The organism is Vibrio salilacus, assembly GCF_002811245.1.
GTDB classification, from domain to species: Bacteria; Pseudomonadota; Gammaproteobacteria; order Enterobacterales; family Vibrionaceae; genus Vibrio; species Vibrio salilacus.
The window spans coordinates 1-57,671 of sequence record NZ_NIVQ01000005.1 but is presented as its reverse complement, the minus strand read 5'-3'; the positions used below and the strand labels follow the sequence as shown (position 1 = coordinate 57,671).

The window sequence follows — 57,671 nt, the reverse complement described above, 5'->3', positions numbered from 1 at the left end:
CGGACTACCAAGGTCAAGGACTCGGCAAGCAATTACTTAATGGTTTGCTTGAACAGTGTGAGGCGAGTAAAGCCGAAAGTGTTTGGCTTGAGGTGAGGGCAAGCAATGCCAGCGCTTTTCATCTATACCAAACACTCGGTTTCAATGAGGTGGATCGTCGTCGAAACTATTACCCTACCGCAACTGGCAAAGAGGACGCAATTATCATGAGCTACTTGTTTTTTTACTAGCTAGGCTATTTTTGCATCGTTTTAATCACACTTGGATCTTCCACATCGTAGAAATTTCTCTCAAAGCGTGAATTAAGCTCACTAGCAGGTAATGGTTTATCAAACAGATAGCCTTGGAACTGCTCACAACCTAGTTTCTTGAGTGCTCGAAGTTCAAACACATCTTCTACTCCTTCGGCGATGACCTCTAAGTTTAAGCGTTGTGCGGTCATTATAATGGTATCGACGATCGCTTGGTCACTTTGATCCAAATGCAGTTGGGTGACAAAAGAACGGTCAATTTTAAGCACATCAACCGAAAGGTGCTTCAAATATCGTAAGGATGAATAACCAGTACCAAAATCGTCAATCGATGTTTTTAAATGGTGTTGTTTTAACTCTTTCATTTTTTCAATAGCGGCCTCGACATTTTCCAGCAGTAAGTTTTCAGTAATTTCTAATTCGATATGATGACCATCGATGCCAGCCTGGGCTAATGAGTCGACAATATGTTCAACGAAAGAGCTTTTCGAAAACTGCAGAGGGCTGATATTGATCGCTAATCTGCGGAACGTGTCTGGTAATATCCCTTGTTTGAGCCAGTGAGCGTACTGATAGCAAGCTTGCTCAATAATCCAGTTACCAATTTGTAGTATTTGACCGGTTTCTTCGGCTATCGGCATGAATAGCCCTGGCGGTAGTAGTCCTTTTTCTGGATGGTTCCAGCGGATTAATGCTTCGACGCCAATAATTCGATGCTGTGCATCCACCTGAGGCTGGTAGTAGAGCTCTAATTGACCTTTATTGAGTGCTTCGTGCAACCCTTTTTCTATTTCAAGGAATGACTCCACCTGTGCTTGCATCTCGGGTTCGTAAAAGGTGTATTTATTACGACCAGCCACTTTGGCCCGGTAGAGCGCAGTATCGGCTTGTCGAAGGAGATCGATATTGGTGCAATTCGTGGTTGGGAACAGGGATATGCCAACGCTGACAGTACAGTACAATTGGTGATCGTCAATAGAGTAAGGGTTGGAAATTAACGCCAAGAGTTGCTTGGCTAACTCTTCAGCTTTTTCACTGTCAACGTTGGGCAGCAATAGGGCAAACTCATCGCCACCGATGCGGGCCGCGGTGTGGTCGCTTTTTATCCAAGCTTCAATTCGCATCGAAATCGCTTTAATTAGGTTATCGCCAATGGTATGACCAAGAGAATCATTGATGGTTTTAAAACGGTCTAGGTCGAGGTAGAACAATGCACCGCTGAGTTGACTGCTACGGCTATCGTCAATCGCCTTCCCTAGCATTTGTAGCAGCAAACTACGATTCGCTAGCCCCGTTAACGAGTCGTAGTAGGCTAGTTGATTTAACTTAACTTCAGCAGCCTCACGCTCTTGCCATAGGGTATGAAAGGTCTTAGCTAATTGCCCTAGCTCGTCATCACGATATTGAGTTGGCGGTGGAATATCCTTGTTTGCCCCTTGCAGTGAGCGAACCCAGTCAATCAAGGTCACTAGCGGTTTAGAAAGCTTCTGATAAAAAAACAGCAGTAGAACGGTGGTAAGAATAATATTGCGCAGTAAATCAAACAGTAAAATACGGGTGGTTTTATTGATAAAATCTTGCGCGATATGCGCGCCATTAACGGAAAATGTCAGGCTACCAACGACAACATGTGAATTAGGTTGATGTAACTCGGAGGTGAACGTCGGCATGGTTGGGATAAGGTATGAAGAGAGTGCTTCAATAAAACTGTTTTTAGCCGAGATATCACGCTCTTGGGCAGTTAATATATCGCCAAAGTCATCAACAATCTTAACGCTATATACCGCATTATCGATCATCAGGCTCGAAGCAACTTGCTCCGCGAGTAACTGATTAAGATGGTAGGCCGCTTGACTGGCATTCGAGTAGTTTTGCAACAGTTTAAATTGGTAGTGTTCTTGAATGCGCTTTTGCTCGTGATGAATATCCACCAAAATGTGATACAAGCTGAAACAGAGTCCTAGAATAACAGATACTAGAAACACCGTTTTTGCTTGGCGAAAAGCTAATGAGTTGACTTTTTTGCTCTGCTTCATAGTTTCAAGCGACTCCTTCTACTTCTTTAGTTATAGCTCATTTTTATTGATAAATTAAGATCGAGGAAAAAACGCGTGTTTTTAAGTCATTTTGAACAGTGAAGTTGCCCATTAAGACAATATAAGCGAGAATACCGCGCAAATTCGAATCGAACCGCTAGAGCTAGAATCAAGCGCTCGTCTCCTCTAGCCCAAAGACAGAAGAAGACCTTTTGATGTCCAATACTCCTTTTCTTGATCAAGTCTCTAAACGTAGGACTTTCGCTATCATCTCGCACCCTGATGCGGGTAAAACCACTATTACTGAAAAAGTACTATTGTTTGGACGCGCGATCCAAACGGCCGGCACCGTAAAAGGTCGTGGATCAGCGCAGCACGCTAAATCTGACTGGATGGAGATGGAAAAAGAGCGTGGTATTTCGGTAACAACCTCGGTAATGCAGTTCCCTTATAACGAGTGTTTGGTCAACTTACTTGATACTCCAGGGCACGAGGATTTCTCGGAAGATACTTATCGTACTCTTACCGCTGTAGACTCATGTCTGATGGTGATTGATGCGGCAAAAGGTGTCGAAGATCGTACTCGTAAATTAATGGAAGTTACTCGACTTCGTGATACGCCTATCGTCACTTTTATGAACAAGTTGGATCGAGATGTACGCGATCCGATGGAAGTACTGGATGAAGTTGAAAGCGAACTCGGTATGGCTTGTGCGCCTATTTCATGGCCGATTGGTTGTGGTAAAGAGTTTAAAGGGGTTTACCATATCCACCGCGATGAGACTATCTTGTATGAGTCTGGTCATGGTCACGAAATCCAAGACGTTCGTATTATTAAAGGGTTAGACAACCCTGAACTTGATATCGCTGTTGGTGCTGATTTGGCCGAAAGTGTCCGTGAAGAATTAGAACTGGTGATGGGGGCATGCCCTGAGTTTGATCTAGAGCTGTTCTTAGCCGGTGAATTAACGCCAGTTTATTTTGGTACGGCATTAGGTAACTTTGGTGTTGACCATATGCTTGATGGCCTGACCAAGTGGGCACCAGCGCCTCAAACTCGTCAAGCGAATGAGCGTCCGGTCGATGCAACAGAAGAGAAGTTCTCTGGCTTTGTCTTTAAGATTCAAGCCAACATGGATCCAAAACACCGTGACCGTATTGCCTTTATGCGAATCGTATCAGGTACATACACTCAAGGCATGAAGATGAACCATGTTCGTCTCGGCAAAACCGTCAGTATCTCTGATGCGGTGACCTTTATGGCAGGTGATCGTTCTCGCGCTGAAAAAGCTTACGCGGGTGATATTATTGGTCTGCACAACCATGGAACCATTCAAATCGGCGATACCTTTACTCAAGGTGAAGAGCTTAAGTTTGCTGGTATCCCCAATTTTGCACCGGAGCTATTCCGTCGTATTCGTTTAAAGGATCCATTGAAGCAGAAACAGCTACTCAAAGGGTTGGTGCAGTTGTCAGAAGAAGGTGCCGTGCAGGTATTTCGTCCTCTGCAAAACAACGACCTGATTGTGGGCGCGGTAGGCGTACTTCAGTTTGATGTGGTTGTGGCTCGTTTGAAAGCGGAATACAACGTAGAAGCGATCTATGAAGGAGTTAACGTTGCTACAGCACGTTGGGTTGATTGTGACGATGGTAAGAAGTTTGATGAGTTTCAACGCAAGAACCAAGCTAACCTTGCCCTTGATGGTGGTGATAATCTCACCTACATTGCGCCAACCATGGTCAACTTGAACTTAGCTAAAGAGCGCTTTCCAGAAGTGGCGTTCCGCGCGACTCGCGAACACTAATCTTCTTCGACGATGAAGATATTCAATGTCAATACCGTCTTTATTAAGGCGGTATTTTTTTATGGGGGAGAGAACGGGCTTCGCTCAAACAGAGGTCTTGGTAATAAATGAGTCAAAAGTTGTGGGCTGTTATGGCTCTCGTTGTGCTCTAATGATGATTAAAAGAAAAGGGCTGGAACAATGTGCCAACCCTAGAAACTTGCTCGCTATTTTTTCTTTTTCGCGCTTTTCTTTTTACTTTTAGCTGGCGTCTTTTTGCTGTCCTCTTTTTTCTTATTCTTTTTCTTAAACACGGGCTTCTTGTGTTTAGGACGCATCTCTTTGATAAAGCGCTCTTTGATCTCTTCTTTAGTGTAACGTATCACGCGGTCAATCATTGGTTGATCGTGCGCTTCAACAAGTGAGACTGCACTGCCTTTTTTACCTGCGCGAGCGGTACGACCGATACGGTGCAAGTAGACATCGGCACTGCGCGGCATATCATAGTTAATCACATGGCTCACGTCAGGAAGGTCGATACCACGCGCCGCTACATCAGTGGCGAGTAACACATTGACACTGCCGTCACGGAAGCGACTGATGGCGTTATTACGTCGATCTTGTGGCATTTCGCCTTGGATCCACGCACAAGCTATATTCGCTTTTTCCAATTCGATGCGCAGTTCAGCCAAACGATCTCGAGTTTTCAAAAACACAATTGAGCGCTCTGCTTGCTCTGTCAGAATCTTTTTTAACAGCTCAAGTTTGTGCGTCATATCATCGGCACGGTGGTACCACTGTGCAATTTTTTTGCGTTCACGACGTGATGGCTCTGCATCAAGTTCAGCAGGGTTTTTGAGTAGGTCGGCAGTAAAGCCCTCGACACCTTTGCCCTCTAAGGTGGCAGAAAATAGCAGAGTTTGTTTACGCCAGCGACATTCGTGCGATAGTTTATCGACGGTTGGACCAAAGCCCATATCAAGCATGCGGTCGGCTTCATCAAGGATCAACCACTCAATTGCGCGACAATCAAAGCGCTCTGAATTGATATACTCCATCAAGCGTCCTGGCGTTGCAACGACAATATCCTGCGTAGTCGCAAGAATGTTGGCATGTTCTTGATATTGAACGCCGCCGGTGATGGTAAAGATGTTGAGGGTCGTATGTTTTGCCAGCTCACGTGCTTGATCGGCAACTTGCATCGCCAATTCACGAGTGGGGGTCAGTACCAGTACACGAGCAGGCCCAGGTTTACGGCGCGGGAAGTCTTGTAAAAACTGCAGGGCAGGTAGAATAAATGCCGCTGTTTTACCGGTTCCTGTTGGCGCTGAAGCTAAGATATCTCGACCATCTAGAGCTTGTGGAATCGCTTCCGCCTGAATTTGTGTTGGGCGGTCATACCCCATTTCTTCTATCGCGAGAAGTAGGTTAGGGTCTAACTCTAATTCGGCAAAATTTTTGATCACTATGATGTCTCCACAAGCCTGTTGGGATGAGCAATAAAACAAGAGGCGTATTATAGAGTGATCGGTGACAAGGATCACACCTTATTTTCTACATATTAAGATAAAACGCTTTGGTTAAATGAATAAAGTCTGCGCTGTACCCGTGACTGTGGGAAATGATCAATGATTGATATTCTGTTGTACTTGCTTGTTTACTTACTTCTATTAGTAAGCGATGAACAGGTTTATGTTGATTTGGTTGCACGTCGCAGCGACGTTTTAGCTGCCAACCACTCGTTAATGCCGCTTGAATAAATTGCTCCCCTTCCGTGATCGGCAAAATAAAATGCGCACTGCCATCGGCGGCGAGTAACTGCCAGCATTTATCCAATAGCGCTCGATGATTAAGCTTAACAGTATGTCTCGCGGTTGCACGCGAGTGGTCTTGCGCCTTTGCGCCATTGTTAAAATAAGGTGGGTTACAAATAATCGCACTAAAAAGTTTATCGCATGGAAAATTAAGGACATCACCTTGATGTAGCTTTAAGCGTTTAGCCCATGCTGATTGAGAAAAGTTGATCTGAGCGGCGTCAAGGGCATGCGGATCGATATCAATCGCTTCAATTGAGCATTGTGGATAGCGCTGAGCACACATTAAGCTCAGTAAGCCAGTACCCGTGCCGATATCCAGTAGATTGCCGTCCTGACTGAGATTGACCCAAGAACCAAGCAAGACGCCATCAGTGCTCACCGGCATGCCAGAATATCCGCCATCGATTCTAAATTGTTTGAACTCAAAGCTTTTGGTTTTTTTCATTTCTATCTACGTTGCGTCGATTAATAATGGGACGTTGAGTTATTTAACCTGTTGTTAATTTTTCGTTTAGCAATTCGCACTGCGTGTTGGTCATTTGTAGCTAAAGGTGGTTAGTTTATTAGTCTGATTATTTTTGAAAACCCAGATAAATGCACTGCATTTTTGACTTATTTATAAATTTATATGGCGTTTTTCGCCTTTGGGTTGCGACTTGGTGAGGATTTCGTCATCATGCGCGCCTATTTTAAAGAGTGTGCGCTATGTCTCAACACTCATGTAACACAACATCAATTAAATTATAAATAAAAGGGTCGACAGTGAATCAGACTTTAAAACTAACAGATATTATTGCGGTAGGCTTTATGCTTTTCGCGTTCTTTTTAGGTGCAGGAAATATTATATTTCCACCGTTAGCAGGACAACTCGCAGGGGATAATTTATTCGCTGCGATGAGCGGGTTCTTAGTCACAGCGGTAGGTCTACCACTTATCACTATTATTGCGATTGCCGTCGCGGGTGGTTCATGGGAGCATTTGACCAAAGATCTCCCCAAACGTGGCGCAACCATTATGGCCGTGTTGATCTTCATTATTATTGGTCCAGCGTTTGCTGCGCCACGTACTGGCTTGGTCGCTTATGAAATGGCGGTAAAACCTTTCTTCATTGATGCTGCGCAGTCTCACTTAACGATTTTTTCGATGCTCTTTTTTGTTGTCGCGATGTTTTTTGCTTGGTCACAAGGCAAATTAATTGATGTGATTGGTAAAGTGTTAACGCCAGTGCTGTTTTTGGGCTTGATCGTTTTAGCGGTTGCGGTTTTTATTGATCCGCAAGGTGAAATGATAGCTGCGCAAGGTGAATATCTAACGCATCCATTGCAAAAAGGCTTCCTTGAAGGTTACAACACCATGGATACCTTTGGTTCACTAATGTTTGGTGTATTGATTGTTGATGCACTTCGTCAAAAAGGCATTACTGATCAAAAAGCGACCTCAAAATACTTGATTAGCGCGGCGTGTATCGCCGCGACTGGCCTTGCGTTTGTGTATATTTCACTATTCTACTTAGGTGCGACGAGCGCTACTGTTGCTGCGGGGGCGGATAATGGTGGTGTGGTGCTGAGCCTTTACGTGCAATCATTGTTTGGTCCATACGGTCAAATCGTATTATCAATCATTGTACTATTGGCCTGTTTAACCACGGCAATTGGCCTGATCTCAGCATGTTCTGATTACTTCAGTTCACTGACGCCAATCTCGTATAAGAGTTGGGTGATCATTAACGGTGTTGCGTGCGCAGTGGTTGCGAACGTTGGTCTTTCGCAATTGATCTCGCTCTCTGTGCCCGTATTGTTTGCGCTTTATCCTGTGGCGATTGCCTTGGTTGCTTTGACGTTCTTACGTCCAAAAATGCCTAATCCACAAGCGGCTTATCGCGTGGTTATTTTGGTCTCTTTATTGTTCGCACTGATTGATGCTGCCAAGGTTGCGGGTGTTGATGTGTCGGCACTTTCGATGTTGCCACTATTTGATATCGGTATGGGGTGGTTACTGCCAACGACGGTGGCCATCGTTGCGATGTTCTTTGTCGGTAAAGTGGAGCAACCAGAACTAGCTCAGGACAACGCATAATTCGTCTTGTAGCAATGCTGGAAAATCCCCTCTCACGTCAGGCGTGACAGGGGGTTTTTTGTTGCTCTGGATTTTGATTAACGTTTAAAAAATTCCTGTATCTTCGTCACACTTTTCAGTACAATTCTCCGGTTAAATTCTACTCATAAATGTTGAGCAAACATGTTTGAAATCAATCCTATTAAAAACCGCCTGAAGGACGTGTCTGAGCGCACTAATGTCCTGAGGGGGTATCTTTGACTATGACGCCAAGAAAGAGCGTTTAGAAGAAGTCAACGCAGAACTAGAGCAACCCGATGTATGGAACGAACCTGAGCGCGCGCAAGCGTTAGGTAAAGAACGTTCTTCCCTTGAAGCGGTTGTTGAAACCATTGATCAGCTTGAGCAAGGTGTCGAAGACGTAGAAGGTTTACTTGAACTTGCTGTTGAAGAAGAAGATCAAGAGACGTTTGATGAAGTTGAGCCTGAGCTTGCTGAGCTTGAAGCTAAGCTCGAAAAACTAGAATTTCGCCGTATGTTTTCTGGTGATCATGACTCATCGGATTGTTATATCGATCTACAATCAGGTTCTGGGGGTACAGAGGCGCAAGACTGGACTTCAATGCTATTGCGGATGTATTTACGCTGGGCTGAAGCGAAAGGCTTCAAAACTGAAGTGATTGAAGTTTCTGAAGGCGAAGTAGCGGGTTTGAAAGGTGCCACTGTGAAGGTCTCTGGTGAGTATGCTTACGGCTGGCTACGTACTGAAACTGGCGTACATCGTTTGGTTCGTAAGTCTCCGTTTGATTCAAGTGGTCGTCGCCATACTTCGTTTGCTTCTGCGTTTATTTATCCAGAGATTGATGACAACATCAATATCGACATTAATCCGTCTGATTTACGTATTGACGTATACCGTGCTTCGGGCGCTGGTGGTCAGCACGTCAACACGACTGAGTCCGCGGTACGTATTACTCACGTACCGACCAATACCGTCGTGCAATGTCAGAACGATCGCTCGCAGCATAAAAATAAAGATCAGGCAATGAAACAGCTTCGTGCCAAACTGTTTGAACTTGAGCTTCAAAAACAGAATGCCGAGAAGCAAGCCAATGAAGATGCGAAGTCAGATATAGGCTGGGGAAGCCAGATCCGTTCTTACGTTCTCGATGACTCACGCATCAAAGACTTACGTACCGGCGTTGAAAATCGTAATACTCAAGCGGTTCTTGACGGCGATTTAGACAAATTTATCGAAGCTAGCCTGAAATCAGGTCTTTAAGCTTTTCACCGACACTCAAGCGAAACAGGATACATCGAAAATGACTGATGCTGTTCAAAACGACACCGAACAAGAAGCCCAATCACCTGAAGAGAATAAGCTGATTGCTGAACGCCGCGCGAAATTGGACGAGATTCGCAAGGGCTGTAAAGCCAACGGCCACCCAAACGACTTTCGTCGTGACGCATTGGCGGGCGACCTACAAAAAGAGTTCGGTGACAAGAGTAAGGAAGAGCTAGAAGCGCTAAACCACGTGGTGGCGATTGCGGGTCGTATTATGGCAAAACGTGGGCCATTCCTCGTTATTCAAGAGACATCTGGCCGTATTCAAGCTTACGCAGCAAAAGACGTTCAGAAAGCGCTCAAGGAGCAGTATCAAGGCCTTGATATCGGTGACATCATCGGCGTTAAAGGTGCACTACATAAATCAGGTAAAGGCGATCTTTACGTTAACATGGAAGAGTATGAGCTGCTGACCAAAGCGCTACGACCTCTGCCAGAGAAGTTTCATGGCCTAACTGATCAAGAGATGCGTTATCGCCAGCGTTACGTTGATCTGATTGTCAACGAAGACTCACGTCACGCGTTTATCATACGTTCTAAGTTGGTTTCAGCGATTCGTAATTTTATGAGCTCAAAAGGCTATCTAGAAGTTGAAACGCCAATGATGCATGTGATTCCTGGTGGTGCAACCGCGCGCCCATTTATTACTCATCACAACGCGCTCGATATCGATATGTTCTTGCGTGTTGCACCTGAACTTTACCTTAAGCGTTTGGTGGTTGGTGGTTTTGATCGTGTATTCGAAATCAACCGTAACTTCCGTAACGAAGGACTTTCTCCACGTCACAATCCTGAATTCACTATGATGGAATTCTACCAAGCTTACGCTGACTACAAAGATCTGATGGATCTGACTGAAGAGATGCTAAGTACCGTGGCAATGGAAGTGCTTGGTTCAACGTCGATGCCTTACGGCGAAGAGACGGTTGAGTTCGGCGGTACTTACGCGCGTATGAGCATGTTTGAAGCGATCAAGCACTACAACCCTGAACACGCAGAAATTCAAGCGTTAACGGAAGCGGATCTACAAGACCGTGAGAAGATGGTTGCGATTGCGAAATCAGTACATGTTGACGTTGAATCGTTCTGGACATGCGGCCAATTGCTCGAAGAGATTTTTGGTGAAACCGCTGAACCTCAGCTTATGCAACCAACCTTTATTACTGGCTACCCAGCAGACATTTCGCCGTTGGCACGTCGTAGCGATGATAATCCATTCTTTACCGATCGTTTTGAGTTTTTTATCGGTGGCCGTGAAGTTGCGAATGGTTTCTCTGAGCTTAACGATGCCGAAGATCAAGACGCGCGCTTTAAAGCGCAAGTCGACGCAAAAGATGCCGGTGACGACGAAGCGATGTACTACGACGCTGACTACATCACCGCACTTGAGCATGGTTTGCCACCAACAGCTGGTCAGGGCATTGGTATTGACCGCCTCGCGATGTTGTTTACTAATACGCATACCATTCGTGACGTGATTCTATTTCCAGCGATGCGTCCACAAGCTTAAGTCTTAAGTCTTAAGGGAAAGCAACTATAATAAAAGCCATCTTCGGATGGCTTTTTCCATTTTTGCGATTAAGCAATAGAGTCGCATCCTGCTAGGTTGGTTAAACTCCGTTCAACAATCTTTATCACACTGTATTTGGTATGTATTTTAAAGTGCGATATTAGCCACAAAAAAAATTTACGCGTCTTTCTCTATGTAGAGAAAAAGGTAATTTGACCACTAGTCTTATAATTGAGACAGATTCTTGAGTCCAGTCTCTATAATGTAACAACATCACAGATACTATGCCTAAGTAGGCAATGATATTGACATTGTAAATAATAAGGAACAAGCGTCATGCGTAGTCAATTCCGAATGGACTCCGTTCCCGGTTCTTTGGTCGTGGTCGGGGGGACCTACGAACCATGGCTTTCTGTACTAGAACAGGTTGGGTGGCGATGTACTCAATGCGGTGATTTACGTCAAGCGGATACTCTCTTCACTGAAACGGGGCCCTGTATCGGTATTGTCGATCTCAGCCATGATGAATTCAGTTTAAATGGCATTGCTAACTTGGTGAGTAAGCACAAGCAAGTGCGCTGGTTAGCTTTTATTCGTGAGTCTCAACTGAGCTCTGACACCATCTGTCAGTTTATCGTTAACTTCTGTATCGATTTCTTCACGGCGCCCATTCCTGATGCACAACTGCTCAGTACCATTGGTCACCAGCTTGGTATGCTCAAACTAGAAAAAAAAGTGTGGCCACATTATGGCAATCAGAGTGATATGGGGCTTATCGGTGACTCTATGCCAGTCAAACGTCTACGCGATCAAGTGAAACGCATTGGACCAACGGATGTCAGCATTCTTATTTATGGTGAGAGCGGCACAGGTAAAGAGACGGTGGCACGGGCGGTGCATCGTACATCGGCAAGAGCAAATAAAGCGTTTATTTCGGTTAATTGCCGTGCAATGTCTGAGCGCCGGATTGAAAGTGATCTATTTGGTATTAATCGTGAAGATCATAACGAGCCATCGATTCTCGAGAAAGCCGATGGCGGAACGATTTTGCTTAATAACATTTTGACACTACCGAGATCGCAGCAATACAACCTATTGCGCTTCTTGCAAGAGGGGATGGTTGATACAGTCTCGGGGCGAAAAGAAGTGGATGTACGTGTATTGGCGGCAAACTCAGCCGATATTGAAAAAGCATTGATAGATGGTGACTTTAATGAAGAGTTATACCACTACATTAATGTGTTACGCATCAGTGTACCGAGTCTAAAAGAACGGTCAGGTGATGTAACGATACTCGCACGCCATTTCTTGCAAGAATACTCCAAAGAGTATAATGCTCAGGCTCGCAGTTTTACCGAAGAAGCCAGTCGTGCGCTGGCTCGTTATCATTGGCCAGGCAATGTCCGTGAACTGATGAATCAGATAAAACGAGTAGTGTTGATGTCGGAAACGGTAATGCTCGACGAGTGTGATTTAGACTTGCCAAAACGCAGTGAAAATCGACGTAGTCTTAAAAGCATTCGTGAACGTAGTGAGCGGGATGCATTGTTGTTGGTTTTGGAGTCCCACTCTGGGCAGGTTTCGATGGCAGCCAAAGAGTTAGGTGTCTCGCGTGCCACCATGTACCGATTATTAAACAAGCACAATCTGATCACAGATATTGCTGTGTAATTGATTGTTTTGTCGTTTAAAAAGCCACAAGTTGCTCTTTGTGGCTTTTTTATATATAAAAATAATTCACCAATACCTACACATAACTAAGATAAATATCTTCTTTTGTTTCAGTTACCTGCCGAGATTTCAGTTGATCTCGTCGTTTTGGTTATATTGATGATAAAGCAGTTGAATAAATCATCGCTGAGGTTAGAATTTAACCATGAGCTAAAGGCTCATACCCATTCAACTTCGGATTAATTACATTTTAGCTTAGGAGGCGCACCATGAACCACTTCACCGTTCAAACTACAGTTTGCGCTTCTCACGATCTATTCATCATTACGCTGGCTGCGAATACATTCGCGTCTGCCATGTCTGATCGTAAGTTAAATAAATCATGTAATTAGCCCGTATCCTTTTATTTTTAATTGGCTGCGGAAAAGCAGCGAATTAAAAGTGTTTGATAAGCTCGTAGTCGTTGTCTTTTCCCAGTCTCAATGCAACTGGAGAAAAACCATGAGTCATTCTGTATATCTAAAACTTGCCACACTATTGATTAAGGCTGATTTACGTCGTGAAGATCGTCAATGGAAACGTAAAATAAGACGTGATGCTTACCAGATCCCTTGGAACAATGCTTATCTACTAAAAGATATTGGCCTTGAACAAGATGGTCGTCCAATCGGCACGTCTGAGCCTGACATCGTTAAAGCCAAGCGTCGTGTTCGTCATCTTCGTCGAGTCCTGAGTGCGCGAATACCGACGTAATCTCAAGGGGTAGGTTGCTTCACCTGCTCCGTATCATCTAAGGACAAGGGTTGGAATACGTCGTACCAATCTCTTGAATACCTTGAAGCAACTCATCTGACAATACGACATCTAAACTATCAATATTGGCTTTAAGCTGATCCAGATTTGTCGCCCCAATGATGTTGGCGGCGACAAATGGTCTCTGGTTGACAAAGGCAAGAGCCATTTGTGTCGGCTCAAGACCATGAGCTTTCGCTAAATCCACGTACGCTTTGGTAGCTTGCTCCCCTTGCGGAGTAAAGTAGCGTACAAAACGTTCAAACAACGAGCAGCGTGCATCTTTTGGCCTTGCTCCGTTTAAATATTTGCCACTTAAGCAACCGAAAGCGAGCGGAGAGTAGGCGAGCAGTTGTACTCCCTCATAGTGACTAATTTCTGATAGCCCAACTTCAAAGCTGCGGTTAAGCAGATTGTATGGGTTTTGGATAGAAACGATACGTGGAAGATCATGCTTTTCGGCTAAACGCAGTAAAGACATCACGCCCCATGGTGTCTCATTTGATACACCGATATAACGAATTTTACCGGCCTTGATAAGCTCTGCCAACGCCTCTAATGTTTCAATCAGGGTTACTTCTTGCTGTTCATCAGGGTATGGGTAGTTGAGTTGACCGAAGCAGTTGGTTTGACGTTGTGGCCAATGCAATTGATAGAGGTCAACGTAGTCGGTTTGCAGACGTTTGAGACTGTCGTCAATGGCGAGATGAACATTGCGCCGATCTAAACTCATGTTGTCACGAATATAAGGTACATTACGTGGGCCTGCGATTTTTGTCGCCAGTACCACTTTTTCGCGCTTACCGGATTTGGCTAACCAATTGCCGATATATTGTTCGGTTAACCCTTGGCTTTTGCCACTTGGTGGAACGGGGTACATTTCTGCGGTGTCGATAAAATTGACCCCGCGTTCCAACGCATAATCAAGCTGGTTAAAGGCTTCTTGTTGCGTGTTTTGCTCACCAAAAGTCATGGTGCCAAGACAGATCTTACTCACTTCCAATGTTGAGTGAGGTAACTTGTTGTATTGCATAGATCTTCCTTGTCGTAACAGTTCAAGTGATCCCACTATAGGGGATTTAAGTAGAAGATGAAAAGAGGCTTGTGCAACAAATTCGCAAAATGCTTAGGGTTGGCTAATACTCAATAGTGGAGGTGAACTATGCAAAAAAGTCAGTTAGACAAATGGATCCATGGTCAACATAAGGAAAGTTATCAACCACCAAAGGTGTTTGTTATCAGCTGTTCTGACCTGTCACACTACTTGCTTGCGGTGGAGTACAAGCACAAACTCGAACCGATTCGAGTCGATGATAAACCCGTTCACTTTGAATCTCTAGAACGGGTCAAAGAAGAACTACAGCGTCTCGGTGTCGAGCGGGCATACCTAAGGCTGCATAATGCTTACGATGAGTGTGGGGCTAGCGATGGTCCGATGTTCCATGATCTAGAATTGCCAATAACCACTCATTAAACAAAGTGTTGCTCTAATAGCTGCGCGGTGAACTGGGTTCTTAAATAGAACCCTCTTGGCAGCGTCTTTATTGGTTTACCGCTCGCGCCATAAGCTTCAGTTAACACTCGGCCATTGGCCGCTTTTGGCCTCAATTGCATGACCTCACCGTGACGGGCGTTGATCTGCTCAACACGCCCAAGCACGATCATTTCCATTAACTCTTCCCAATCTGCTTTTAACTGCTGCTGTTGTTCTTGAGTGGGAGACCAAATAAGTGGAGAGCCGACACATCGCTCTCCAAGAGGGATTTCTCGCTCTCCTTCGACTGGTACCCATAACACTCGAGACAGTTTATTGCGCACATGACTGGTTTCCCATGTTAATCCGTGAACACCAATTAATGGCGCGACACAGACAAAGGTCGTTTCAAGGGGTTTACCACTGTAGCTGATAGGAATGGTCTTGAGTTCTATTCCGAGCTGTTCGAAATCTTGCTGTGGTTTGCTTCCTGCGCTCGCCCCTAAATGCCATTCAAGCAGCTGGCCCACCCAGCCTTTATCGCGGCGTAAATCGGGCGGGACATCAATTTTAGCTTCATCGGCGAGCTCTTGAAAGCTGATGCCAGCGATACTGTTCGCTCGTGTTAGTAGTTCTTGCTCTGATTGGGGTTCAGTCTTCATGATCATTGATAACTCATAGTGCAGGCGCCTATTGTAACCTAACTTGAGTAAATATCGACTGAAGAGATATTGATCATAGTGGAGAAAAGATCATCAATCAGCAACTTATCCACAAGATAATGACGTTATAAAGGAAAAAAACCGAACATGTATGAATTAACAGTGGTTTTTGTAGCGAAAAGTGGTTGAAATTTCCATTTTAAGCTCAAGGTTGATGTGGTGGTGTGGATAAATACAAGCGTGGTGGATCTTTGACCGATCTGTGGGTGGGGATTATTTCTGGTGATTTTTTGCCTGATGTTCATGAGGTTTTTACGATAACATCATGAAAATAAAAGAAAAATAATAACCTTCTTGGTGCAGTGTTAGAATTAAAAAAGAGCGATGATGTTTAAATGATCAGTTGCGCGCGTATTTTTCACATGGTTATACACAGAAAAGGTGAATAAATGTGGACTAGGTCTCATCCTGATGTGAGTAACCAAGGTTTTGATTAAAAGTTATCCATAATGGCTGTGTATAGTCATATTTTCTGTGTGAGTCACACTAGTAAGTTTGCTCATATTGGGGATATGTGGAAAAATCAGTGTAATTAAAGATATTATTAGAGGTTGGCCAGTGATAGATGGCGACGGTTACCGCTTAAATGTCGGTATTGTAATCTGTAACAGCCATGGTCAGGTCTTCTGGGCAAAACGATACGGACAACACTCTTGGCAATTTCCCCAAGGTGGGATTGATGAGGGGGAAACCCCAGAACAGGCTATGTATAGGGAACTATATGAAGAAGTTGGCCTGACCAAAAAAGACGTGAAAATCGTCGCGACAAGTCGTCACTGGTTAAGATATAAGTTACCAAAGCGCCTTGTTCGTTGGGATTCAAAACCGGTTTGTATTGGCCAAAAACAGAAATGGTTTCTATTGCGCTTGGATTGCGATGAATCTCGTATCAACATGCAGCGTGGTAATTCCCCTGAATTTGATGGTTGGCGTTGGGTAAGTTATTGGTATCCTGTCAGGCAAGTGGTTTCCTTCAAGCGTGATGTGTACCGTCGAGCGATGAAAGAGTTTGTCTCAATGGCAATGCCATTCAAGGAACGCAGAACAAAAGGCAAACGTAAACACCGAAGAGGGTAGGCATGCTGTCTCAACTAAGGGAAATAGTTGAACAAGTTTCTAAGGTCGATGAAGTTCATCAGGCATTAGACATCTTGGTAAAACAAACATGCAGTGCGATGGACACTGAATGTTGTACTGTCTACTTAGCAAATGAAGAGATGCAGCGCCTAGAGTTAATGGCAACTCAGGGGCTGCGTTTTAAAGGCGACAAAATTCATATCGGATTTAACGAAGGCTTAGTTGGCTTAGTTAAACGCAGCGCAGAGCCTCTTAATCTGGCTGAGGCCTCAAAACACCCAAACTTTAAGTATTTTTCTGTGCTAGGCGAAGAGCTTTATCAGAGTTTTTTAGGCACCCCCATCATTTACCGCAAGCAAGTGTTAGGTGTGTTGGTCGTCCAGCAAAAAACGCCACGCCAGTTTAACGAGATGGAAGAGTCGTTTCTCGTCACCCTTGCTGCGCAATTGGCGGTTATTATTGCCCATGCGCAAACTCAAGGTCATTGGCGACTAGAAAAAAAACAGCAAGCAATTAAAGGTGTCCCTGCCTCATCTGGGATCGCGATTGGCAAGTTATGGTGGGACGATACTCAACCCGATCTCGCCTATGTTTATCCTGCTTCTACGTTAGATGTTGAGCGTGAGCAAGAGTGGTTACTGCTGGCGATTGAAGAGGCGTTGGGTGATTTTCGTCGTATGCGGAAAAAACTCGATAGTGAAATCAATAAAGATGCGTTAGCGATATTTGATCTCTTTACTCACTTACTTAATGATCCCATGTTACGTAAGGATCTCAAAGCACAAATCCAAAAAGGCGATCGGGCAGATTGGGCACTCAGACAAGTCGTTGAGTCTTATTCGAACCGATTTGCGCGGATGTCTGATGTCTATTTGCGTGAACGAGCGCAAGATATCCGTGAACTTGGTCAGCGGTTACTTTTTTTCCTCCACAACACCGAACAAGATCGTCAGGTGCTCGATAAGCCAGTGATCTTAGTCGTGCGTGAGCTTACAGCCTCACTGCTTGCGTCGGTCTCCAAAGAGATGTTGTTAGCGGTGATCTCTCTTGAAGGGGCCGCTAACTCACACGCCGCGATTTTATCTCGTGCGTTAGGCATTCCTGCTGTTATGGGAGCCAATTTCAATCTTAAGGCAGTCAATGGTAAGCAAGGGATCGTTGATGGTTACAGCGGTAAAATCTTTGTTTCTCCAAGCCGTCAACTGTTACGTGAGTACCGCGCCTTAGCCGATGAAGAGCGAGAGCTGGCTAACATGGTCAACTCTCGCATTGAGCAGCCAGCCTTTACTAAAGATGGTCAACGTATCGAGGTAATGCTCAACGCCGGGCTCAGCGCGGATACCAACATTGCCATTAACCTAGGGGTTGATGGGGTTGGGTTGTACCGCACGGAAATCTCTTTTTTACTTCAACATCGTTTTCCCTCCGAAGAAGAACAAACTCAACAATATCAAGCCGTACTGAGTAGCTATCCGGACAAACGAGTGGTGATGCGCACCTTGGATGTCGGCGGTGATAAAGCGCTACCTTATCTGCCGATTGAAGAAGACAACCCGTTTTTAGGTTGGCGAGGCATTCGTTTCACCCTTGATCATCCTGACATCTTCCTGATGCAAATTCGCGCCATGATACGTGCCAGTGCTCAGCATCAAAATTTAAGTATATTGTTGCCGATGGTTTCGGGAGCGCAAGAATTGGATGACGCCATCGAACTGATTGAAAGGGCTTATCATGAGGTCTCTGAGCAAGACTCACGAGTCAAAATGCCAGAGCTTGGCGTGATGATTGAAGTCCCTTCGATGATCTACTTGTTGCCGTTAATTGCCGATAAGGTCGATTTTGTCTCGATTGGGACCAATGATTTAACCCAGTACCTTCTCGCGGTTGACCGTAATAATGCCCGAGTGGCTGATGTCTATGAATCGTTGCATCCGTCTGTAATCATGGCACTGCGCCACATTCATCAGAGCTGCCAACAGCTCAATCTACCCGTTTGTATTTGCGGAGAGCTGGCCGGTGATCCTATCGGGGCACTGCTTATGGTCGGGCTTGGCTATCGTAGTTTAAGTATGAACACGTCGAACGTAGCAAAGGTGAAATATTTACTGCACCATACCGAAATCAACGAGCTACGCCAACTTGCCGACAAAGCATTGATACAAGCTTACGGCAAGGACATATATACTATGATGCAGTCATTTTTCGAAGATAAAGGCTTTGCGGGCTTTATTCGTGCGGGTAACAAATAAGGGTTAATGTGTCGTTAGAATTGCTGTTGTCATTTATGCTGCTCGGTGCGTTCGTTGGGGTTATGGCAGGTTTGCTTGGTATTGGTGGTGGGTTGATTGTTGTGCCTGCGTTATTGTGGCTGCTGCCTATGGCCGGTATTGATGCTAGTGTTAGTATGCAGATAGCACTGGCGACGTCACTGGCGAGTATTATTGCCACGTCAGGTTCGTCGGCATTGAATCACTTTAAGCTCGGCAACGTCGATATATTTGTGGTTAAGTGGCTAATGCCTGGTGTGATCATTGGCGGCTTCCTTGGTGCCAATCTAGCCGAGTGGATACCCTCACAGTACTTACCGAGAGTGTTTGGCGTGATTGTTTTACTGCTTGCCATTCAGATGCTGTTTTCCATTCGAGGCAAAACGACCCAAGTGATGCCAGGCACCGCCGTGACTATGGTCTATGGTACCGGGATCGGTGTAGTATCGAGTCTCGCAGGTATCGGCGGTGGCTCCCTATCGGTGCCCTTCTTAAATCGCCATGGGATCGAGATGCGTAAAGCCGTCGGGTCATCCTCTGTTTGTGGCTGCATGATTGCCATTTCAGGTATGTTAGGTTTTATTCTCCATGGTTATCAGGTTGAGGATTTACCGCTTTACAGTATTGGTTATGTTTACTTACCTGCGTTGGCTGCAATTGCGTCTACTTCGATGCTGACGACACGTATTGGCGCAAAATTAGCGACGTCACTTCCCACGCAGACGCTTAAAAAAATATTTGCGGTGTTTTTAATGTTTGTTGCAGGAACTATGTTGCTGTAAAACACTCTGATCTATACGCATCGTAACAATTCAAAAATTTCATAAGATAAGAGTAGTCTTCCTATGTCTCAAGGTTATTTAACTTTCCCCAACATTGATCCCATCTTGGTATCAATCGGTCCTCTTTCTATCCGTTGGTACGGTTTGATGTATCTGGTTGGTTTTGTCTTCGCGTTGTGGCTTGCCAACCGACGTGCGGATAAATCGGGTAGTGGTTGGACACGCGAGCAGGTTTCCGATCTGCTATTTGCTGGCTTTCTAGGAGTCGTTATTGGTGGGCGAGTTGGTTACGTTATGTTTTATAACTTTGACCTATTCTTACAAGACCCGCTGTACCTGTTTAAAGTGTGGACTGGTGGAATGTCATTTCATGGTGGTTTACTTGGTGTGATCACGGCAATGGTTTGGTATGCCAAGAAGAATGGCCGTACTTTCTTTGGGGTCGCTGATTTTATTGCGCCACTTGTGCCGTTTGGTTTAGGCATGGGACGTTTAGGTAACTTTATGAATAGTGAGTTGTGGGGGCGTGTGACCGATGTGCCATGGGCATTTGTTTTCCCAAATGGCGGTCCGCTTCCACGCCACCCATCGCAGCTGTATGAGATGATGCTTGAAGGTGTGGTGTTATTCTTCATTATTAACTGGTTTATTAAAAAACCGCGTCCACTTGGTTCGGTTTCAGGGATGTTCTTAGCGGGTTACGGAACCTTCCGTTTCCTAGTAGAATACGTCCGCGAACCTGACGCGCATTTGGGCTTGTTTGGCGGCTTTATCTCAATGGGACAAATCTTGTCACTGCCAATGGTTATTATCGGGGTACTGATGATGATTTGGGCCCACAAACGCGGTCATTATAAAGATGAACTCTCACAACAAACGAAGTAAGGAATTGGTGTGAAACAGTATTTAGATCTCTGTCAGCGTATCGTTGACCACGGTGAGTGGATTGAAAACGAGCGTACTGGTAAGCGCTGCCTAACGGTTATTAATGCCGATCTAACGTACGATGTGGCCAACAATCAGTTTCCTTTAGTGACGACCCGTAAGAGTTTCTGGAAAGCGGCGGTTGCCGAACTGATCGGTTATATGCGTGGTTATGACAATGCCGATGATTTTCGTCAATTAGGCACCAAAACGTGGGACGCTAACGCAAACCTCAACCAAGCATGGTTAAATAATCCTTATCGTAAAGGTGATGACGATATGGGCCGAGTTTATGGCGTACAAGGTCGTGCTTGGGCTAAGCCTGATGGTGGCCATGTCGATCAGCTACGTAAAATTGTTGATGACTTAACCCGTGGTGTCGATGATCGCGGTGAGATCTTAAACTTCTACAATCCAGGTGAGTTTCACATGGGGTGTTTACGCCCGTGCATGTATAGCCACCACTTTTCCCTATTAGGGGATAGGTTATACCTGAATAGTACTCAGCGCTCCTGTGATGTGCCGCTAGGTTTAAACTTTAATATGGTTCAGGTTTACGTTTTTCTTGCGATTATGGCTCAGATTACAGGTAAGAAGCCTGGGCAGGCCTATCATAAGATTGTTAATGCACACATCTATCAAGACCAGCTTGAGTTGATGCGTGATGTCCAGTTGCAACGCGAACCTCTTAAAGCGGCAACCTTCCATATCAACCCAGAGATAAAGTCTCTTGAAGACTTAGAAACTTGGGTTACTTTGGATGACTTTTGGGTCGAAGGTTACCAATATCATGATCCTATTCGCTACCCGTTCTCAGTGTAATTGTTACGTTATATTGTCTAAACCGCCTATCGTTAGGCGGTTTTTTTATGCCCAGCAGGTAGATGAATACTCGCTAATCTCAAATAAAAAAGCCCGCAACCAAGAGGTGCGGGCTTAGCAAAACGATGGTGCTGTGATTAAGTTGTCAGCGCTAGGATTGCACCAGGTAGTACAACAAAGACTGACAATAGGTAACCTGCAACTACGGCTTTATTCTTCACCGCCATATCTGAGATTAAGTCCGCACCTTTAATCGGGAGCTCTCGTAAGAAAGGGATCCCAAAAATAAATGCCGTCGCCATAATATTAAACACTAAATGGACGAGAGCAATCTGCAGTGCAAACACCGCAAACTCACCAGATACCGCTGTTGCAGCCAGTAGAGCGGTGATACAAGTACCGATGTTTGCACCTAGCGTAAAAGGGTAAACGTCACGTACTTTAAGTACTCCAGATCCAACGAGTGGAACCATTAAGCTTGTTGTGGTGGAGGATGATTGAACCATAATAGTGACAATAGAGCCAGAAGCAATGCCGTGAAGGGGGCCACGACCGATCGCGTTCTTAAGAATCTCACGTGCACGACCGACCATTAGGCTTTTCATCAACTTACCCATGACCGTGATAGCAACGAAGATAGTTGCGATACCTAATACGATAAGCGTGATACCACCAATGGTGTCTCCAAATGTCGCCAAAGGTTCTTTTATTGCACCGACGACTGGTTTAGTCATTGGATTAATAAAATTAAGACCTTTCATACTCATATCACCGGTTGCAAGCATAGGTGATACTAGCCAATGAGATACTTTTTCAAGAATACCGAACATCATCTCCAGTGGTAAGAAGATAAGGACAGCGAGTAGGTTGAAAAAGTCGTGAATAGTTGCACTGGCAAACGCGCGTTTAAACTCTTCTTTACAGCGAACGTGTCCAAGAGAGACTAAGGTGTTGGTCACAGTGGTACCAATATTGGCACCCATAACCATTGGGATCGCGGTTTCGACTGGCAGACCTCCAGCGACAAGGCCGACAATAATAGAGGAGACCGTACTTGACGATTGAATTAGAGCGGTGGCCACTAAACCTATCATCAAACCAGCCACTGGGTGTGAAGCGAATTCAAATAGAACTTTAGCTTGATCGCCAGTTGCCCATTTAAAGCCGCTGCCTACCATAGATACTGCTAGAAGTAGCAAATACAACATGAACGCCAAGTTAGCCCAACGCAACCAACGAGTCGTACTCGAAATCGGTGCCGCTGCAGTAGTCGCTTGGTTCATAATTTTTCTCCGTTGACCTATTAAAGTAAGTTGAGGTCTGTTGTTGAGTCTGAGGCTGATGGTAGAGATGAAATATTTCAGTAATATGACAGTTATGTGTAGCCTGACCGTTTTTATTGAAAGAGAGAGCTTTGGAGTGTAATGAAGGATTTGGTATCCATGTAATATGTTGATTTTTAATGGTTATTTGCCAATTTCTAGCGATATTATTTGCGGTGATTAACGTCGGGAAAAACATAAAAATTTGTCACCCAGTGCGTTATTTATTAATAGTGAGTGGCGTAATTAAAAATAACACTTCGTTAAAATTGTAGGTTTCTTGCTTTATTGCATGGTTTTAACGAATTATTGTTGTCATTGATTTCATTTGTTATAACCTAGCAATTTCCCCCCCCTGTTGAGTGAGTTCTGATGTCACATTTAAATTATAATCATCTCTATTACTTCTGGATGGTGTGCAAACAAGGTTCTGTTACTAAGGCGGCAGAAGCCCTTTTTCTTACTCCGCAAACGGTTACTGGCCAAATTAAAGCGTTAGAAGAGCGCATGGATGGCAAATTAACTAAACGTAACGGACGTAGTGTTGAGCCGACAGAGTTAGGTCAGTTGGTGTTCAAGTACGCCGATAGAATGTTTGGTTTGAGCTATGAAATGCTCGACATTGTTAACTATAGCCAGCGATCTAATATTTTATTTGATGTTGGTGTTGCAGACGCACTGTCCAAGCGTCTGGTGAGTAAGATATTACTCACGACAGTCCCTGACGATGATAGCCTCCATTTACGCTGTTTTGAATCGACACATGAAATGCTATTGGAACAACTATCGCAACATAAGCTTGATATGATTTTGTCTGACTGCCCAGTCGATTCGAGTCAAAGCCCAGGCTTATATAGTAAGAAACTGGGAGAATCGAATACGAGCTTCTTTTGTTCAGGTAATGTGACGAATGTGAGCTTTCCTGCGATTTTAGAACAAAGAAAGCTCTTGATACCAGGTAGCCGAACGGCGATGGGACGCAAAGTGTTGCAATGGTTTGATCGCCAAGGATTGCAGCCTAACATTTTAGGCGAATTTGATGATGTGGCATTGATGAAAGCTTTTGCTCGTTATCACCACGATGTCGTTTTTCTCGCCCCTTCGATATATGTTTCTGAAGTCGATAGTGATTTAACATTGCAATTAATTGGTCATATTGATGAGTTGAAAGAAGAGTATTATGTCATTTTTGCTGAACGTATGATTCAACACCCTGCGGTTAGAAGTGTTTGTGATGCTGACTTTACCAATCTGTTTAATTAGAGGTTGTTTTTTAGCCTAATAAATAGATTAATTGTTACATTTCGATTAATATTCAAAATAATTCACTGCATAAAAAATTAAATATTAAGTGAATAGGTTGAAAATTGGTGGTCAATAAGCACTTTTAATGACCGATTGTTGTAGAAGTTGTTGTGGTATGAAGGGGTGTAGTGGCAGATGAACCTACAAGAGATGGAAAAGAACTCAGCTCAGGCGGTAGTGCTACTAAAGGCGATGGCAAATGAGCGTCGCTTACAAATATTGTGCTTGCTGCACAATCAGGAGCTATCGGTGGGGGAGTTATGTAATAAGTTGGAGTTGAGCCAGTCTGCTTTGTCTCAACATTTAGCGTGGCTGAGAAGAGATGGCTTGGTCAACACGCGCAAAGAAGCTCAAACCGTTTATTACACATTAAGTAGCCAAGAAGTGAAAGCAATGATTCAATTGTTGCATACACTTTACTGTTCTTAGCTGAGTTTATCTTATTTAGAGGAGGGGCGTTCAATCTCTAAATAAAACAGGCATAAAAAAACCGGCCAAGGCCGGTTTTTCTTTCACAGCAAATCAGAGTTCTATCACAGAGCTTTGATTGCAGCAGTGAAACGAGACTTATGACGTGCAGCTTTATTCTTATGAATAAGGCCTTTAGTCGCCATGCGGTCTAGGATTGGTGTAACTGTAGCAAATGCTTCAGTTGCAGCAGCTTTGTCGCCTGCTTCGATAGCAGCAACAGTTTTCTTCATGTAAGTGCGCATCATAGAACGACGGCTAGCATTGTGCTGGCGACGTTTCTCAGCTTGGATAGCGCGCTTCTTAGCAGATTTACTATTTGCCAAGGGTCTAACTCCCAAAAACTTAGTTCGGTGACAATTTAAGGGCGAGGAATATCCCTCATTTGCGCTTAATTGTCAAATGATTTGTGCAAAAACCAATCGAGCCAAACAAACTTTGGATTGAAAGGTCTTCACGGTTAAGATGGCGGGGATTCTAACAGTATTTTTTTTTCATTGCTAATACTAATCTGCTCTGCTTTTGACATTCCTGATGTAAAGTAGGGCAAAAGTTTTGATTTCCGAGGTAATTGTGAGTAAACGTCTGCTCAAGTCAGGCATGATTGTCAGTGCCATGACATTGATCTCTCGAGTGTTAGGTTTAGTTCGAGATGTCGTTGTTGCTAATATTATGGGCGCAGGCGCAAGTGCCGATGTGTTCTTTTTTGCCAATAAAATTCCTAATTTTCTGCGTCGCTTGTTTGCAGAAGGCGCTTTTTCACAAGCTTTTGTCCCCGTACTGACTGAATATCACGCCAGTAAAGATCTCGATAAAACGCGTCAGTTAATCGCACGGGCGGCGGGCACGCTAGGCGTGATTGTCTCTATCGTCACCATTCTTGGGGTATTAGGTTCTGGTGTGGTTACCGCTTTGTTTGGTTTTGGTTGGTTTTTAGATTGGCTCAACGGCGGTCCGTCGGCCGAGAAATTTGAGCTAGCCAGTTTTATTCTCAAAATCACTTTTCCATATTTGTGGTTTATCACCTTTGTTGCTTTGTCTGGTGCCATTCTCAACACCCTAGGTCAATTCGCGGTCTCTTCTTTTACGCCAGTTTTTTTGAATGTGATGATTATTCTCTCGGCTTGGTTTATCGCCCCGCAACTTGACCAGCCAGAAATTGGTTTAGCGATCGGGGTTTTTCTAGGCGGTTTAGTGCAATTCTTATTTCAAATTCCGTTCTTAATCAAAGCTGGAGTCATGGTAAAGCCCCAATGGGGATGGCGCGATCCTGGTGTGGTTAAAATTCGCACCTTAATGATACCGGCCTTGTTTGGTGTCTCGGTTAGCCAGATTAACTTGTTGTTTGATACTTTTATTGCCAGCTTTCTTCAAACGGGGTCAATCAGTTGGTTGTATTATTCTGATCGGTTACTTGAATTTCCCCTTGGATTGTTTGGTATCGCGATCGCGACAGTGATATTACCTGCGCTCTCTCGTAAACATATTGATGCGCACAATGATGGTTTTGCTCAAACGATGGACTGGGGCGTTCGCATGGTCACTTTACTTGGTGTTCCGGCGATGCTCGGCTTGATGGTGCTGGCTAAGCCGATGCTGATGGTGCTGTTTATGCGCGGAGCATTTTCCGCGCAAGACGTGCAGTTTGCCTCAATGTCATTGATGGCTTATGCCTCAGGTTTGCTTAATTTCATGCTGATTAAGGTACTTGCCCCGGGCTATTACTCGCGTCAAGATACTAAAACACCAGTGAAATACGGCATTATCGCTATGGTGACGAATATGATTTTTAACGCCATTTTTGCATGGTTTTATGGTTATGTTGGCTTAGCGATTGCCACCGCACTATCGGCGCTAGTCAATATGTCGCTTTTGTATCGTGGATTGCACCGAGCTGGTGTCTACCAATTAACCCAACGAACCATTGTCTTTATGATGAAGTTACTGGTTGCTGGTGGATTAATGGTCGCGGCGATTTTGTCACAGCTTGAAGCCATGGATGTATGGTTGTCTTGGACCTTGCTTGAACGAGGAACAACACTCACGGCTTTAATTGGCTTGGGTGCTGGGGTTTATCTATTAACGTTACTTATACTGGGCGTACGTTTAAAAGACTTAAAAGCAGCGACAGAGTGAGCAAGATTGGTATATAATCCGTCGGTTTCACGCAAGGTAAACTCATTATTTGAGTGTTTAACAAAAATTGATAGGTTTTTAGCAGTCTCCAATGGAATTGATTCGAGGTATTCACAATATCAAATCACATCATAAAGGATGTGTATTGACGATCGGAAACTTCGATGGTGTGCATCTTGGCCATCAAGAAGTGTTAAACCAAGTTTCTGCGAGAGCAAAGGAACTTGACTTACCATCAACGGTCATGACGTTTGAGCCTCAGCCGTTGGAACTGTTTGCAAAAGATAAAGCACCAGCACGCTTAACGCGTTTGCGCGATAAATTTGTTCAATTGAGCAAGCTCGATATTGAAAGGTTGCTGTGTGTTAACTTCAACCATCAGTTTGCAAATCAATCGCCACAGTCCTTTATTCGTGACTTGTTGGTCGAGCGTTTGGGTGTTAAGTTTCTCGTAGTGGGCGATGATTTTTGCTTTGGTAAACAGCGCAAAGGTAACTTTACCATGTTAGAGAAGGCGGGACGTGAGTTAGGCTTTGAAGTCGTTAGCACGCAAAGTTTTTGCCTTCAGACATTGCGCGTAAGTAGCACTGCGATTCGTGACGCATTAGCACAAAATAAGCTTGATGACGCCGCTAAAATGCTGGGGCGTAATTATAGCATTAGCGGTCGAGTGTCTCATGGGCGAAAACTGGGTAGAACGATAGGTTTTCCCACCGCAAATATCCCGTTAAAGCGCTGTGTCTCGCCTGTCTCCGGTGTCTATGCCGTAGAAGTGTTGGGCCTTGGTGAACAAGCTTTTGGTGGTGTTGCAAACATTGGCAATCGACCAACGGTAAATGGCATACGCCAGCAACTAGAAGTGCATTTATTTGACTTTAAAGCCAACTTATATGGCAAGCAGTTAGAGATCGTGCTTTTAGATAAAATCCGCGACGAACATAAATTTGAATCGTTTGACGCGCTGAAACAACAAATTGAATTGGATGCTGAAGCAGCAAGGGTGTGGCTGCGTCAGCGAAAGCCAGCCCAAGTGGTTTAGTTCGCTGCTTGGCATAATGTCTAACTGTCACCCAAGACAACGGAATTAAGAATCGATGAGTGAGTATAAAGATACCCTGAACCTTCCTGATACAGGGTTTCCGATGCGCGGCAATCTGGCCAATCGAGAGCCAGAAATGCTTAAGCGTTGGTACAAAGAAGACCTTTACGGCGAAATTCGTAAAGCGAAGAAAGGCAAAAGATCTTTCGTTCTACACGATGGTCCTCCATACGCGAACGGTGATATTCATATTGGCCACGCACTAAACAAGATTCTTAAAGACATTATTATTAAATCCAAAACGCTTTCTGGTTTTGATGCGCCGTATATTCCTGGTTGGGACTGTCACGGCCTACCAATTGAACTAATGGTAGAAAAGAAAAAAGGCAAACCTGGGCAGAAAATCTCTGCAGCTGAGTTTCGAGCTGAATGTCGTCAATACGCGGCAGGTCAGGTTGAAGGCCAAAAAGAGAGCTTCAAGCGCTTGGGTATTATGGGTGAGTGGGATAAACCATACCGCACAATGGATTTTGCAACTGAAGCAAACATCATCCGTGCACTAGGCCAAATCGCTGATAATGGTCACTTACTCAAAGGTTTCAAACCGGTTCACTGGTGTACTGATTGTGGTTCAGCATTGGCTGAAGCTGAAGTTGAGTACAAAGACAAAGTCTCTCCGTCGATCGATGTTCGCTTTAAAGCGGCAGATGAAGCAGCACTGCTGTCGAAGTTCGCACTAAACGAAGGTCATCAAGGCGAAGGTGATATCTCAATCGTTATCTGGACGACCACACCATGGACACTGCCTTCAAACCGTGCAGTTTGTCTACGTGATGATCTTGAATACGTATTGATCCAAGTCGAAGGTGACGCGAAAGAGCGTATCATTGTCGCTTCTGACCTTGCTAAATCAGTAATGGATCGCGCTGGTATTGAGCACTTCCACAATCTTGGTTTTGCCAAAGGTAGCGACCTTGAACTGTCTCAGTTTAACCATCCATTTTATGACTTCACTGTGCCAGCGATCCTTGGCGATCACGTGACCACTGAATCGGGTACGGGTGTGGTACACACTGCGCCTGGTCACGGTCAAGAAGATTTCGCGGTAGGTAAGAAATACAACCTCGAAGTGGCGAACCCTGTGGGGTCTAACGGTGTTTATCTACCCGATACAGAATTGTTTGCTGGCCAGCACGTGTTTAAAGCCAATGACTCGGTTGTTGAAACGCTTAAAGAGCATGGCGCTTTGCTCCATCATCACGCGTACGAGCACAGCTACCCACACTGCTGGCGCCACAAAACGCCAATCATTTTCCGTGCAACACCACAATGGTTCATTTCAATGGATCAAGCGGGCTTGCGTGCCAAAGCGCTTGAATCCATCAAGAGTGTTGAGTGGATGCCTGAATGGGGTCAAAGCCGTATCGAAGGTATGATCGAAGGCCGTCCTGAGTGGTGTATCTCTCGTCAACGTACCTGGGGTGTTCCTATTGCTCTGTTTGTCCATAAAGAGACATCAGAACTGCACCCAAATACTTCTGAACTGATTGAGAAAATTGCTCTATTGGTTGAAGAGAAAGGTATTCAGGCTTGGTGGGATGCTGAAATTGCAGATCTACTAGGTGAAGACGCAGACAAATACGAAAAAGTGCTCGATACGCTAGACGTATGGTTTGATTCTGGCGTGACACACTACTCTGTGGTTGATGCGCGCGAAGAGTACAACGGCAACAGTGCGGATCTCTACCTAGAAGGTTCTGACCAACACCGTGGGTGGTTCCAGTCTTCGCTAATTTCATCGATTGCGATGAAAGATCAAGCACCATACAAGCAAGTGTTGACCCATGGTTTCGTTGTTGACGGTCACGGCCGTAAGATGTCGAAATCTATCGGTAACGTTGTTGCACCAAAAGATGTCACTAACAAGCTTGGTGCTGATATTTTGCGTCTTTGGGTTGCCTCAACCGACTACACGGGTGAAGTTGCGGTATCTGATGAGATCCTAAAACGCTCTGCCGATGCGTATCGTCGTATCCGTAATACCGCGCGTTTCTTCCTTGCCAACCTTAATGGATTCAACCCAGCGACAGATATCGTTGCGGCGGATGAAATGGTGGCGTTAGATCGTTGGGCGGTTGGTCGTGCACAAGCTGCGCAGCAAGAGATTGTTAAAGCATACGAAGAGTACAACACTCATGGTGTCACTCAGCGTCTTATGCAGTTCTGTTCAATCGAAATGGGCTCTTTCTACCTTGATGTAATTAAAGACCGTCAGTACACCGCGAAACGTGGTGGCCACGCTCAGCGTAGCTGTCAAACGGCGCTTTACTACATCGTCGAAGCACTGGTTCGCTGGATGGCACCAATTATGTCGTTCACTGCCGATGAGATCTGGAATGAAATGCCAGGTGAGCGTGACAAGTTTGTGTTTACTGGTGAATGGTTTGACGGTCTGTTCGGTCTGGCTGAAGGCGAAGAGCTGAATAACGAATTCTGGGCAGAAATCCAAGCGGTTCGTGGCAGTGTAAACAAACTGCTTGAAGCGGCGCGTAACGAAAAAACCATCGGTGGCGCTCTACAGGCAGAAGTAACACTTTACGCGAATGAAGCTCTTGCGGCGAAAATTAACTTGCTTGAAGATGAGCTGCGTTTTGTTCTGTTGACCTCGGCGGCGGCGGTTAAGCCACTGAGTGAAAAAACAGAGGCAGCGCAAGCAACAGACATTGATGGTTTATTGGTAGAGGTTGTCGTTGCGGAAGGCGAGAAGTGTGACCGTTGTTGGCACCATACCGCAGATGTCGGTACCATCGCTGGTCATAAAGCCATCTGTGGCCGTTGTGTGTCTAATATCGATGGTGAAGGTGAAGTGCGTAAATTCGCATAATTCATTGAACTTTCGTTAGTTTTAACAGCCCCAGTATTTACTGGGGCTGTTTTTAGGTAAAGAAATGAGTGATCAAGAATTAACTCTTAAACAATCAGGTGTTCGTTGGTTATGGCTAGCGGCCGTCATTTTTGTCGCAGATATTAGTATCAAACTGTTTGTGATGGACAGTATGGGCTATGGTTGGGCGAACCGTATTGAGGTTTTACCTTTCTTTAATCTGCTTTATGTCCACAACTATGGCGCTGCATTCAGCTTTTTGAGTGATCAAGCAGGCTGGCAACGTTGGTTCTTTACCGCGATTGCCTTTGCTGTGACCGCTATGCTGACTTACTGGATGAGCAAACTCCCCGCCAAAGAGAAGTGGAACAATATCGCTTATGCAATGATCATTGGTGGTGCGGTGGGCAACGTCTTTGATCGTGTGGTCCATGGTTTTGTGGTCGATTACTTAGATTTCTATTGGGGAACGTATCACTGGCCTGCCTTTAATCTTGCTGACTCTACGATCTGTATTGGCGCAGCGATGATCATCCTCGACGGTTTTCGAAAAAAAGATCAAACCACGGCATAAAGCGTGATTGAGCGAATAACCTTAGGCGCTGTCCGTTGATTCGGAGGGCGCTTTTTATTATGTTGAAGCGCAAATCAGCGTATTACAGCAACCACACGTAAAAACGCTGAATAATCCAAAAAAACAAGGAAGCAGTCACGTGACCATTATTGGCCAAAATAGCGCAGTAACGCTGCATTTTACCATCAAGATGAAAGACGGCTCTGTTGCCGATAGTACCCATAATATGGGCAAGCCAGCCAAATTAGTGATTGGTGATGGCAGTTTAAGTGACAATTTTGAGCAATGCTTATTTGGCCTTACTGCAGGTGAAAGCAAAGTGATTGAACTGCAGGCCCAAGATGCGTTCGGTATGCCTAACCCTGATCATATTCATTATATGGATCGGACCAAATTTGTTGGAGATGCCGAAGTTGAAGTGGGAACCGTGATGGCCTTTTCTGGTCCGGATGGCATGGAAATCCCTGGTATTATCCAAGCGATCGCTGGTGATTCTGTCACGGTTGATTTTAACCACCCATTAGCAGGACAAGATGTGACTTTTGAAGTTGAAATTTTGTCAGTAGAATAAGCGACCCAGAAGATAACGACTCGATGAGCAATGAAATGAAAATCCTGTTAGCGAATCCACGCGGTTTCTGTGCGGGTGTTGATCGTGCGATCAGCATTGTTGAACGTGCATTAGAAATGTATCAACCACCGATTTATGTGCGTCACGAAGTGGTACATAACCGTTTTGTTGTCGAAGGGCTCAAACAACGTGGTGCTATCTTTGTTGAAGAGTTGCATGAAGTGCCAGATGACAATATCGTTATCTTTTCTGCCCATGGCGTTTCTCAAGCGGTGCGTAAAGAAGCCAAACAGCGTGATCTGACGGTATTCGATGCAACCTGCCCATTGGTGACTAAAGTGCATATGGAAGTCGCACGTGCCAGTCGCAAGCATATGGAAGTGGTTCTAATTGGCCATGCCGGTCATCCAGAAGTTGAAGGAACCATGGGGCAGTACGCCAGCAAACAAGGTGGGATGTACTTAGTCGAGACTCCAGCTGATGTGATCACACTAAAAGCGCAAGTCCAAGACCCAAGTAACCTGCATTATGTCAGTCAAACAACGTTGTCTGTTGATGAAACCGCCGACGTGATTGATGAACTGCGCCGCGTCTTCCCCGATATTCAAGGGCCGCGCAAAGATGATATCTGTTACGCCACGCAGAACCGTCAAGATGCGGTACGTGAAATGGCAGAAGATGTTGATGTGCTGATTGTTGTTGGCTCGAAAAACTCATCTAATTCGACCCGTCTCAAAGAGTTGGCCGAAAAATTAGGGACGCCAGGTTATCTGACCGATTGCCCTGAAGATGTTCAATCACAGTGGTTTGATGGGAAAGAAAAGGTTGGTGTGACAGCGGGGGCATCAGCACCAGAAGAGCTGGTCAACCAGATTCTTGAACGGATTAAAGCTTTGGTTGGCGCAGATAGCGTAGAAGAGCTTCAAGGTCGCGAAGAAAACATGTTTTTCGAGGTCCCTAAAGAGCTGCAAATTAGGCAAGTCGATTAGTTTATTTCTCTGATTAGTCTGACTTTCAATGAAAAAACCAGCGCGATTACGCTGGTTTTTTTGTTGGAATAAAGACTCTTCAAAGAGCCTTTATGGCCGCGGGTGTTAAACCGTCTCTGTTACTGCTTGAGGTTTTTCTTCATCAGCAAAGTCGGTATCACCTTTGCCTTTTGATGTTTTAATCACGTAACCTGTAACTGCCAGTGCGAACACAATCCCTGCAGTGGTTGAGATTTCGATAGGAAGACCAAAACCTAGTGTGTGGTTATTCAGAATGAAGGTTGCACATACGGTCGTCATGAATACGGCTGGAACGGTAGTAATCCAGTGGAGCTTATTGTGACGCAGCAGGTAAGCCGATGCGGTCCACAGCATCATCACTGCCGTGGTTTGATTGGCAAAACCAAAGTAGCGCCAGATGATGCCGAAGTCTACTTGAGTCAATACGCCGCCGATAATGAACAGTGGCATTGCCATCAGCAGACGGTTACGCATTGTTTTTTGCTCCATGTTGAAGTATTCAGCTAGGATCAAACGGCTTGAACGGAACGCAGTATCACCAGAGGTAATCGGTAGGATAACTACGCCTAGGAAAGCAATGATGCCGCCAAACACACCCAGTAGACCAAATGAAGCGCTGTAAACTACATTGCCAGGGCCACCATTTTTCACCGCTTCAGATAATCCTTCGAGTGAACCAAAGAAAGACAGCGCAATTGCACACCAGATAAGCGCGATAACACCTTCACCAATCATTGCACCATAGAAGACAAAGCGACCGTTGTTTTCATTTTGCATACAGCGCGCCATTAGAGGTGACTGTGTTGCGTGGAAGCCAGAAATCGCACCACAAGCAATAGTAATGAACAGGGCAGGCCATAACGGCATATCATTAGGGTTTAAATTACTGAGCATATCGCTGACTTGAAAATCGCCCATTACCGTATGCTCGCTTGAGAAGGCAACGGCAGTCATTAGACCAACGGACATAAAAATCAGCAAGGCGCCAAACAGTGGGTAGAAACGACCAATGATTTTATCGACAGGAACAATGGTCGCGATAATGTAGTAAGCAAAAATGGCGATAACCATGGTTGTCATGCTGACATTTAGGCTCGTTTGATCATTGATTAGATTGGTGATCATGCCTGCAGGCGCTGAAACAAATACCACACCAACAAGCAACAAAAGAACAATGGCAAAGATATTCATAAAGTGTTTAGCGCCATTGCCTAAGTAGCGGCCAGTAATCGTCGGAACTGAGGCTCCGCCATTACGAACTGACAACATACCCGAGAAGTAGTCATGCACCGCGCCAGCAAAAATACAACCGATAACAATCCATAGCATCGCAGCAGGACCGTACAGCGCCCCCATGATCGGGCCAAAAATAGGGCCGACGCCGGCGATGTTGAGGAGTTGAACTAGGTATACTTTTTTGGTCGACATTGGGACGTAATCAACCCCATCGGCTTTAGTATGCGCTGGGGTTTGACGATTTTCGTTAATGCCAAAAACTTTCTCAACGAAAGCTCCATAAATAAAGTAGCCGCCGATTAGGGCAGCAACACAGGTTAAAAACCACAACATAGCACTCGTTCCTTTATAAAATTCGATAAGCTCACCATGCATACTATGCTGAACAGAGACAATCAGCATTCGTTTATGCAGTAAGTGGTTGTATAGTGAAATGAGTGGTTGATAGAGAAACTGAGTGGTTTTCAACTCGGCTAAGTGGTAATCGGGCTTGATTAGTGGTTTGATAGTCTGACTCGAAAAAACAAGGAAAAACAATGAGAAAGTTAATTGTGACCGCGCTAGTGTCATTGTTGGTTGCCTGTACGAGTAGTCCGCAGCAGTTGGCACAACAAGGTGATTGGCAGCAAATTGGTTATCAAGATGGGATCAGTGGCCACACATCACGCAGCTTTAAAGCGCTATCAAGTTTAGGCAGTGTCAAACAATCGGATTACGACCAAGGTTATCTTGAAGGGGTTACAGAATATTGTAATCCTGACTTTGCCTATCAGATTGGGGTATCAGGTCAGTATTATCAAGGCGTGTGTGAAGGCACTGAACAAGCGCAGAAGTTTCGAATGGAATGGCAACGTGGTTGGAATCAGCATCAGAATTAATGCTTGATGATACGAAGTGGTGGATTGGTATCAGGGAGAGTTGATCTCTTCTCTCCCTTTTGTAGATAGGCCGGTCTTAATGCGGCTTATCTTGATGAAATTGAACCGCTTTACGCAGAAATCCATCTTGTTTTGCGAGGTGATGCTTAGCTTTATCGACATCCATTCCAGTTAGTAACATCAAAATCGCCAGTTTAACATCATAGTCGGTCTGGGTAAGCACCTTGGTAGCGGCATTTTGATTGCACTCAGTGGCTTGCATGACGATACGCACCGCACGAGCAATCAGCTTTTTATTGGTCGCTTTTACATCGACCATCAGGTTCTCATAGCTCTTACCGAGGCGAATCATGCTGGCTGTAGTCAGCATGTTCAACACTAACTTTTGCGCAGTGCCTGATTTTAGGCGAGTTGAGCCGGTTAATGCCTCGGGGCCAACCACCGGGCTGATGGCAATCTCAGCAATCTCAGCAATGGTAGAGTCTGGGTTACAAGACAAGGCAACGGTTGTGGCGCCAAGACTATTGGCATAATCGAGAGCGCCACTGACGTATGGCGTTCGACCGCTTGCCGCAATACCGACCACGACATCTTGGGCGCTAAAATTAACCGATTTGAGATCGCTGACGCCCAGAACTGGGCTATCTTCCGCCCCTTCTTTGGCTTTGAACATAGCGTCTGGCCCGCCAGCGATTAACCCAAGCACCATTTGATCACAAACGCCAAAGGTTGGCGGACATTCCGAGGCATCTAATACACCAAGGCGACCACTGGTGCCGGCGCCGATATAAATCAGTCGTCCACCCACTTTAAATGCGGCAGTGATCTTATCGACCGCTTGGGCTATCTCGGGTAGGACTTTTTCTACCGCTAATGGGACCAGTTGATCTTGTTGATTGATTCGCTGAACGATTTCAAGAGAAGACAATAAATCGATATCCATTGTCTCGGGGTTACGACCTTCAGAGACGAGGTGTGATAGCGCGGCGATCAGAGCATCATTAGTCATAGTTATCCTTATTTATCAGCAAAATACATCACTCCCAGAGCAACCGCTTTGCTGGCTCCGGTGACGTCAGGCAAGTTGCTTGGCAAATTGTGCATGCGGCGATAGGCGAGCCAAGCAAAGGCCATCGCTTCCATATTGTTGCTGTCGACGCCTTTATCGTCAGTCGACATGACCTGCCAATCTGGCAATAAGGCTTGTAAACGCTGCATCAACAGTGGGTTATGTGCACCGCCGCCGCACACCAGTAACTCTGGTTGTTCACCTTGTTGATACTGTCGGACTTCATTGGCAATGCTTTGGGCGCTAAATTCACATAAAGTGCGCTGTACGTCGGCAGGTGATAGGCAATCGTCAGCTAAGAGCGCTTCTAACCAAGGCAGATTAAATAACTCGCGGCCAGTGCTTTTTGGTGCTTGCGCCTGTAAGTAGGGCTCACTAAGAAATTTGGTTAGCAGAGTTTGGTCAACCTGACCTTGCTGAGCAAACAGAGCATCTTTGTCGAATGGTTGATGACAATGTTTGTGACACCAAGCATCCATCAGCATGTTACCAGGGCCAGTATCATATCCAACAACAGCTTGCTCAGGCCGTAAAACGGAAATATTGGCGATTCCTCCAATATTAAGCACTACCACACTAGAATCTGTAGAGCCAAAAATCGATTGGTGAAATGCAGGAACCAGTGGTGCCCCTTGGCCACCCAGAGCAATGTCTTTACGCCTAAAATCGGCAATGGTATCGATGCCAGTCATTGCCGCGATGATATTGGCATCGCCAAGTTGAGTGGAAAACGGCATTGGGCCTTGTGGCTGGTGATAAACCGTTTGTCCATGATTGCCGATGGCAGTGATTTGCTCAGATGAATAACCACTTGTATCTAACAGCGCTATAACCGCTTGAGCGTAGAGTACACCAAGTTGGTGATCAATCTGGCCAATGGTGACCAGATCCGTTGCTTGACCAAGACAGATCGCCAGAACTTGTTGCTTGAGCGTCTCAGGCATCGGGCTTTGATGACTCGCTAACAAGCGCACTTGCCCTTGGTCTATTTCGACTAAAGCTGTGTCGATACCGTCAAGGCTGGTTCCCGACATTACGCCAATGTAGAGTTGTTTTGTCATCATGCTCAAATTCGTCAACAGTCGTGGGTAATTGATTGTAAATAGAGAATAATCCTAATAACCTCGGTAGCATAGCAAAATGGCGTTAGGATGGAGAAATTATGGGACCGTTATGGTTAGACGTAGCAGGCTGTGAATTGACTGCGGAAGATAAAGAGATTCTTGAGCACCCAACGGTTGGCGGGGTAATTTTGTTTGCGCGTAACTATCATGACAGTGAGCAGTTGCTGGCGTTGAATCAATCGATTCGCCAAGCGGCTAAGCGGCCAATTTTGATTGGTGTTGACCAAGAAGGAGGCCGTGTTCAGCGCTTTAAAGAAGGTTTCTCGTTGATTCCGGCAGCTCAAAAGTATGCTCAGTTTGATAATGGCGAGCAACTTGCTGAGCAAGGTGGTTGGTTGATGGCTGCAGAGTTAGTTGCCCATGATATTGATTTGAGCTTTGCGCCTGTGCTTGATAAAGGTTTTGATTGTAAAGCGATTGGTAGCCGTGCGTTTGGTGATGATGTTGATACCATTATCCGCCACAGTCTGGCTTACATGAAAGGGATGAAAGCGGTTGGAATGTCGACGTCAGGTAAGCATTTCCCTGGACATGGCGGCGTTGTGGCGGATTCACACTTAGAAACGCCATTCGATAGCCGAGACACTATCTTTGAACAAGATATGGCGATTTTTAAAGCCCAGATTGAATCGGGAATTTTAGACGCAATGATGCCCGCGCATGTTGTTTTTCCACACTATGATGATCAGCCTGCAAGTGGATCTGACTATTGGCTTAAACAGATACTGCGTAAAAAGCTAGGCTTTAAAGGCATTATTTTCTCTGATGATTTAACCATGGAAGGGGCGGCCATTATGGGGGGCCCTGCTGAACGTGCTCACCAGTCGCTGGTTGCCGGTTGCGATATGCTGTTGGTGTGTAATCAGCGTGATGCCCAAGTGGAGGTGCTGGATAATCTTCCCGTTATGCAAACGCCACAAGCTGAGACTTTGCTGAAAAAGCAGAGCTTTACATTGTCAGAGCTGCAACGTAGCGAGCAGTGGAAGCGGGCATCAGAGGCGATGAAACCGCTTATCCAAGCTTAACCAATAACAAGAGCTGCAGATTGCGGCTCTTTTGCTCTCAACGGTTAATGAAAACCCAACATCTCTTTAAGGGTTTTTAGATAGCGGCGGCTCACTGGCAGAGGATGGGAGCTGACGGTAATGATTTCAGCCAGACCATTGTCCAGTAACTTAATTTCTTTGATCGCTTTGATGTTGACTAAAAACTGGCGATGGCAGCGAACCAGTGGCGTTTTCTCTTCCAGTACTTTCAAGGTCAGTTGTGAGGTTGCTTTTTGCTCATGGGTTTGCACGTGGACACCACTAATATCACTGTAGGCAAATTCAACATCTTGAGTAGGGATGATCACAATGCGATTCAAACCGATACATGGAACTTGATCTAAGCTTTGGGGGGCAATCGCAGCGTAGTGCTGACGATTTGTCTGCTGAGATTTGAGTAATCGCTTAACCGTTTTTTCGAGGCGGCAGGTATCAACGGGTTTGAGTAGGTAATCAAAGGCATTGTCTTCAAACGCTTGTACCGCGAACTCATCATAAGCGGTGACAAAGACCACTTTTGGCATGGTCTCTGGATCAAGCATCGCCAGTAGCTCTATCCCAGTAATTTGTGGCATTTGAATATCGAGAAAAACCACGTCAGGTCTAAGCAGATTGATTTTCTTTAATCCTTCAACGGCATTACTCGCTTGATCAAGTACCTCGATATGACCGGTTTCTTCCAATAGCTCGGTGAGTTCCTCTCGAGCAAACAGTTCGTCATCGATGACTAACGCGGAAAGCATACTTTTACCTTATTAACAGGGGTGACTGGGAATGAGGAAGCTCATTCGGGTGTAGTGATTGGGGGCGACGTCAATATTGAGCGCAGCATCGCGGCCAAATTTGTTGGTTAGGCGTTTATCGACGATTTGGATCCCCAATCCCACATGATCCGCTTGCGGCGCTTGATAACTGCCAGCATTGTCCTCGACCACGATCTGATAGCCATCTTCAACGGCTTGGCTATAAATGCGAACTTCTCCTCCCGCCAACAGCTGTGAGATACCATGTTTGATGGCATTCTCTACCAGTGGCTGCAGGGTAAAAGTCGGAATCCGACGTTCAAGCAGTGACTCATCGATATCGATGTTCACTTCAAGACGATCAGTAAAGCGTGCTTTTTCGATGGTCAGGTAAGCATTAACGTGAGCCAGTTCCTCTTTGAGTGTAACCACATCGATGTTCTGCTTGAGGTTGCTGCGGAAAAAGTGCGACAGATGCTGAATCAATTCGCGCGCTTTAAGCGGATCTCGGCGGACCACGGCGCTAATAGTATTGAGTGCATTAAAGAGAAAATGAGGGTTAACCTGCGCATGTAACAGTTTGATTTCGGCTTGCGATAGTAACGTCTGCTTTTGTTGGTAGTCTCCAAACAGAATTTGGCTAGATAGTAACTGTGCGATCCCTTCCGCCATCGACATATTGATGGTTGAAAACAACTTCCGCTTTGGCTCATACAGTTTAATGGTGCCTATCACCTTATCGCCTGTGCGCAGTGGAATGATCAATGCGCTGCCGAGTTTACAATCGCGGGAAAGGGAACATTGATAGGGCTTCTCTTTACCATCGAGATAGATGATGTCGTTTTGTTCTATCGCATCTAAGGTACTTTGTGAAGAAATTGGCGTATTTGGTTTGTGGTGATCATCGCCAATGCCGACAAAGGCTAATATCTTGGTGTCATCAGTAATGGAAACCGCGCCGACGTTGGTCTCTTCGTAAACAATTCGAGCGATTTTCTCTGCATTGTTACTGTTAAAGCCAGAAGCTAAAACACCGACGGAACGCTCAGCAATGTTGAGAGCACGGCGCGAGAAGGTGGCAGAGTACTCTTCGAAAATGGTTTTTCGGTCATGAAGAATACTCATAAAGAGCGCCGCGCCGACGGAATTGGCGATGATCATTGGGGCGGCAATCGCAGAGACTAAGACATAGGCTTGATCAAACGGCTTAGCGACCAGCAAGATGATCGCCATCTGAGCGATTTCAGCCACTAAGGTGATAGAAAACACCACGCTTGGGTTAAAAAGTTGTGAAGACTTGCCCTTACGCACAAAGTAGATATGCAGCAGTCCACCGATTAAGCCTTCTGTGGTGGTGGAGATAGCACAGGCGAGATCGGTAAATCCGCCTAAACTGTAACGATGTAAACCGCCAGTTAGCCCGACAAAAAAACCAATAATCGGCCCGCCAAATAATCCCCCCATGACCGCGCCAATCGCACGGGTATTGGCAATCGCATCGTTGATTTGTAGGCCAAAGTAGGTGCCCATAATACAAAACAGCGAAAACAGCACATAGACACTGACTTTGTGGCTAATGCGGCTAGAGATATTGAGCAAAGGTAGAAAGATCGGCGTCTTACTGAGCATATATGCCAGTACTAAATAGACACACATCTGTTGCAGTAACGAGAGGATCAGATCCATAACAATCTTAATGGCGAACTTTAGGTCTATTTTAGTTAAGAAACGTTGTAGAAAACATACGTATCTCATGTTTCTGATAATAAACGTGTTAAATATCTTTGTGTAAATAAATTATTACACCTGTGTTTTTTATAATTTACACCTTGAAATCTTTTTTTAGCCTGTTATTTTATAGTTATTAAGCCAGGGCCAAGATGGTAAGTTCTGGGTGTACACATATTTATACAGGTTATGGTTATGCAAAAAAGTGAATTGAGCAACGTAAACATTAGTAATGAGCAGGTTCTGATTACGCCTGAAGAACTGAAAGCCAAGCTACCTCTGAGCGATAACGCACGTCATTTTATTCAACAATCTCGTCAAACGATTGCCGATATTATTCATAAAAAGGATCACCGCTTGCTGGTGGTGTGTGGTCCATGCTCTATTCACGATATTGACGCTGCAAAAGAGTACGCCAAGCGACTAAAAGCGCTCTCTGAGCAACTGAGCGATCAACTGTACATTGTTATGCGTGTTTACTTTGAAAAACCGCGCACCACGGTGGGTTGGAAAGGCCTAATAAATGACCCACACCTAGATGGCAGCTTTGATATTGAGCATGGTCTGCATGTTGGTCGTGAGCTTTTAGTTGATCTGGCTGAAATGGAAATTCCACTAGCAACAGAAGCGCTTGATCCAATCAGCCCGCAATATTTAGCGGATACCTTTAGTTGGGCGGCCATCGGCGCACGTACAACAGAGTCTCAAACTCACCGTGAAATGGCTAGCGGCCTTTCGATGCCGATTGGCTTTAAAAACGGCACAGATGGCAATTTGGCCACTGCGATTAACGCCATGCAGGCTGCCTCTTCAAGCCACCGCTTTATGGGCATCAACCGCGAAGGGCAAGTGGCACTGTTAACCACTCAGGGAAATGCCAACGGTCATGTAATTTTACGTGGCGGTAAACAGACTAACTACGATTCGGTCTCTGTCACTGAATGCGAACAAGATATGGCTAAATTTGGCTTAGACGCCTCATTGATGATCGATTGCAGTCATGCGAACTCACGCAAAGATTACCGTCGTCAACCGTTGGTCGCTGAAGACGTGATCCATCAAATTCGTGAAGGTAATAAGTCGATTATTGGTTTAATGATTGAGAGTCATATTAACGAAGGTAGTCAGTCATCTGATATCGCTCTCAACGAATTGCAATATGGTGTGTCTATCACCGATGCGTGTATCAATTGGGATACAACTGAGGCACTATTACGTCATGCTCATCAAGAGCTGGTCCCATTTTTACAAGACCGTTTACCAGGCTAAGTAAAGAGTACAAGGAATATCAATGGCCGTAGAATTAACCCATTTGCGTGATCAGATTGACGCAGTAGACAAACAGATGTTGAGTTTGTTAGCCCAAAGATTGGCATTAGTTGAACAAGTTGGTGAGGTGAAAAGTGAGCATGGTTTGCCAATTTACGCCCCCGATCGCGAAGCGGCAATGCTTGCTTCTCGTCGCCATGAGGCGGAAAAAATTGGCGTGCCTCCGCAACTGATTGAAGACATTCTGCGTCGAACTATGCGGGAGTCTTACGCGAGTGAAAAAGATTCCGGCTTTAAGTGCCTTAATCCCGAGTTGCGTTCGGTGGTTATCGTTGGTGGTAATGGTCAGCTAGGTGGCTTGTTTGGTCGCATGTTCACTCTGTCAGGATACGAGGTTAATATTCTTGGTAGCCAAGATTGGCATCGTGCAGACCAATTACTGGCCAATGCAGGTATGGTGGTAGTGACGGTACCGATTCATTTAACGGAAGCGGTGATCGCAAAGCTTGGCAATTTGCCACCAGATTGTATTTTGTGTGATCTCACGTCAGTCAAGTCTAAACCGCTGGCGACGATGATGAAGATTCACTCGGGGCCGGTTGTTGGCTTACACCCGATGTTTGGCCCAGATGTGCCAAGTCTGGCTAAGCAGGTGATTGTGTACTGCGATGGGCGCGGAGAAGAGCATTATCAATGGCTATTGAAGCAGTTTTCGATTTGGGGCGCGAGTTTATGTCAGATCGATGCGGCTGAACATGATCATGGTATGACCTTGATTCAGGCGTTGCGACATTTCACTTCTTTCGCGTACGGTCTGCATTTGAGCCGTGAAAATCCTAACATTGATAAACTGTTACAACTGAGCTCGCCAATTTATCGTCTAGAGCTTGCGATGGTTGGGCGTTTGTTTGCACAAGACCCTAATTTATACGGTGATATCATCCTCTCGTCGCAAGAGAATATTGATATGATTAAGCGCTTCCATCGCAGTTTTGGTGAGGCGCTAGCAATTCTCGATAGCAAAGATAAACAAGCGTTTGTTGCCAGCTTTGAGACAGTGAGTGACTGGTTTGGTGATTATTCTCAGCAGTTTCTTGACGAAAGTCAGAAGCTACTTAAACAAGCCAATGATTCGATTCATCGTGGCTAGGTTATTAGCTGGCTGTTGTGTCATAAAAAGAGCGACCTGAGGTCGCTCTTTTTATTATTGCACCGTGATGGTATCGCTTTGCTGCGATTCGCTTTCATTTTTCACCGTGTTGACGGAATGATCTTGGAATGGGTGATTGGTAAGGTTTACTTGTAACCTAACGGTCTCATCAATCAACTTTACTAAAGGTGCCCACTTGACCTTTTTTTCTTTCTCAAATAAGTAATGAAAGTTTTCTGGTGTCCAGTCCATAGTGTATTTGGGGTTGAGTGCTCGGCCTAAAAATCGGATTTCGTAATGAAGATGCGGCCCCGTCGAGTTACCTGAGTTACCACAAGTGGCGATCAAATCACCTTTACTGACAAATTGGCCACTGCGTACTTTAAACTTTGCTAAATGAGCGTAAGAGCTCATAAACCCAAATGAATGCCGCACGGTAAGGAAGTTGCCAAACCCTTTTGAACTCGGGCGAACTGTCTCTACAACACCGTCCGCAGGGGCATAAATCGGTTCACCACGCTTACAGGTCAAATCAATCCCCGTATGGGTATGACGTTTACCAGTAATCGGGTTTGTTCTTCTACCATAGGAAGAGGAGATACGCTGGTAATTGAGCGGTGTATCATTGGGTATCATGCGAAACATGGTTGCGCGCACTGCAGAGTCGACGGCGGCAGCATCTAGGCGATCTTCAAGATTGAAATCTTCAGGCAAACTTTCGTCGGCAAGGCCCAGTACCGATTCAACATCATACACGCGCTTACCTAGCATGGTGATCTGGTTGCGTTTGTGCTCGAGTTCTTGTGACAGTGAATGAGCGCTATCTATTTGTTCGGCGTAGAGTTGCTCTAGTTGTTCTTTTTGCACTTCAAGTGCTTGAAGTTTATTTTGCCAATGATAGTCAAAGTAGCCAACGCCAGACGTGATACTGACGGTGAACAAACTGAGGGCGACAATGAACGCTTTTCTCGATACGTGGAAGGTCTGTCTCCCTGATTTCCCAGGGATAGAAAGAGTAATTTTGTTCGGCATAGAATATTAGTTAGGTGTACTCACCAAGGTCAGATAAGTGTTCGATGTCTCGGTGTAACAGCTCATCATCACCGACATTCAATTCAATTAATCGCTTTAGGTGACCGATACTCTCAATATCAATATGGTCAATACTCAGACGTATCACATTGTTATGTAAGCCAACAATATTGGCTACAAGTTGGAGGGAGATTTCACTGCCAGGAAGCGAGAAGGTAACATTGACTTGTTTATCGGTGTCTAATAGGCCAAATTGCTCACTGGTTGCTAACACACCGTGCAGCGACAGGTCACAGACTAAGGCGTTGACCTCAGTTGAGCCTTGAGTCAGTACTGCTTTTGCTTGATAAACAATACGCGAAAAACGACGACGTTCGATCATAACTTTCTCTCTTAATTGCAATTGCAACTCATAAGAGTAACAAAACCAAAGTGGCCACTATGCGCGGTTGTACGCATTCTTTGCTTGTCACTCGCAAAACATATTCGCAGTGTGAGCTTGATAATAAAGGCCGCTAATAATGGCGGCCTTTGAACAAATTTCAAGCAATATTATTTAGTAATACGCTTGTATTTGATGCGATGCGGCTCAGCAGCTTCAGGGCCAAGGGTCTTCTTCAACCAATCCATATACTCAGTATAGTTGCCTTCGTAGAAGTTGACTTGACCTTCATCGCGGTAATCGATGATGTGGGTCGCGATGCGATCGAGGAACCAACGGTCGTGCGAGATCACCATGGCACAGCCAGGAAACTCGAGTAGTGCTTCTTCAAGAGCACGTAACGTTTCGACATCGAGATCGTTGGTTGGCTCATCGAGCAATAGAACGTTGCCGCCAGCCTTGAGTAGTTTAGCAAGATGGACACGGTTACGCTCACCACCAGATAGTTCACCGATGATCTTTTGTTGATCAGCCCCCTTAAAGTTAAAGCGTGAACAGTAAGCGCGAGCAGGGATCTCGAAGTTGTTGATCTTGATAATATCCGCATCTTCAGAAATCTCTTTGAAGACGGTTTTACTGTCATCCATAGAGTCGCGGAACTGATCAACTGAAGCCAGTTTAACCGTTTCCCCCATCTCAATCGTACCAGCATCAGGTTGCTCTGTACCGCTTAGTATCTTAAATAGGGTCGATTTACCCGCACCATTGGCACCGATGATACCGACGATCGCCCCTTTGGGCATGCTGAATGATAAATTATCAATCAAAACACGACCATCGAATGATTTAGTTAGATTGTTAACTTCAATAACCTTGTCACCAAGACGCTCACCTGGTGGGATGAACAGTTCATTGGTTTCATTACGTTTCTGGTGATCGCCACTTTGTAGTTCTTCAAAACGTGCCATACGTGCTTTCGATTTTGCCTGACGACCTTTCGGATTTTGACGTACCCATTCAAGTTCCTTCTCGATGGTTTTCTGGCGAGCTTTCTCTTGTGACGACTCTTGTTGTAAACGCGCATCTTTTTGCTCAAGCCAAGAAGTATAGTTTCCTTGCCAAGGGATACCTTCGCCACGATCAAGTTCAAGAATCCAACCAGCAGCGTTGTCGAGGAAGTAACGGTCGTGAGTAATCGCAACCACGGTCCCCGCATAGTCAACCAAGAAACGCTCTAGCCAAGCGACTGATTCCGCATCCAAGTGGTTGGTTGGTTCGTCGAGAAGTAGCATGTCTGGCTGTTCAAGTAGAAGGCGACAGATAGCCACACGGCGGCGTTCACCACCGGATAAATGTTCAATCTTGGCATCCCACTCTGGCAAACGAAGTGCGTCGGCGGCACGCTCAAGAGCGTTATCCAGATTGTGGCCATCTTTGGCTTGGATCAGAGCTTCGAGTTCACCTTGCTCTTTGGCCAGTGCATCGAAATCTGCATCAGGTTCTGCGTATGCTGCGTATACTTCATCCAGACGTTTCATGGCGCCGGCCACATCCGATACCGCTTCTTCAACGATTTCACGAACGGTTTTTGACTCATCAAGTACCGGTTCCTGAGGCAGGTAACCAACTTTAAGGCCGGGCTGTGGACGTGCTTCACCATCGATGTCAGTATCAATGCCTGCCATAATGCGTAGCAAAGTCGATTTACCTGAACCGTTGAGACCCAAAACGCCGATTTTAGCGCCAGGGAAGAAGCTTAGAGAGATGTCTTTGAGGATTTGTCGCTTTGGTGGCACAATTTTGCTCACTCGCGACATGGTATATACGTATTCAGCCATCGCCGATCGTTCCTAAATTGTCAATTCACGTAGCAAGCTATTTTATACTAACTGAACATAGTTTGTTACTAGAGAAACACACTCTGTTATTTTTCGAGTGTGTTAGTGATGAATAAATAAGCAAAGGTGCGGAAGTAGCTAGCGAAATGTCACAGTTATGTGAATTTATTATTATTTACATCTGTCTGCTTTACACAGCTGTTTACAATGAGCATTAATAGGGAAATCTAAATTAAAGATTGTTAATCTCAGGATGAGACTTATATGACGTTGATTTCTATTAAGTCGCTGCATCGCATTTCTTCATCGTTACTTGTTATATCTTCGATGGTTTGCAGCGCCAGTTTTGCCACGATTAGCATGGCAGCTGATATACAACAACAACGAGACTTGTACGACCAAGCACAACAGCTTTTGGATGATAAACAGGTCGAAAAGTATCAAAAGTTAAGATCAGAAATCGCCGATTACCCGTTAACGCCTTATGTCGATTACCGGAGCTTTTTGGTCGACATCGGTGAGCGAACGCCACAACAGGTCGAACAGTTTATTGAGCAGCATGCTCGTTTTCCTTTTTCGGGGCGGATTCGTGCCCCTTACATTGACGAGTTAGCAAAGCAAAAAGATTGGACGCGGCTGCTAGAATTTCAGACCACAGAACCGCGTGGCGAAACTTATCAGTGTCACTATTATTACGCGCACTCACAGCGCGGTGATAAAGCGTTAGCGTATCGTGGTGCTGAGCAATTATGGTTGTCTGGTCATAGTATTGCTGATGCGTGTGAGCCACTGTTTTCAGCTTGGGATGAGGCAGGATTAAAAACTGAACAACGGGTCTTGGATCGTATGCTTTTGGCATTTGAAGCGCGTAACGGTAGTTTGATGCGTTATCTGCAAAAGCAGCTCAGTACAGAGCAAGCGAAGCGTCAAGCGAGCGAAATGCGGCAACTGTTTGCAAAACCCGACGCCGTTACTACCTTTGCTAAGCAGCACTCGGTGAGCGCGTTTAATCAAAAACAAGTTGAGTTAGCATTAGAAAAGCTGGCACGTAAAGATGTCGAGCAAGCACAGCAGATACTGGAAACCGTCGTCAAAGCGCAGCAGTTTTCGGCGTCGCAAAGACAGAATTTGGCTGATTATCTCTCTTTCCGTTTGATCAATACTGAGTCGGAATCATTAGCACGCTGGCGTGATAAACAGATAGCCAATACCGCGAGTACGGCATTGCTTGAGCGTCGGGTGCGTTTGGCTATTCAATCTGCCGATTGGCAACAAGTCGTCGATTGGATAGCTAAATTACCACCAAGTAACCAGCAGGAGTTACGCTGGCAGTATTGGCTTGGCCGCAGTGAAATGGAGCTAGGCCAAGGCGTAACTGGCCAGCAACGTCTTGAAGCCATCATCGGTCAACGCAATTTTTACAGTGTTGCCGCGGCAAAAGAGCTCAAGCGCTTGATTCAATATCCGATCACTGAGATCCGTTTAGATAAATCGCAGATACAGTCATTTCATCAAGAGTTAGTCCGGATTGAAGAGTTGGTGGATCGCGATAAAATTGCAGCCGCGAAAAGTGAGTGGCGTTGGTTACTTAGGCGTGCCAGTAGTAACCAAAAAGAGATGTTGGCGGCTTATGCTTCTTTTATGGGGTGGCATAACCTGACAGTGACTGCCAGTATCCAAGCTCGGATGTGGGATAACCTCCAAATTCGTTTCCCCGTTGCACACCGCTGGTGGTTTGACTTTTTTGCCGATAAACACAGCATTGATCCGATTACCTTGATGTCATTAGCTCGCCAAGAAAGTGCGTTAGATATTGAGGCCCGCTCACCCGTTGGTGCGCGAGGCATTATGCAAATTATGCCATCAACCGCCAAATACACCGCGCGTAAATACCAACTCAGTTATCAAAGTAGTGACGACTTATATGAAGTAGGAAAAAATATTGAGATCGGTAGTCATTACCTCAATGGTTTACTTGAGCAATATGATAACAATCGAATTTTTGCCTTAGCTGCGTATAATGCAGGGCCAAATAGAGTAAAAACTTGGCGAGAAAGAACCCAAGGTAAATTAGACGCTTATGCATTTATTGAGTCGATTCCATTTAAAGAGACTCGCGGTTATGTGCAGAATATCTTGATGTTTGAAACCTACTATCGAGAGGTATTGGGTGTCGATGGAGCGTTTTTGAATCAGCATGAGCTGCAGACTAAATATTAACGAGCAATGTATAGATGTCTTTACAACCTGAGTATCAAGAGTGGCATCAGATCCTCGATCTGATAAAGCATAGCACAGAGTCACAGCAGCATGAGATGTTGTTGACGATGCTATTAACCCCAGATGAGCGAGATGCTTTAGTGGCGCGCGTGAACATTTTTCGCGAGCTACTTAAGGGCGACTTGTCGCAGCGTCAAATCAGTCAGATGCTCGGGGTCGGTATTGCAACGATTACGCGCGGCTCTAACGAACTCAAATCAAAAAGCGACAGTGATAAGCAGCAAATTGCTCAACTACTGGATAAAAAATAGGCGGCTTGAGCCTCCTGTTTTTTATTGTGGTAGGTTGGCTGGAAAGTGGTCTGTGTTGAGGAAGGGAATCAAGGCTAAAATAAGGGCTTGGTGGTAAACTGAGCTGCGCGTGAGTCGGTTATGAGTAAGCAAACCGATCGCCCCGCCCTTTTGTTTAATATTCTCAGTAGCAAACACTTGGTCCATCACATCGCCGAGTTCATTGGCGAACTGGAGCTTTTCTAATACTATTGGTGGCAACATCAGACTTGCCGAACGAGATTCACCCCGATGTGTGTGCGACTCTATGACCATCCAAGCAAAGGTGATATGACCTTCAATGCCCGCCTCTAGGCCAACATAAAAGTCGGCGTTTGGCTCTAATGCCTTGGCATTTTTAACCCGATTGAGTGCCCCTAAGCGAGTTTCCTCATTACCCATAGGTTGGTCTGCAACGCCACTGGCAACATCTACGCCAAGAAATTCAAACGATTGCTGCGAAAAACTCGCAGAAAATGCACTTTGTACTGCGCGTATTTTGGCGGGATTAAGTGAAGCTACAATAACTTTCTTCATGGACATTTCGATTTCCTTTTGTCTGACTCATGTGTGATTGTAACTCAGTTAACGTCAGCGGTATGATTTTGAATTGGCGTTAAGATGAAATCCACTAATTCATCGGCATAAGTTTCGCTGTTTTGTGTGGCAACAAAAATGGCAAACTCATCGCCTGATAGGCGTGACGCGAGGTATTAAATGGAATGTGTATATCATTTTTGAGTAATTACCTTGATATGGTGGGTAAAATTCACGAGTAAAGTGTCGCCAATTTGATGGCCGTACTTATCGTTAACGTACTTGAAGTTATCCAAATCAATATTCCCACATGAAGACATTAAGTGATGGATGGTCTGCGTGGACAGGCAAATACCTTATCGGAAGTAGAATGTGTATCAGAGGATGAGTGAGCTGACACTGAAACTAATATGCAACTTATTGTTTTTAATAATATGGATATTAGTTAATAGTGTCAGCTAGTTAGTGACGGTTAGTTGAGCCAGTTAACTTAATTACTGTAACTTAACTTGGGTCGGCTTCACATTTTCACTCGGGTAACAACCAAGTACTTTCAGGTGCTTGGTGATCTTGGTTAACTCAGCAAGGGCTTGCTGCATCTGTTGCGAGTCGAGGTGCGATTCCAAATCAACGTAGAACATCTCTTCCCAAGGGTTACCCATAATAGGGCGAGATTCCAATTTGGTCATGTTGATATCGTAGCGTTGCAACACGAGCAAGGTTTCCACCAGTGAACCTGCCTGTTGGGAAGTCGACATGATTAAGGTTGTTTTCGCAGGGATCTGGGCGGACACTTCAACCGGTTTACGTGCGACCACAATAAAACGTGTGTGGTTTTCGGTTTGGTTAGCAATGTTGCTTTGTATTGGCTGCAATCCATACAACTTTCCGCTTGAAGCATTACCAATGGCTGCGACATCGCCTCGATTCATCTGCTTCACTTTGAGCATGGCATCGGCGGTACTCGGACAGGATTCCAGCTTAACCCCATCAAGCTTACTCAAAAACTCACTGCACTGAGCGTGCGGTTGAGGGTGCGAATAGAGTGTTTTGAGCGCTTCGAGACGAATTTCTGATGTGGCAACTAAGCAGTGTTCAATCGGTAACGTTAACTCACCAACGATATAGAGCGTTGTATGTTGCAGTAGATCGTAGACTTCGTTGATTGAGCCTGAACTGGTGTTTTCAATCGGTAATACACCATAGTCAGCATGACCAGATTCAACGGTATTGGTGACTTGCTTAAAATGTTCGCAGTTAAGTTCAATCAGCTCAGTGTTTTTACGGCTGAAGTATTCTCTACTCGCAAGGTGTGAGTAGGAGCCTTTTGAGCCGAGGAAAGCAACTCGAGCTAAAGGTTTGCGACTCAGTTCTGGGTTGGCAAGGTTTTGCAAATATGATTGCTGCAGTAAAACAGAGTCTTCAATAATGGTATGGAATAATTTGGTGATGTACTGGGCGTCTAAATTGTATTTATCGTGACCATTATTGATAAGCTTAACTAATAGTTGCTGCTCACGCATGGCATCTCGCACTGGCTTAGAGGTTTTTACCTTGCTTTTCGCCACTTCAATACTCATTTGACGACGTTCAGACAAAAGCTGGAGTAATTGGTCATCAAGCTCGTTTAGCCGCAGTCGAATTTGCTCAAGTGAGTATTTTTGGTCAGTCATCCTAATATTCCTCATAAAAAAAGCCTCCCGAGGGAGGCTTTCTGTTCGTTTTTGATTTATCTTTCGAAACGAGAATGCCTCTCCGGTTTAGTGGAGAAAAAATAAGTCGAAAAAGAACAGGACAGGTGTGTGCATAGTTATCTACTTAGTTATCAATCCTTAAACACAATAAGCAACCCTCTATGGGGCGTCAAGCAAAAAAATAGCGCCTTGCAGCGCTATTTTTTACTCTGAGTTCTTATTGACTACTCAACTTCATCTTGCAGTTCATTTTCAAGCTCTGGCTTGTCAGTACGACGTGATTCAGGCTTATGACGCAATTTATTTAGCTGACGTTCTAGTTTCTGTTCTACCTCGTTGACGGCAGCGTATAAATCTTCGTGAGTCGCAGATGCAACCAGCTGTCCTTTTGGCACAGTAATAACAGCTTCAAATTTCTTCTGTTTGTTTGGCTCCTCGCTGAAGCTTGCCTGACAACCGATAATGTCTACTTGCCACTTTTCTAATTTTTGAAACTTGCTCTCTATATGAGTGCGAATTGCAGAGGTGATGTCGATGTTTTTGCCTGTGATATTTACTTTCATAGATAATTTCCTCTGTTTTCTCCCTCATGGGTTACGTTCAGATTACTTATCCATGGCTAAAATAATGTGATTTGCATCACTGTTTTGTCGGTGTGTTTGAGAGTTAAATTCAAACGTGATCCAACTCAAAGAGTCAGTGAAATGAGTCACGAAAAAGCTTGTATCATGCTGAAAACAGATTAGATTGGTAGAGGTAACACACTAAAATTCAATCGTTTTTTAGAGCCTAGTTACGACTTAACAAAACAATTGCTTAGCTTTTGAGCTGCAATAAAATGTCAATGAAATATCTCAATCTGCACGATTTTATTTTCCTACCACTTATTGCCGTTCGATCACTACTAGAACGAGAGTTTACCCGTCCCTTACTTTGTCGAATATATAAATGGTTTGCTAGATAATCGAACGTATCGATAAAGACTCAAGACATGTGCGCTGGAAAACGCCCCGCATCATACATCGCCTTATCCTATTAGTTTTAAATGACGTGGTAAAATAGTTGTTTTATCAAACGTTGAGATATAAAAAACGCCTCTAGAAAAGGCGTTTTTATTTTTAACAATGAGTTACTTAGGGTTGAGTTCGATCAGTTTTTGAGTTCGTTTTACTGCATCTTCTAAACCTAGCTGCTGGTAAGCTTGGAGTTGAATCCCGAGCGATTTACGCGCGGCTTCAGTATCCGGATAGGTTTTTTGCAACTCTTGAGTACGCTTAATTGCCGCAATCCAAGCTTCGCGACGCAGATAAAAATCTGCAGTAGCTAAGTCATATTCAGCTAAACGATTCTTCAAAGCGAACATACGTTTTTGTGCATCTTGGGCGTATGGACTCGCCGGGTAGCGTTCTAGCAACTTTTTAAAGTCACTAAAGGCGCTTTTAACCGGCTCGGGATCGCGATCACTACGATCTACATTAAATAAATCGTGCATAAAGTTGCGATCTTGTGCCATATGAGTGAGCCCGCGCATATACAGAACCCAGTCGAGCTTTTCGTGGGTTGGGTTCAAACGTGTAAAGCGTTCAATGGTTGCAAGCCCGAGCGCCAAGTCGTCGTTTTTGTAGTATGCGTAGATTAAATCCAGTTGTACTTGCTCTGAATAGGCGCCAAATGGATAACGAGAGTCCAGCGCTTCTAATCTCTCGATCGCTGTCAGCCAATTACCACTTTGAAGCGAAATCTGTGCTTCTGAGTAAAGCTCAGATGGTGGCACGTCTGGAACAATCTCTTCGCTACTTGAGCAGCCAACCAGTACAGAGAGTGCCAACAAGCTAGATAAAGTGTGCTTTTTCATGTCAGGTTTCGATTCCTTGAGATAAATATTTCTGTTGCTCTCGTTACTTTCTATCCAGTAACGGATACAATGCTCGATAATATATTTTTCCACAGTAGAGACAATTAGTCTCACGGTTTTTAAAAAAGTTCGATATGGCTCAGCAGATTGAATTAACAAATACAATAAAAGATAGCCAATTAGGCCAGCGCCTAGACCAGGCTATTGCCGAATTATTTGCCGATTTTTCACGTTCGCGACTCAAAGAGTGGCTAGTGGAAGGGAAGGTTCGAGTAAACGGCGAAGTGGTTACCAAACCTCGCACCAGAGTTATGGGTGGTGAGGAAATTATTCTGCAAGCAGAGCTTGAAGATGAAGAGCGTTGGGAAGCGCAAGATATTCCATTAAACATAGTGTTTGAAGATGACGACATTATGGTGATCAATAAACCGCGTGGTTTTGTTGTTCACCCTGGTGCTGGCACGCCAGATGGCACTGTGCTCAATGCATTACTACATCATTACCCAAACATTGCCGAAGTGCCACGTGCTGGTATTGTGCATCGTTTGGATAAAGATACCACTGGCTTGATGGTTGTTGCGAAAACCGTACCTGCTCAAACGCGTTTAGTACGTGCTCTTCAGAAGAAGCGTAACTTTATTCGTGAGTATGAAGCGATCGCGATCGGTCGGATGACGGCGGGTGGTCGTATTGAACAGCCTATTGGTAGACACTCGACAAAACGCACTCTAATGGCAGTCAGCCCAATGGGTAAGCCTGCGATTACCCACTACCGTGTGGCAGAACATTTCCGTGAACATACGCGTATTCGTTTACGTCTAGAAACGGGTCGTACGCACCAGATTCGTGTTCATATGTCTTACCTTCAGCACCCGCTGCTAGGTGACACTGCGTACGGTGGTCGAGCGCGTATCCCTAGTGGCGCAACCGAAGAGCTGGCCGAGAAAATTCGTGGCTTTGATCGTCAAGCGTTGCACGCTGTGATGCTTAAATTTGAGCATCCGATGACTGGGGAAGAGGTTGAGTTTCATGCGCCAGTCCCTGACGATATGGTTGAAATGGCCGAAGCGCTGCGTCAAGACACGCAAAAGCACGGCCTGAAAGACGAGTATTAATCATGCAAGTGATTATCCCCAATTGGCCCGCACCTAAAACGATCAAAGCGTTTGCATCGACACGATGCGATGGCTTTTCTCGTGATGTATATCAAGGACTGAACCTAGGTAGCCATGTTGGGGATGATTTAAACACAGTGCAAAAGAATCGTGAGTGGTTGACCCGACAGTCCGACATGCCATCGGCTCCTGTTTGGCTTAATCAGACACATTCTACCTTGGTCGTTGAACAATCTGAGCTAACAACCCAGGTACGTGATGCTGATGGTGTCTCTACCCATACTCCAGGTGTAGTTTGTTCGGTGATGACTGCGGATTGCTTACCTGTGTTGCTGACTAATGTTCAAGGCACGCAAGTGGCAGCGGTGCATGCAGGTTGGCGTGGATTGGCCTATGGCATTATTGAAAATGCACTTACACAATTTGATGGGCAAGTCATGGCGTGGATTGGGCCTGCGATAGGACCTAATGCATTTGAAGTTGGTGAAGATGTGCTAGACGCATTTGTGTCCGCTCACCCTGAAGCTTACAAAGCCTTTACTTTGACCAGCAAACAAGGGAAGTGGTTAGCCGACATGAATTTACTTGTTCAACAGAGGCTTAACCGTGTAGGAGTTGAACAGGTTTACTTCAGCAACCTTTGTACCTACACAGACTCACAACGTTTCTACTCTTACCGCCGCGATGGCGTTACTGGCCGACAAGCTAGTTTTATTTGGATAGACAACTAGTCGCCTCATTTCGATTGTTTTATTCTTCTTTCCCTTGAAAATCCATTATGGCGTATCCATCTTTCATACTGATTAGTTCATTTTCTCAGTTGAGGTAGGAAGGTAGATATGCGTCTTGATAGATTTACCAGTAAATTTCAAATCGCTATATCCGACGCTCAGTCGTTGGCGTTGGGACGCGATCATCAATATATCGAACCTGTGCATCTAATGGTGGCGCTCATGGACCAAAATGGTAGTCCAGTTCGCCCTCTATTAACTATGCTGGATGTCGATGTTACTCATCTACGTTCTAAGCTAAGTGAAATGCTTGACCGATTGCCTAAAGTCAGTGGTATCGGTGGGGATGTACAGCTATCTGGCTCAATGGGAACTTTGTTCAATTTATGCGATAAGGTAGCTCAAAAGCGCCAAGATGCTTACATCTCATCTGAAGTATTTTTATTAGCGGCCCTAGAAGACAAGGGGCCTCTCGGTGCATTACTTAAAGAGCTGGGTTTAACTGAGGCCAAAGTAAGTGGAGCGATTGACAAAATTCGCGGTGGTCAAACGGTGAATGACCCGAATGCGGAAGAGTTACGTCAAGCGCTTGAGAAATTTACTATTGATCTTACCGAGCGGGCTGAGCAAGGTAAGTTGGATCCGGTTATTGGTCGCGACGATGAAATTCGCCGCACAATCCAAGTTTTGCAACGCCGGACTAAAAACAACCCAGTCATTATTGGTGAACCGGGTGTGGGTAAGACCGCGATCGTAGAAGGTTTAGCACAACGCATCATCAACAATGAGGTGCCAGAAGGTTTGCGTGGCCGCCGAGTGTTGTCGCTCGATATGGGCTCCTTGATTGCGGGTGCTAAATACCGTGGTGAGTTTGAAGAGCGCTTAAAGTCGGTGCTCAATGAACTATCAAAAGAAGAGGGCAATGTTATCCTCTTTATTGATGAGATTCATACCATGGTTGGCGCTGGTAAAGGCGAAGGGTCAATGGACGCAGGTAACATGCTTAAACCTGCATTAGCCCGCGGTGAGTTACATTGTGTTGGTGCAACAACCTTAGATGAGTACCGCCAATACATTGAAAAAGATCCGGCATTGGAGCGTCGTTTCCAAAAAGTGCTGGTGGATGAGCCTACAGTCGAAGATACCGTGGCAATTTTACGTGGCTTGAAGGAGCGATACGAACTTCATCATCACGTTGAAATTACTGACCCGGCGATTGTCGCTGCGGCGAGCTTATCTCATCGCTATGTCTCGGATCGACAACTGCCCGATAAAGCTATCGATTTAATCGATGAAGCCGCGTCGAGCATTCGCATGCAGATAGATTCGAAGCCTGAGTCTCTCGACAAGCTGGAACGTAAGATCATTCAGCTTAAAATCGAGCAACAAGCGTTAGGTAACGAACATGATGAAGCGAGTGAAAAGCGTTTAAGCACGCTTAATCAAGAGCTAGCCGAGAAAGAGCGTGAGTTTGCGGAACTTGAAGAGGTGTGGAATGCCGAGAAAGCAGCATTGTCTGGTACTCAGCATATCAAGTCTGAACTCGAACAGGCGAGGATGGATATGGAGTTCGCTCGCCGAGCAGGTGATTTGAACCGAATGTCAGAACTGCAATACGGTCGCATCCCTGAACTCGAGAAGCAACTTGACTTGGCAACACAAGCAGAGATGCAAGAAATGACATTGCTGCGTAATAAAGTCACTGATAACGAAATTGCTGAAGTGTTATCAAAGCAGACAGGGATACCAGTCTCGAAAATGCTTGAAGCAGAAAAAGAGAAACTGCTTGGCATGGAAAATGTGCTGCACAACCGAGTGATTGGACAAGCTGAAGCTGTTGAAGTGGTGTCCAATGCCATTCGTCGTAGCCGAGCTGGACTATCCGATCCGAATAAACCGATTGGTTCCTTCTTGTTCTTAGGGCCAACTGGGGTCGGTAAAACTGAACTGTGCAAAACACTGGCTCATTTCATGTTCGACAGCGAAGACGCCATGGTGCGGATTGACATGTCGGAATTTATGGAGAAGCACTCAGTGGCTAGATTGGTTGGCGCGCCTCCGGGTTACGTCGGTTATGAAGAAGGAGGTTACTTGACCGAAGCGGTAAGACGTAAACCTTATTCAGTTATCTTGCTCGATGAGATAGAAAAAGCACATCCAGATGTGTTCAATATCTTACTGCAAGTACTCGACGATGGACGTTTAACTGACGGTCAAGGTCGTACGGTAGACTTTCGTAATACTGTGGTGATCATGACATCGAACTTGGGGTCAGCGAGAATCCAAGAAAATTTTGGGACGGTTGACTATCTCGGTATGAAAGAACAAGTGATGGAAGTGGTGAGTCAACATTTCCGTCCAGAGTTCCTCAACCGAGTTGATGAGAGTGTGGTATTCCATCCGCTAGCTAAAGACCACATTAAGTCGATTGCTTCTATTCAGTTGCAGCGATTGGCTAAGCGCATGGAAGAAAAAGGCTACATTCTTGAGGTGTCAGATAAAGCACTTGAATTAATTGCTCAAGTTGGCTTTGACCCTGTCTATGGTGCAAGGCCGTTAAAACGAGCAATTCAAAATAGTGTAGAGAACCCTCTAGCGAAAGAGATTCTCTCCGGTACGATTGTTCCTGACAGGCCAGTCAAACTTGTGGTGAGCAACGATCAAATCTTAGCGCACCAATAATAGCGTTCTTTAAACCATAGTTAAGGGCTCCGAGAGGAGCCCCTTTGTTTTCTTTTTAGACAGCTTGGTGATTTAGTGAGCAAACGAGCTTGAAAGAACGTTTTTTCCTATTTTAACTATTGTGCTTTGTCGAGAACTGCCTATAATCCGCTTCCGTTGTCACGGGAAACCGAGCTGAAAAGTAATGACAACCAAGTCGGTGAAAGTTAAGCAATAACTTTCGAAGAAATAACAAAGAAAGTGTTTGACACTGAATGTTATCTCGATAAAATAGCCGTCCGTTTTGAGCAGGGCTCAAACAACGCTCTTTAAAAATATAGACCTATCAATCTGTGTGGGCACTCGTTGATGACAATCCAATAGGTTATTGCTTAG

50 protein-coding genes and 1 other annotated feature (1 of these 51 running past the window's edge) are annotated in these 57,671 nt (G+C 45.1%); of the genes, 30 read left to right on the top strand and 20 right to left on the bottom strand.

Annotated features, from left to right (window positions below; translation table 11 throughout):
- Positions 1-230 carry the 3' portion of a ribosomal protein S18-alanine N-acetyltransferase gene (rimI, locus tag CDZ87_RS04955; protein WP_100752457.1) on the top strand. The gene continues 223 nt to the left of window position 1, outside the view, so 230 of the gene's 453 nt are visible here — the last part of the coding sequence; the start codon falls outside the window, past its left edge; its stop codon occupies positions 228-230.
- A gap of 5 nt (positions 231-235) precedes the next feature.
- Here rimI and CDZ87_RS04950 read toward each other — a convergent pair whose 3' ends face one another.
- The gene (locus CDZ87_RS04950; RefSeq protein WP_100752456.1) at positions 236-2,287 is read right to left on the bottom strand and encodes a putative bifunctional diguanylate cyclase/phosphodiesterase; all 2,052 of its coding nucleotides are present in this window, start codon (positions 2,285-2,287) and stop codon (positions 236-238) included.
- A gap of 215 nt (positions 2,288-2,502) precedes the next feature.
- On the opposite strand from CDZ87_RS04950, the gene prfC reads away from it, so the two are divergent.
- Positions 2,503-4,092 (top strand): peptide chain release factor 3, encoded by a 1,590-nt coding sequence (gene prfC, locus CDZ87_RS04945; RefSeq protein WP_100752455.1) that lies wholly within the window; start codon positions 2,503-2,505, stop codon positions 4,090-4,092.
- A 206-nt stretch (positions 4,093-4,298) separates the two neighbouring features.
- On the opposite strand, the gene srmB is transcribed toward prfC, so the two are convergent.
- Positions 4,299-5,537 carry an ATP-dependent RNA helicase SrmB gene (srmB, locus tag CDZ87_RS04940; RefSeq protein WP_100752454.1) on the bottom strand — a complete coding sequence of 413 codons (1,239 nt, stop codon included), beginning with the start codon at positions 5,535-5,537 and terminating at the stop codon, positions 4,299-4,301.
- An 88-nt stretch (positions 5,538-5,625) separates the two neighbouring features.
- Positions 5,626-6,333, bottom strand: a complete 708-nt coding sequence (locus CDZ87_RS04935) for a tRNA1(Val) (adenine(37)-N6)-methyltransferase (protein ID WP_100752453.1) — start codon at positions 6,331-6,333, stop codon at positions 5,626-5,628.
- A 317-nt stretch (positions 6,334-6,650) separates the two neighbouring features.
- Here CDZ87_RS04935 and brnQ point away from each other — a divergent pair, with 317 nt between their 5' ends.
- The 5 genes from brnQ (at position 6,651) to CDZ87_RS04910 (ending at position 13,222) form a co-directional block, all read left to right on the top strand.
- Positions 6,651-7,964: a branched-chain amino acid transport system II carrier protein gene (gene brnQ, locus CDZ87_RS04930; RefSeq protein ID WP_100752452.1), complete on the top strand. Its 1,314-nt coding sequence runs from the start codon at positions 6,651-6,653 to the stop codon at positions 7,962-7,964.
- Positions 7,965-8,126: 162 nt separating this feature from the next.
- A protein-coding gene (gene prfB / locus CDZ87_RS04925) for a peptide chain release factor 2 (RefSeq protein ID WP_100752451.1) occupies positions 8,127-9,225 on the top strand; the annotation gives its coding sequence in 2 pieces (ribosomal slippage) (positions 8,127-8,201 and positions 8,203-9,225; 1,098 coding nt in all).
- Between the two features lie 40 nt (positions 9,226-9,265).
- Entirely contained in the window at positions 9,266-10,798 is a 1,533-nt protein-coding gene (gene lysS / locus CDZ87_RS04920; RefSeq protein WP_100752450.1) for a lysine--tRNA ligase, read from the top strand.
- Between the two features lie 336 nt (positions 10,799-11,134).
- Complete coding sequence (gene vpsR / locus CDZ87_RS04915) at positions 11,135-12,469, top strand: cyclic-di-GMP-binding transcriptional regulator VpsR (protein WP_100752449.1); 1,335 nt, start codon at positions 11,135-11,137, stop codon at positions 12,467-12,469.
- Positions 12,470-12,970: 501 nt separating this feature from the next.
- The gene (locus CDZ87_RS04910) at positions 12,971-13,222 is read left to right on the top strand and encodes a hypothetical protein (protein WP_038173914.1); all 252 of its coding nucleotides are present in this window, start codon (positions 12,971-12,973) and stop codon (positions 13,220-13,222) included.
- Positions 13,223-13,259: 37 nt separating this feature from the next.
- Here CDZ87_RS04910 and CDZ87_RS04905 read toward each other — a convergent pair whose 3' ends face one another.
- On the bottom strand, positions 13,260-14,294 hold the full coding sequence (locus tag CDZ87_RS04905) for an NADP(H)-dependent aldo-keto reductase (protein ID WP_100752448.1): 1,035 nt from the start codon (positions 14,292-14,294) through the stop codon (positions 13,260-13,262).
- A 129-nt stretch (positions 14,295-14,423) separates the two neighbouring features.
- Between CDZ87_RS04905 and CDZ87_RS04900 the strand changes: the two genes are divergently transcribed.
- A complete protein-coding gene (locus CDZ87_RS04900; RefSeq protein ID WP_038173917.1) occupies positions 14,424-14,735 on the top strand; it encodes a DUF6482 family protein in 312 nt (103 codons plus the stop codon).
- Here CDZ87_RS04900 and mutH read toward each other — a convergent pair.
- Positions 14,732-15,397 carry a DNA mismatch repair endonuclease MutH gene (gene mutH / locus CDZ87_RS04895; protein WP_100752564.1) on the bottom strand — a complete coding sequence of 222 codons (666 nt, stop codon included), beginning with the start codon at positions 15,395-15,397 and terminating at the stop codon, positions 14,732-14,734. The genes CDZ87_RS04900 and mutH overlap by 4 nt on opposite strands.
- 618 nt (positions 15,398-16,015) lie before the next feature.
- Here mutH and rppH point away from each other — a divergent pair.
- The 5 genes from rppH (at position 16,016) to CDZ87_RS04870 (ending at position 21,329) form a co-directional block, all read left to right on the top strand.
- Entirely contained in the window at positions 16,016-16,534 is a 519-nt protein-coding gene (gene rppH / locus CDZ87_RS04890; RefSeq protein WP_100752447.1) for an RNA pyrophosphohydrolase, read from the top strand.
- 2 nt (positions 16,535-16,536) lie between these two features.
- Positions 16,537-18,783, top strand: coding sequence for a phosphoenolpyruvate--protein phosphotransferase (gene ptsP, locus CDZ87_RS04885; protein ID WP_100752446.1), 2,247 nt, complete (start codon positions 16,537-16,539; stop codon positions 18,781-18,783).
- 35 nt (positions 18,784-18,818) lie between these two features.
- Positions 18,819-19,583 carry a sulfite exporter TauE/SafE family protein gene (locus CDZ87_RS04880; RefSeq protein ID WP_100752563.1) on the top strand — a complete coding sequence of 255 codons (765 nt, stop codon included), beginning with the start codon at positions 18,819-18,821 and terminating at the stop codon, positions 19,581-19,583.
- A 63-nt stretch (positions 19,584-19,646) separates the two neighbouring features.
- On the top strand, positions 19,647-20,468 hold the full coding sequence (gene lgt / locus CDZ87_RS04875; RefSeq protein WP_100752445.1) for a prolipoprotein diacylglyceryl transferase: 822 nt from the start codon (positions 19,647-19,649) through the stop codon (positions 20,466-20,468).
- Between the two features lie 9 nt (positions 20,469-20,477).
- A complete protein-coding gene (locus CDZ87_RS04870; protein ID WP_100752444.1) occupies positions 20,478-21,329 on the top strand; it encodes a thymidylate synthase in 852 nt (283 codons plus the stop codon).
- Between the two features lie 137 nt (positions 21,330-21,466).
- On the opposite strand, the gene CDZ87_RS04865 is transcribed toward CDZ87_RS04870, so the two are convergent.
- Positions 21,467-22,612, bottom strand: coding sequence for a Na/Pi symporter (locus CDZ87_RS04865; protein ID WP_100752443.1), 1,146 nt, complete (start codon positions 22,610-22,612; stop codon positions 21,467-21,469).
- A 411-nt stretch (positions 22,613-23,023) separates the two neighbouring features.
- Between CDZ87_RS04865 and nhaR the strand changes: the two genes are divergently transcribed.
- On the top strand, positions 23,024-23,914 hold the full coding sequence (gene nhaR, locus CDZ87_RS04860) for a transcriptional activator NhaR (protein WP_100752442.1): 891 nt from the start codon (positions 23,024-23,026) through the stop codon (positions 23,912-23,914).
- Positions 23,915-24,091: 177 nt separating this feature from the next.
- The gene (locus tag CDZ87_RS04855) at positions 24,092-24,385 is read left to right on the top strand and encodes an ArsR/SmtB family transcription factor (RefSeq protein ID WP_100752441.1); all 294 of its coding nucleotides are present in this window, start codon (positions 24,092-24,094) and stop codon (positions 24,383-24,385) included.
- Between the two features lie 104 nt (positions 24,386-24,489).
- Here CDZ87_RS04855 and rpsT read toward each other — a convergent pair whose 3' ends face one another.
- Positions 24,490-24,750, bottom strand: a complete 261-nt coding sequence (gene rpsT / locus CDZ87_RS04850) for a 30S ribosomal protein S20 (RefSeq protein WP_038173928.1) — start codon at positions 24,748-24,750, stop codon at positions 24,490-24,492.
- Positions 24,751-24,997: 247 nt separating this feature from the next.
- On the opposite strand from rpsT, the gene murJ reads away from it, so the two are divergent.
- The 6 genes from murJ to ispH all read left to right on the top strand — a co-directional run bounded on the left by murJ (position 24,998) and on the right by ispH (position 32,617).
- On the top strand, positions 24,998-26,560 hold the full coding sequence (gene murJ, locus CDZ87_RS04845) for a murein biosynthesis integral membrane protein MurJ (protein ID WP_100752440.1): 1,563 nt from the start codon (positions 24,998-25,000) through the stop codon (positions 26,558-26,560).
- Positions 26,561-26,651: 91 nt separating this feature from the next.
- Positions 26,652-27,599 (top strand): bifunctional riboflavin kinase/FAD synthetase, encoded by a 948-nt coding sequence (gene ribF, locus CDZ87_RS04840; RefSeq protein ID WP_100752439.1) that lies wholly within the window; start codon positions 26,652-26,654, stop codon positions 27,597-27,599.
- A gap of 55 nt (positions 27,600-27,654) precedes the next feature.
- Positions 27,655-30,483, top strand: a complete 2,829-nt coding sequence (ileS, locus tag CDZ87_RS04835) for an isoleucine--tRNA ligase (RefSeq protein ID WP_100752438.1) — start codon at positions 27,655-27,657, stop codon at positions 30,481-30,483.
- Positions 30,484-30,547: 64 nt separating this feature from the next.
- Positions 30,548-31,057, top strand: coding sequence for a signal peptidase II (gene lspA, locus CDZ87_RS04830; protein WP_100752437.1), 510 nt, complete (start codon positions 30,548-30,550; stop codon positions 31,055-31,057).
- Positions 31,058-31,196: 139 nt separating this feature from the next.
- Positions 31,197-31,628 carry an FKBP-type peptidyl-prolyl cis-trans isomerase gene (gene fkpB, locus CDZ87_RS04825; protein ID WP_100752436.1) on the top strand — a complete coding sequence of 144 codons (432 nt, stop codon included), beginning with the start codon at positions 31,197-31,199 and terminating at the stop codon, positions 31,626-31,628.
- 23 nt (positions 31,629-31,651) lie between these two features.
- Entirely contained in the window at positions 31,652-32,617 is a 966-nt protein-coding gene (gene ispH, locus CDZ87_RS04820) for a 4-hydroxy-3-methylbut-2-enyl diphosphate reductase (protein WP_172953551.1), read from the top strand.
- 105 nt (positions 32,618-32,722) lie between these two features.
- Here ispH and CDZ87_RS04815 read toward each other — a convergent pair whose 3' ends face one another.
- Positions 32,723-34,207, bottom strand: a complete 1,485-nt coding sequence (locus CDZ87_RS04815; protein WP_100752562.1) for a carbon starvation CstA family protein — start codon at positions 34,205-34,207, stop codon at positions 32,723-32,725.
- A gap of 203 nt (positions 34,208-34,410) precedes the next feature.
- On the opposite strand from CDZ87_RS04815, the gene CDZ87_RS04810 reads away from it, so the two are divergent.
- Complete coding sequence (locus CDZ87_RS04810) at positions 34,411-34,752, top strand: DUF2799 domain-containing protein (RefSeq protein WP_100752434.1); 342 nt, start codon at positions 34,411-34,413, stop codon at positions 34,750-34,752.
- A gap of 76 nt (positions 34,753-34,828) precedes the next feature.
- Here the strand turns inward: CDZ87_RS04810 and murQ are convergent, their stop codons facing one another.
- Together murQ and CDZ87_RS04800 are read right to left on the bottom strand one after the other, a co-directional pair.
- Positions 34,829-35,761: an N-acetylmuramic acid 6-phosphate etherase gene (murQ, locus tag CDZ87_RS04805; RefSeq protein WP_100752433.1), complete on the bottom strand. Its 933-nt coding sequence runs from the start codon at positions 35,759-35,761 to the stop codon at positions 34,829-34,831.
- Between the two features lie 8 nt (positions 35,762-35,769).
- Positions 35,770-36,885 (bottom strand): anhydro-N-acetylmuramic acid kinase, encoded by a 1,116-nt coding sequence (locus CDZ87_RS04800; RefSeq protein ID WP_422641441.1) that lies wholly within the window; start codon positions 36,883-36,885, stop codon positions 35,770-35,772.
- A 98-nt stretch (positions 36,886-36,983) separates the two neighbouring features.
- On the opposite strand from CDZ87_RS04800, the gene nagZ reads away from it, so the two are divergent.
- Complete coding sequence (nagZ, locus tag CDZ87_RS04795; RefSeq protein ID WP_100752431.1) at positions 36,984-37,970, top strand: beta-N-acetylhexosaminidase; 987 nt, start codon at positions 36,984-36,986, stop codon at positions 37,968-37,970.
- 44 nt (positions 37,971-38,014) lie between these two features.
- On the opposite strand, the gene btsR is transcribed toward nagZ, so the two are convergent.
- Together btsR and CDZ87_RS04785 are read right to left on the bottom strand one after the other, a co-directional pair.
- Positions 38,015-38,734 carry a two-component system response regulator BtsR gene (gene btsR, locus CDZ87_RS04790; RefSeq protein WP_100752430.1) on the bottom strand — a complete coding sequence of 240 codons (720 nt, stop codon included), beginning with the start codon at positions 38,732-38,734 and terminating at the stop codon, positions 38,015-38,017.
- A 12-nt stretch (positions 38,735-38,746) separates the two neighbouring features.
- Complete coding sequence (locus tag CDZ87_RS04785) at positions 38,747-40,420, bottom strand: sensor histidine kinase (protein ID WP_100752429.1); 1,674 nt, start codon at positions 40,418-40,420, stop codon at positions 38,747-38,749.
- A 237-nt stretch (positions 40,421-40,657) separates the two neighbouring features.
- Here CDZ87_RS04785 and CDZ87_RS04780 point away from each other — a divergent pair, with 237 nt between their 5' ends.
- Both CDZ87_RS04780 and tyrA read left to right on the top strand, forming a co-directional pair.
- The gene (locus CDZ87_RS04780) at positions 40,658-41,731 is read left to right on the top strand and encodes a 3-deoxy-7-phosphoheptulonate synthase (protein ID WP_100752428.1); all 1,074 of its coding nucleotides are present in this window, start codon (positions 40,658-40,660) and stop codon (positions 41,729-41,731) included.
- Between the two features lie 22 nt (positions 41,732-41,753).
- Positions 41,754-42,881, top strand: coding sequence for a bifunctional chorismate mutase/prephenate dehydrogenase (gene tyrA, locus CDZ87_RS04775; protein ID WP_100752427.1), 1,128 nt, complete (start codon positions 41,754-41,756; stop codon positions 42,879-42,881).
- Positions 42,882-42,935: 54 nt separating this feature from the next.
- On the opposite strand, the gene CDZ87_RS04770 is transcribed toward tyrA, so the two are convergent.
- The 3 genes from CDZ87_RS04770 to ettA form a co-directional block, all read right to left on the bottom strand.
- Positions 42,936-43,913 (bottom strand): M23 family metallopeptidase, encoded by a 978-nt coding sequence (locus CDZ87_RS04770; protein ID WP_100752426.1) that lies wholly within the window; start codon positions 43,911-43,913, stop codon positions 42,936-42,938.
- A 10-nt stretch (positions 43,914-43,923) separates the two neighbouring features.
- Positions 43,924-44,295 (bottom strand): PilZ domain-containing protein, encoded by a 372-nt coding sequence (locus tag CDZ87_RS04765; RefSeq protein ID WP_100752425.1) that lies wholly within the window; start codon positions 44,293-44,295, stop codon positions 43,924-43,926.
- 170 nt (positions 44,296-44,465) lie between these two features.
- Entirely contained in the window at positions 44,466-46,133 is a 1,668-nt protein-coding gene (gene ettA / locus CDZ87_RS04760; RefSeq protein WP_100752424.1) for an energy-dependent translational throttle protein EttA, read from the bottom strand.
- Positions 46,134-46,397: 264 nt separating this feature from the next.
- On the opposite strand from ettA, the gene sltY reads away from it, so the two are divergent.
- Positions 46,398-48,353 (top strand): murein transglycosylase, encoded by a 1,956-nt coding sequence (gene sltY / locus CDZ87_RS04755; protein ID WP_100752423.1) that lies wholly within the window; start codon positions 46,398-46,400, stop codon positions 48,351-48,353.
- A 14-nt stretch (positions 48,354-48,367) separates the two neighbouring features.
- Positions 48,368-48,664 (top strand): trp operon repressor, encoded by a 297-nt coding sequence (trpR, locus tag CDZ87_RS04750; RefSeq protein WP_100752422.1) that lies wholly within the window; start codon positions 48,368-48,370, stop codon positions 48,662-48,664.
- 21 nt (positions 48,665-48,685) lie between these two features.
- Here the strand turns inward: trpR and yjjX are convergent, their stop codons facing one another.
- The 5 genes from yjjX to CDZ87_RS04725 form a co-directional block, all read right to left on the bottom strand.
- Positions 48,686-49,225, bottom strand: a complete 540-nt coding sequence (yjjX, locus tag CDZ87_RS04745; protein WP_100752421.1) for an inosine/xanthosine triphosphatase — start codon at positions 49,223-49,225, stop codon at positions 48,686-48,688.
- Positions 49,226-49,413: 188 nt separating this feature from the next.
- Entirely contained in the window at positions 49,414-49,539 is a 126-nt protein-coding gene (locus CDZ87_RS17540) for a diguanylate cyclase (RefSeq protein WP_172953550.1), read from the bottom strand.
- Between the two features lie 174 nt (positions 49,540-49,713).
- Positions 49,714-50,892, bottom strand: a complete 1,179-nt coding sequence (gene pheA, locus CDZ87_RS04735) for a prephenate dehydratase (RefSeq protein WP_100752420.1) — start codon at positions 50,890-50,892, stop codon at positions 49,714-49,716.
- A gap of 13 nt (positions 50,893-50,905) precedes the next feature.
- Positions 50,906-51,025: a sequence feature (Phe leader region), on the bottom strand.
- 112 nt (positions 51,026-51,137) lie between these two features.
- Positions 51,138-51,476 carry a ribosome hibernation-promoting factor, HPF/YfiA family gene (gene hpf, locus CDZ87_RS04730; RefSeq protein WP_100752419.1) on the bottom strand — a complete coding sequence of 113 codons (339 nt, stop codon included), beginning with the start codon at positions 51,474-51,476 and terminating at the stop codon, positions 51,138-51,140.
- Between the two features lie 566 nt (positions 51,477-52,042).
- Positions 52,043-52,768, bottom strand: coding sequence for an outer membrane protein assembly factor BamD (locus tag CDZ87_RS04725; RefSeq protein WP_100752418.1), 726 nt, complete (start codon positions 52,766-52,768; stop codon positions 52,043-52,045).
- A 134-nt stretch (positions 52,769-52,902) separates the two neighbouring features.
- Between CDZ87_RS04725 and rluD the strand changes: the two genes are divergently transcribed.
- The 3 genes from rluD to clpB all read left to right on the top strand — a co-directional run bounded on the left by rluD (position 52,903) and on the right by clpB (position 57,296).
- Positions 52,903-53,883, top strand: a complete 981-nt coding sequence (rluD, locus tag CDZ87_RS04720; RefSeq protein WP_100752417.1) for a 23S rRNA pseudouridine(1911/1915/1917) synthase RluD — start codon at positions 52,903-52,905, stop codon at positions 53,881-53,883.
- Between the two features lie 2 nt (positions 53,884-53,885).
- Positions 53,886-54,614: a peptidoglycan editing factor PgeF gene (gene pgeF / locus CDZ87_RS04715; RefSeq protein WP_100752416.1), complete on the top strand. Its 729-nt coding sequence runs from the start codon at positions 53,886-53,888 to the stop codon at positions 54,612-54,614.
- A gap of 108 nt (positions 54,615-54,722) precedes the next feature.
- Entirely contained in the window at positions 54,723-57,296 is a 2,574-nt protein-coding gene (gene clpB, locus CDZ87_RS04710) for an ATP-dependent chaperone ClpB (RefSeq protein WP_100752415.1), read from the top strand.
- Positions 57,297-57,671: the final 375 nt, after the last annotated feature.

What these genes read in the sequence shown, in the direction of transcription:
- CDZ87_RS04785 (WP_100752429.1), bottom strand. Translation starts at nt 40,420, where the DNA reads ATGGATCTGATCCTCTCGTTACTGCAACAGATGTGTGTCTATTTAGTA.
- rluD (WP_100752417.1), top strand. Translation starts at nt 52,903, where the DNA reads ATGGCTCAGCAGATTGAATTAACAAATACAATAAAAGATAGCCAATTA.
- CDZ87_RS04770 (WP_100752426.1), bottom strand. Translation starts at nt 43,913, where the DNA reads ATGCCGAACAAAATTACTCTTTCTATCCCTGGGAAATCAGGGAGACAG.
- btsR (WP_100752430.1), bottom strand. Translation starts at nt 38,734, where the DNA reads ATGCTTTCCGCGTTAGTCATCGATGACGAACTGTTTGCTCGAGAGGAA.
- CDZ87_RS04780 (WP_100752428.1), top strand. Translation starts at nt 40,658, where the DNA reads ATGCAAAAAAGTGAATTGAGCAACGTAAACATTAGTAATGAGCAGGTT.
- hpf (WP_100752419.1), bottom strand. Translation starts at nt 51,476, where the DNA reads ATGAAAGTAAATATCACAGGCAAAAACATCGACATCACCTCTGCAATT.
- clpB (WP_100752415.1), top strand. Translation starts at nt 54,723, where the DNA reads ATGCGTCTTGATAGATTTACCAGTAAATTTCAAATCGCTATATCCGAC.
- vpsR (WP_100752449.1), top strand. Translation starts at nt 11,135, where the DNA reads ATGCGTAGTCAATTCCGAATGGACTCCGTTCCCGGTTCTTTGGTCGTG.
- CDZ87_RS17540 (WP_172953550.1), bottom strand. Translation starts at nt 49,539, where the DNA reads ATGTCTTCATGTGGGAATATTGATTTGGATAACTTCAAGTACGTTAAC.
- ptsP (WP_100752446.1), top strand. Translation starts at nt 16,537, where the DNA reads ATGCTGTCTCAACTAAGGGAAATAGTTGAACAAGTTTCTAAGGTCGAT.
- CDZ87_RS04725 (WP_100752418.1), bottom strand. Translation starts at nt 52,768, where the DNA reads ATGAAAAAGCACACTTTATCTAGCTTGTTGGCACTCTCTGTACTGGTT.
- yjjX (WP_100752421.1), bottom strand. Translation starts at nt 49,225, where the DNA reads ATGTCCATGAAGAAAGTTATTGTAGCTTCACTTAATCCCGCCAAAATA.
- lgt (WP_100752445.1), top strand. Translation starts at nt 19,647, where the DNA reads ATGTCTCAAGGTTATTTAACTTTCCCCAACATTGATCCCATCTTGGTA.
- sltY (WP_100752423.1), top strand. Translation starts at nt 46,398, where the DNA reads ATGACGTTGATTTCTATTAAGTCGCTGCATCGCATTTCTTCATCGTTA.
- CDZ87_RS04765 (WP_100752425.1), bottom strand. Translation starts at nt 44,295, where the DNA reads ATGATCGAACGTCGTCGTTTTTCGCGTATTGTTTATCAAGCAAAAGCA.
- CDZ87_RS04880 (WP_100752563.1), top strand. Translation starts at nt 18,819, where the DNA reads ATGCTGCTCGGTGCGTTCGTTGGGGTTATGGCAGGTTTGCTTGGTATT.
- pheA (WP_100752420.1), bottom strand. Translation starts at nt 50,892, where the DNA reads ATGACTGACCAAAAATACTCACTTGAGCAAATTCGACTGCGGCTAAAC.
- tyrA (WP_100752427.1), top strand. Translation starts at nt 41,754, where the DNA reads ATGGCCGTAGAATTAACCCATTTGCGTGATCAGATTGACGCAGTAGAC.
- ribF (WP_100752439.1), top strand. Translation starts at nt 26,652, where the DNA reads ATGGAATTGATTCGAGGTATTCACAATATCAAATCACATCATAAAGGA.
- CDZ87_RS04815 (WP_100752562.1), bottom strand. Translation starts at nt 34,207, where the DNA reads ATGTTGTGGTTTTTAACCTGTGTTGCTGCCCTAATCGGCGGCTACTTT.
- ispH (WP_172953551.1), top strand. Translation starts at nt 31,652, where the DNA reads ATGAGCAATGAAATGAAAATCCTGTTAGCGAATCCACGCGGTTTCTGT.
- nhaR (WP_100752442.1), top strand. Translation starts at nt 23,024, where the DNA reads ATGTCACATTTAAATTATAATCATCTCTATTACTTCTGGATGGTGTGC.
- CDZ87_RS04810 (WP_100752434.1), top strand. Translation starts at nt 34,411, where the DNA reads ATGAGAAAGTTAATTGTGACCGCGCTAGTGTCATTGTTGGTTGCCTGT.
- CDZ87_RS04865 (WP_100752443.1), bottom strand. Translation starts at nt 22,612, where the DNA reads ATGAACCAAGCGACTACTGCAGCGGCACCGATTTCGAGTACGACTCGT.
- CDZ87_RS04910 (WP_038173914.1), top strand. Translation starts at nt 12,971, where the DNA reads ATGAGTCATTCTGTATATCTAAAACTTGCCACACTATTGATTAAGGCT.
- ileS (WP_100752438.1), top strand. Translation starts at nt 27,655, where the DNA reads ATGAGTGAGTATAAAGATACCCTGAACCTTCCTGATACAGGGTTTCCG.
- CDZ87_RS04855 (WP_100752441.1), top strand. Translation starts at nt 24,092, where the DNA reads ATGAACCTACAAGAGATGGAAAAGAACTCAGCTCAGGCGGTAGTGCTA.
- CDZ87_RS04950 (WP_100752456.1), bottom strand. Translation starts at nt 2,287, where the DNA reads ATGAAGCAGAGCAAAAAAGTCAACTCATTAGCTTTTCGCCAAGCAAAA.
- trpR (WP_100752422.1), top strand. Translation starts at nt 48,368, where the DNA reads ATGTCTTTACAACCTGAGTATCAAGAGTGGCATCAGATCCTCGATCTG.
- CDZ87_RS04905 (WP_100752448.1), bottom strand. Translation starts at nt 14,294, where the DNA reads ATGCAATACAACAAGTTACCTCACTCAACATTGGAAGTGAGTAAGATC.
- prfC (WP_100752455.1), top strand. Translation starts at nt 2,503, where the DNA reads ATGTCCAATACTCCTTTTCTTGATCAAGTCTCTAAACGTAGGACTTTC.
- CDZ87_RS04800 (WP_422641441.1), bottom strand. Translation starts at nt 36,885, where the DNA reads ATGATGACAAAACAACTCTACATTGGCGTAATGTCGGGAACCAGCCTT.
- murQ (WP_100752433.1), bottom strand. Translation starts at nt 35,761, where the DNA reads ATGACTAATGATGCTCTGATCGCCGCGCTATCACACCTCGTCTCTGAA.
- CDZ87_RS04900 (WP_038173917.1), top strand. Translation starts at nt 14,424, where the DNA reads ATGCAAAAAAGTCAGTTAGACAAATGGATCCATGGTCAACATAAGGAA.
- nagZ (WP_100752431.1), top strand. Translation starts at nt 36,984, where the DNA reads ATGGGACCGTTATGGTTAGACGTAGCAGGCTGTGAATTGACTGCGGAA.
- lspA (WP_100752437.1), top strand. Translation starts at nt 30,548, where the DNA reads ATGAGTGATCAAGAATTAACTCTTAAACAATCAGGTGTTCGTTGGTTA.
- pgeF (WP_100752416.1), top strand. Translation starts at nt 53,886, where the DNA reads ATGCAAGTGATTATCCCCAATTGGCCCGCACCTAAAACGATCAAAGCG.
- CDZ87_RS04935 (WP_100752453.1), bottom strand. Translation starts at nt 6,333, where the DNA reads ATGAAAAAAACCAAAAGCTTTGAGTTCAAACAATTTAGAATCGATGGC.
- lysS (WP_100752450.1), top strand. Translation starts at nt 9,266, where the DNA reads ATGACTGATGCTGTTCAAAACGACACCGAACAAGAAGCCCAATCACCT.
- ettA (WP_100752424.1), bottom strand. Translation starts at nt 46,133, where the DNA reads ATGGCTGAATACGTATATACCATGTCGCGAGTGAGCAAAATTGTGCCA.
- mutH (WP_100752564.1), bottom strand. Translation starts at nt 15,397, where the DNA reads ATGAAGACTGAACCCCAATCAGAGCAAGAACTACTAACACGAGCGAAC.